This is a genomic window from Microtetraspora niveoalba, assembly GCF_001570405.1.
Taxonomy (GTDB): domain Bacteria; phylum Actinomycetota; class Actinomycetes; order Streptosporangiales; family Streptosporangiaceae; genus Microtetraspora; species Microtetraspora niveoalba.
In genome coordinates this window covers 1-55,620 of the sequence record NZ_BBYM01000042.1, presented here as the reverse complement: position 1 = coordinate 55,620, position 55,620 = coordinate 1, and the positions used below count along the sequence as shown (strand labels likewise).

Here is a 55,620-nt window from a genome sequence, read left to right as displayed (position 1 = left end):
GCCCCCGCCTCACCGGCGGGGGCCCGTTCACGTCCGACGGGACATGTCGCGACGGCTACCGCTGGGGGCGGGCGCAGACCGCGGACGGGCTGAAGATCCAGCACCCGGACCGGGTCGGCGCGGAGCCCAGCGAGGCGGGCACGACCGGGGCGGGAGCGATCCGGGCGGGCGGGGGAGCGAACGCCCACCGCGGCGCCGCCGACGGGAGCGAGCCCGCGCCCCCGCCGAACGAGGTCGACGGCTGGCCGCTCGTACGGCCCCGCCAGGGGGCGAGGCTCCAGCACGACGCATCGGTGACCGAGCGGCACGACTCGGCGAACGAGACCGCCAGCGGGGGCAGGGGCACCACGCGCGGCAGCGACTGGGGCACGTGCGTCTCGATGACCGGCAGCGCGATCGCGTCTCCGGCGGCGCCTCCCCCCGTGTCCCCGAGACGGCCGTCGGGCTGGGGGGACGGGTTCGGCGCCTCCCTCGCCGGGTTCTCCTTCGCCTCCGAGGTCGGCAGTGTGGGCCGGGGGAAGCTGGGGATGGTGACCGTCGGCCTCGGGGTGCCGCCGGACCCACCCGGCTTGCCGGCGCTCGGGGAGGGGGCGGGGCTCGGGCCGGTGCTCTTCGACGGAGACGGGCTGGGCGAGGAGCCGGGCGTCCCGGTCGCCGAGGGAGAGGGCGTGGGCGTGCCGCCGGGAGCGGGCGACGACGCGTCGGCCGTCGGGGTCGTGGCCGGGCTGGCGGCGACGGTCGCGGTCGGGCTCACCACCGGCTTCCCGGTGTCGTCCGCGGTCGGCGTGGCAGCGGGAGCGGGTGTCGTGACGGAGGTGCCAGTGGGAGTCACGGCGGGAGTGGCCGTGTCGCGGGCGGCGGAGCCCGACGTGTCGGCCGTGGACCGGGTGCCCTGATCGGCGGCCCTTTTCGCCGAGGTACGGCCCGCCCCGGAGTCGCCGGCGCCCGCCCTCGACGAGTCGCCGCTCGTGGAGGAATCCGTGCTCCTGGACGAGCCGGAACTCCTGCCGGAGTCCGCGCTCCCGGACGAGGTCGAGCTCGTGCCGGAGTCCGCGCTTCTGGACGAGGTCGAGCTCGTGCCGGAGTCCGTGCTCCTGGACCTGCTCGAGCTTCCGGTGGAGTCCGTGCCCGACGTGGACTTGGTCGTGGCGTCCGTCGAGGCGTCCCCGGAGGAGCCGCCGTCCGTCGAGGCCGCATCCCCCGTGGACGCGGCGGATCCTGCGGAGTCAGTGGAGTCGGTGGAGCCGGTGGAGTCGTCGGATCCCGAGGTCGTGGCGCCGGTCCCGGAAGCCGAGTCGCCGGAGGCCGCGGTGCCCGAGGTCGAGTCGCCCGAGGCCGAGTCGCGCGTGGCCGAGTCGCGCGTGGCCGAGTCGCGTGAGGTCGAGGAGGCGTCGCCCGAGCCGGCCGAGTCGGAGCCCCGAGAGTCCGGACCCGCCGGTTCGACGGAGCCGCCCCCGGCCGCGTCGGCACGCGACGAGTCCGTGCGTGACGAGTCCGTGCGCGACGAGTCGGCCCGGGACGTGTCCGCCGCGCCGGAATCCGTGCGCGACGAACCCGCCCCATCTGGCTCAGAAGCGGACGAATCGGATGGCAGAGTGGAGGGCGCCGAGGCGTCCAACGCGGGGTCGGCGCCCGCCGCGAAGGGCTGCGCGACGATCGCGCCCGTCGTCGCGGACACGCCCACAAGGAGGAGATTGGAGAGCAAACCGGCACGCCGGGGAGACTTGCGAGGGGACATGGGGGGCTCTTCCTCGTTCTAGGCGGTTTTGAGGGATTTCCAGCCGGCCGCGGTGAATTCCGGAGTACCCGGAAGGGCGGTCTGCGGCACGGGAGGTGGAGTGGGGTCGGGGATGTTGACCCAGTCGCCCCGGCCGTCGCCGCGCACGCCGGGATACCAGGCCATCAGCAGGGTCATCGCGTACGGGCTGGAGTACGTCGGGCCGTCGCCGCCCGTCGTCGCGGTCACCTGGACCAGCACGGACACCTGGACCTGGTCCTGGGCCCGGGCCCGCCACTGCACCCCGATCGTCTGCGTGCGCAGCGAGGCGCCCTCGGGCAGCTTGCCCTCCTTGGGCAGGCCGAGCGTCTCGCGCCACCCGCTCACGGCGGCCCGTGCGCCGTCACTCGCCGCCTTGCGTTGCTCGGGCGGCGCGTACAGCATCGCGGCCTGCTCGGCCTGCTCGCCGTCCAGGGTCCAGGCCGCCTCCAGGGCCGCCGCGGCCGCGGAGACCGCGCCCAGATCGGTGTGGGGGAACCCGACGGGATATCCCGCCTCCCCCTCGTACGCCAGGGGCTGCGCCAGTGTGACGGCCGTCGGCGCGGGGCTCGGGGACGGCGTCGACGAGGCCCCCACGACCCGCCACATCCCCGCGATCAGGACGACCGCGACCACGACGACGACCACCGCGACGACGATCAGGACCGTGGCGCGGATCCGGCGGGGAGACCGGAGATCCCAGTCGAGCGCGGGATCCTCGACGACCGGCGGCACTAGCGTCCCGTCCGATCCGGCCGCATGCCGAAGGACTGCCCGGCCGCGGCCGCGAGCCGCAGGTAGGCGCCCCGCGTCGTGGGCCGCAGGCGCAGCAGGTCCACCTCGGCGCCCTCCTTGAGGTGCGGGTCGTACGGCACGCGGATCACCGTCCGGCAGCGCGCCCGGAAGTGGCGCTCCAGCAGGTCGACGTCGACGTCGGACTTGCTCTCCACGGCGTTGAGCACGACGATCGCGTTCTTGACCAGGTCCGCGTACCCGTGGGCGGTGAGCCAGTCGAGCGTCGCGGCGGCCGAGTTCGCCCCGTCCACCGCGGGCAGGCTCACCAGCACGATCTGGTCGGCCAGTTCGAGGGTGGCCCGCATCGCCCCGTGGAGCAGCCCGGTCCCGCAGTCGGTGATGCAGATCGAGTAGTAGCGCTCGATCAGCCCGGCGACCGTCCGGTAGTCGTCCGCGTTGAACGCCTCGCTCACGGCGGGGTCGGTGTCGGAGGCCAGCACCTCCAGCCGGGCCGGGGACTGCGACGTGAACGCGCGCGCGTCCGCGTACCGGACGATGTGGTCCGCCTCGGCGAGCAGGGTGCGGATGGTCGCGGCGGTCTCGGACTTGACCTTGATCCCCAGCGTCCCCCGGTCCGGGTTCGCGTCGATCGCGATCACCCGGTCGCCTCGCAGGGAGGCCAGCGTGTTGCCGAGCGCGGCGGTCGTCGTGGTCTTGCCGACCCCGCCCTTGAGGCTCATGACGGCGATGCGGTGGTGTCCGCTCGCCACGGGCGTCTGCGCCTGCGCGATCAGCGTGCGCCGCTCACGCTCGGCCGTGGACTCCGAAGGGATGTACCTGCGGCCGGAAAGGCGCCAGACGAGCCGCCGCCATCCACCGGCCGGCTCGGGACGCCGGTTCGTGAGCAGGTGTTCCGCGGTGAGCGGGACCGTCTCGGGAACGGGCTCGGCCGGCGCGTCGGCCGACGTGTGGATCTCTGTCAAGGCACGGTCCTTTCGAACATGAGCTGTCAGCAGGTACGCCAGCGCACCGTCGTGGTGATCGACTCGGACGGGCCGTGGACGGTGAGCGGCGCGGTCACCGTCTCCGGAGCGCCGCACCAGTAACGGACCCTCAGCGCGCGCACGCTGACGACGCCGCGGCCACCCCGCTTCAGGGTGCCCTTGGCGGGCGTCACGACCAGGCCGGGGGCCGAGACACGCCAGTCGATCGTCCCCTCGGCTCCCTCCGAGACGGTGATCGTCATGGTTCCCCGGCCGAACTCGTCGAGGGTCACGGTCGCCGGGATCCGCAGCGGCCCGCTGCCCATGCTCTGGTCGTCCTCGGCTCCGGGGTCGTCGAAGATCCCGAGCGCCTCCGGGTCGCTGCGCGCCGTCTCGACCGCCACCGACTGCAGGGAGCGGCTGGGCGCCTCCCCGTCGAGCGCCGGGCCGAGGATCTTGATCCCGGTCACGGTGCCCGCCGCCCCGGCGAGGACGATCACGGCGATCTTCAGCGACGTGTTCCTGGCGAGCGGCCGTTCCCGGGGTATCACGCGCACCGGCCGGGTGGGCTCGTCGGACAGCGGCCGAGGCCGTACCCGGACCGGCCGCCTCGGCCGCGCCCGGTCCAGCCGCTCCTCCGGCGGCCCGGTCAGTACGGCGGGCAGCGGCCCGGTGAGTTCGGCGGGCAGAGGAGAGGGCAGCGGCGCGGCCAGAGGGGACGCTGCCGACCCTGCCGCCGCCGGAGACGGCTCCGGATACGGTGCCGGAGACGACGCGGACGGACCCCGGTGTCCCGGAGGCGCGCCCGCCGGGCCGGCGCCGGTTCGGCCCGGCTTCCCAGGAGTGTCCCCCGTTCCCGCCGCCCCGGGGGGCGCCGCGGGAGTGATGGGGATCGGCTGCGTCGCGGCCGCCGCCTCCGCCGCCCGCGCCAGGACCTCGCGGGCCCACGCCTGCGTCCGCAACGCGTTGTAGAGCGGCGTGTCGAACCCGGCCCCCGCCGGAGCGGCCCCGGCGTCGTCCGGCGGGGACGGCAGCGCCAGAGGCGACCGCCGCGCCGACTCCGGTACGGCGGGCAGCAGGCCCGGAGGACCGTGCCGCGACACGCCCGTGCCGTCTTCAGGCGCGTCTGCGCCGCCGTGGGGCGGTTCGCCGGGGATGTCGCCGGTCGAGCCCGTGTGGGGGCGGCGGGTTTTGCCGGTGTCGTCTTCCGGGGCGTCTGGCGTGGCGTGGGGTGGTTCGCCGGGGATGTCGCCGGTCGAGCCCGTGTAGGGGCGGCGGGTTTTGCCACTGTCCTCATGGGCGGTCGTTGTGCTGTCGCGGCGGTGCGGTTCGTCGCCGGTGTGCTTGGTCGTACCGGCGTAGGGATGGCGCGGAGAACGGCGGGGCGCCTGGAGGGCGTCGTCCGCGACCGGCTGCTCGCCTGTCCCCGCCGCGTCCGTCCCCGCGGGGACGACCCCTGCGGAGCGCGTCCCCACGGCGTCCGTCCCCGCGGGGACGACCCCTGCGGAGCGCGTCCCCACGGCGTCCGTCCCCGTGGGGACGGTCCCTGCGGGGTGCGTCCCTGCGGCGTCTGTTCCGGTGGTGCTCGTTCCAGCCCGCTGGTCGGCCGCCGGTCCCTGCTCGTCGGCGACGGTGACGGGAACGTCGTGATCCGCCGCGTCTTCGCTCCCCGTGGAGGCCGACCGATCGTCCGCCCCGGGGGTGCTCACGGCCTTCGCGCCGTCGGCCGAGGCGTCGACCACCCAGACCGTCACGTCGGAAGCGGTGCCGTCGGCGGCGGTGGGATCGGGAACGGCTCCCGCCGGAGCCGTAGGAGCCGGATCGGCCGGCGTGTCGGCCGTACCGGTGGCGATGTCCTCCGCCGGAGTGGACACGTCCTTCCCGTCGGCGTCCGCGTCGCCCATGGACATCCGGTCGGTTTCCGCGCCCGTCGCGGAAGTGCGGTCAGGACCGGTGTCGGCCGGGGAGGTGTCGCCTTTCGGGGCGGTGCCGCCCCTAGGAGGGGGGACGACGGGCGGCAGCGGGGCGCCGAGATCGCCCGGCGACGCGTGAAGCGACCAGGGAGGGTCCTCGCGTGACGGAGGTGTGAAGGGCGGCGTGGACGCGCCGGTCGCGCCCATACCGGGAAAGGCGGGCGGACGGCGGGGCCGGGGAATGCGGCCCGTGTGCCTGCCGGGCTCCTCGAAGAAGGATCCGGGGTCGAGCGACCCCGAGGACGCCCATGAACCGCCGGACGAGGACGTCGGACCGGAGAAGTCCCATGGATCGGCAGCCTCAGGAGAGGCGGGGAGGGGAGAGTCGGCGTCCCCCTCCAGACGTCTCCTCGACTCGTCCGTGAGGCGCTGGAGCGGCGGATGGGAGGTCATCTGCGGCACCGTGTAGCGGATGTTGATGGGCCGCTTGCACACGGCGCAGCCGACGATGTGCGCGGTCAGCGCCATCCGCCCGTCGGCGAACTCCTCCGGGGTGGGGGAGGCGGGCGGTTCGGGGAACAGCACGTCGAGCAGCGGCGGCAGCTCACGGCAGGCCGCCCGCCCGTGGACGAGCGCGTCCATCCCGCTCACCATGATCTCGATGAGGTCCTGGGTGCGGGTGGCGAGCCGCCCGGCGTCCTCCACGGACAGTTCCAGCACGTGGGCGACGTCCGCGAGCGCGAGCTCGTGCCGGTACATCAGCCGGAGGGCCTCGGCGCCCAACGGGTCGGCGAGCGTCCAGGCGCGCTCGACGGACCGCAGGTCGGGTACCCCAGGCCCCGGACCCGGCACGTAACCCGGCCGGTACTCGGGGTCGGTGCGGCAACGCCGGCGCACCGACCCGAGCAGCCACGCGGCGGGGGAGACGCCGTCGGGCGGCTCCCCTCGCGTACGGCACGCGGCCAGGACGGAGGCGACCACGAAGGGCGCCCTGGCGGGCCCGACGAGCCCGCCGGCGTAGTCCAGGAGGTGCGCGCCGTGGTCGTTCACCCAACCGGGCATGGTCATGAGCCGGCGTACCCGGCGGTGTCCGGCTCGATCCGGCCCGGTTCCCCGGCGGGTGCGGGCATGGTCGACGGGTTCATCACCACGAGCTCCAGGTTGCGTTCGGGCAGACCGGTGAACTTGGTCCAGTTGCTCACCTCACCGGGAGCCGGGTCGGCGTACAACCAGCGGACGAACGCCGGAAGCGCGCAGGAGTCGCGCGGGATGCCCCGGCGGGACAGCTCGCTCCGGGAGTAGTCGCGGCACTGGGGGGTGCCGGGAGGCGCGATGTTGAGGTCCCAGACCCCGTTCTCGTCGGTGTAGCTCATGCCCGCGTCCAGGCCCAGCGCCTCGGACGCCCGCTGGAGCAGCTCCGGGTCCTGCATGACGGGGAGGGCGTCCTGCATGCCGGGAACGGACACGTTGCCGCCCTCACCGCCGACTCCCGTGCCGGTGCCGGTGCCGGTGCCGTCGGCGGCTCCAGCTCCCGTACCGGTCCCCGCGCCGACGTCCGCTCCGCTCCCGGTGTCCGCGCCGGTCCCGTATCCGGCTCCGGTTCCCGCTCCGGTCCCGATGACCGTTCCGTCCGCCGTGCCGCCGTCCGGACCGCCGGAGGTCCCGGAGCCGGACGTCCCGGTGGCGCTTCCCGCCCCGCTGCCCGCGGCGGCTCCGCTCCAGGCGCCGTCCCTGCGGTTGTCGTCGGTGGAGCGGTACCGGTTGCCGTCCGTGCCGCCGTGCCTGTCCCTGTGACGGCCTCCGTGCCCGCTGCCGTCCCCGGCGCGGCCGTCGGCCGTGATCTCCGAGCCGCCGCCGGTCCCGGCGCCCGTGCCGCCCGTTCCGGTCGAGCCGCCGCCCGCGGCGCCGTTCGCCGCGTCACCCACGGATGAACCGCCCGTACCGGTGCCGGCCGTGCCTGTACCGCCCGCACCGCCGGCGCCGGCCGCACCGGTGCCTGTGCCCGTGCCGGCGGTGCCTGTGCCGGCCGCGCCGGTACCAGTCGTACCGGCTGCTCCCGTCCCGCCGGCAGTGCCTGTCCCGGCACCGGTGGCGGGCGGGGTCGGGGAGGCGGTGTTCGCCTGGGGAGCCAGCTCCAGCCCGGCCGGGCTCACGATCATGCGGTCGCCGTTGGGCCGGAGGAGAAGCCAGTTGCCGTCCGGCAGCACCTTCACGCCCGTCGCCCACGGACCCGGCATCACCCGGATCAGCTTGTTGTCCGGCCCGAGGATCGCGCGGCTGCCGTCGCTGCGCTCCACCAGCTTGGTGCCGTCCCGTGTGGCGCCGATGATCTTCCCCCACTGCCCGGCGGCGGGCGAGGGGACGGCGGACGGCAAGACGTCCGGGGCCTTTCCCTTGGCCGCCGCGGACGTCACGACGGGAGCGGGCGACGTCGTCGCGACCGGGGTGGCCGTGACGGTGACGAACCCCTGGGTCGGGGCCGGGCTCGCGGTGGCACCGATCGTCTTGGTGGTCACCGGGGGAGCGGTCGTGGGGGCCGGAGGCTTGACGGGCGCGGCGGTCACCACCGGTGGCTTCCCGGCCGCCTTCGCGGTGGGCCGGGGGGCGGCCGTGGCACCGGTCCCGCCGCCGCCCGCCTTGGGCGTGCTCTTCGGCGTGCTTTTCGGCTCGCTCTTCGGCGTGGTCTTCGGCTCCGCCGACCCTGTCGCGTTGGGATTGGCCGGTCGGCGCAGCGCGGCGAACTGACTGGCGGCGAGCACCGGCAGCGAGGCGCAGCCCTCCGCCGCCGCGTCCACGGCGTGGCCGTCCGTGGTCGTGGCGAGACAGACCCGCTGTTTCCCGGAACCGGCCGTGATCGTGCTGCCCGCGTCGGTTCCGGTGAGCGAGGACTGGCCCGTTCCGCCGGAGGCGAGCGTCGTCCAGGCGTCCGCGCCGTCGTCCAGGCGGTAGGTGCCCGCGATCAGGCGTGCCGTGCTGAGGTCGGCGGGCTGGGAGCCCGTGGCGATGACGGTTCCCACCGCTGTACCGGCCCCGAACACACCGAGCGCGACGCTCGCGGTGATCACCGTCGCGCGTGAGGGTGTCGACATGGATCCACCTCTTCCTCTGCTGGTGGTGACGTCAGGCGCCGTCGGTCTGCAACACTTCGCTCCACTCGCCGATCACCCGGACGAGATCGTTCGTCCCGGCGGGCGGTACGTAGGCGACATACATGCGGCCATACGTGGCGCTCACCCAGCGGCCGAACGCCTTGTGCGAGCTGCGCACGGCGGCCGAGCCCTTCAGGGAGACCTTCGCGCCCATGCGCCGGGCCGTCCGGGTCTCGGTGGAGCGGGCCGCGTACCAGATGAGCGCGCCGCCGTCGGTGGTCTGCAGCGCGCGCACGGCCCCCTCCGGCTCGTACGACAGGGTGAGCCCCCAGCCGGCCTGCACGAGTTGCGCGCGCTCCCGCTGCCAGAACAACGCGGCCTCGCTGGTCCACCGGCCCTGGGCGAAGCGTTGGTCGGGCTGGGCCTTCTCCAGGCTGGCCAGGTGCGCGCGCACGATCTGGCGCGGGGTCCCGACCAGGCCGGTAGCGTTCTCCGGCAGGCTGACGGCGTAGCCCGCGGAGTCGGTGGCGATCTCGGGAAGCTCCGCCGCGTTGACCCGCGCGTCGGCGGCGGAGGCGACCAGCCGCCACCCGCTGCCGGTCTTGGTCATCACGTCGCTGATCCGGGCCACCTCCGGCTCGTACGACACCGCGACGAACCAGTCGGCCAGGCCGTCGATGTGGCGGGGCACCCACACCCGGGTGTTGGGCCACATGCCCGACGCGACCTTGGCGCCCTCCAACCGCGCGGTCGAGATGCTGGCCTTGGTCATCTCCGCGGCGAGGCCCTGCTCCAGCTTCCCGATCGCGTCCTCGTCCATGCCCGCCTGCGCGCTCGACATCCCGTGCTGGAAGCGGTCGAAGATCTCGCTCGCCTTCTTGGCCGTGAGCTGGGGGGACGTGGATTTCGCGGCGGCCTTGGCCGTCGATCGTTTGGTCGCGGACGGGGACGGCGACGCGGAGGACGTCGCGGAGCCCCAGCCCGCCCCGGCACGCTGCGGAGGCGGAGACGGCGGGGAGCCGCCCCCGGGATCGCCGCCGCGGGTCAGGAGGACGGCGACTCCGAGCCCGGCGAGAGTCGCCAGCGCCGCGCCGATCGGGACGAGCTTTCGCCAGCGGGAATCGGAAAGGGTCTCGGGTTCCCACTCCATTGGGGGACCGATGGCTTCCCACTCGTGCTCGGCATGCGCATCATTGCGGCGTGGCCCCCTGTCTGGGAAATCTGATGCATACCGAGACATAGCCCAAGATATTAGACTGACACTGTTTCGTTGGGAAGGTAAATGAAGCTGGCAAATACCTTATGGGAATAAGTAGCCGAAAAGTCGGACTTTGGCCCATCCGAAACCCGCGAACCCCGTCCTACCGGTACAAGAGGTTCTCCAGAGATTAACTCGCCGTTCCGCCCGATGTCGCCCCCTCTGAACGGGTCCGTGCTCTGAGACCGCCGGCCGCGCGCGGGCTCCTTCTCCGGTCGCCGTCCATGGGCAGCACGTCACCGCGAGCCTCTCGGTGCGGCGTCCGCGCTAAGGGGGAGCGTGATGATTGCGGGTTCTTGATCGGCATCGGGTAGGGGAAAAGCGGCCGTTTCGGGGGACGGCGGACGCCGTTTAATCGCCGCCCAATTCCGCTGCAATTGCAAATGCGCGCGCATGTGCGGCGATTATCAAACGAGCGCCGGGAGTACGTACACCTCGGCCCCCGGCGGGAGGGCGCAGTCCAGCCCGCCGAGGCCGCTCGCGTTCGCGCCGCACACGTACAGCGCGATGTGCCGTCTGAGGTGCCCGTACTCGTCGCGCAGCCGCTCCTCCAGCGACGGGTGCGTACGGCGGAGCGTGTCGAGTGCCCTGCCCAGTGTCGGGGGGCCGTGGTCGGAGGCGGCCACGGCGAACACCCGTACCTCGTTCTGGTCGTTCACCCAGCGCCGCATCGCGGCCGGCAGGACGAACGTGACCAGCGTGACCGGCTTGGCCACTCAGAGCACCGCGACGCGGACGGTCAGCACGTCCGGCAGGTGCTTGGCGATCAGCGTCCAGGACTCGCCGTGGTCGCGGGAGCCGTACACCTCGCCGTCGCGGGTGCCGAAGAACACGCCCGCCTCGCCGGCGCACATCGCGTCGCGCAGCACGGCGGAGTGGACCGGCTCGTCGGGAAGGCCGTGTGTGAAGCCCTTCCACGTGGCTCCCGCGTCCTCGCTGCGGAACACCTGGTACCGGTGGTCCAGGGGCGTGCGGTCGATGTCCGCGCGCAGCGGGAACACGTACAGCGTGTCCGGCCGAGTCGGGTCGACGGCGATCGGGAAACCGAAGTCCGACGGCAGATCGGCGCCGATGTCCCGCCACGACCCGCCGAAGTCGTCCGACCGGTAGACGCCGAAATGGTGCTGCAGGAACAGCCGCTCGGGCCGCGCGGGATGCGCGGCGACCTTGTGCACGCACTGCCCGAACTCGGGGTACTGCGCCCCCTCCGGGAAGAACGGCGCGCGGATGTTCTTGTTGGCCGGCTCCCACGAGGCCCCGCCGTCCGAGCTGCGGAAGAACCCGACGGCCGAGGCGGCGATCGCGATCCGCTCCGGGTCCACCGGGTGCGGGATGATCGTGTGCAGGCACAGGCCCCCGCCTCCGGCCTGCCACTTCGGCCGGGTCGGATGGTTCCACAAGCCCTCGACCAGCGAGAACGTGGCGCCGCCGTCCTCGGACCTGAACAGCGCGGCGGGCTCGGCCCCGGCCCAGACCACGCCGGGCTCGGTCGGGGACGGCGTGAGCTGCCAGACCTTGGCCAGGGTCGCGCCCGTGTGCTCGGGGAACGCGACCGGCGGCCGGTCGGCCTCCTGCCAGGTCTCGCCGAGGTCGTCGGACCACATCACCGACGGGCCGAAGTGGCCGTACTCGATGCCGGCGAGCAGCCGGGGAACGGGCCCGCGCGTGTCGATCGCGACGGACGGGACGCCGACGGTGGTGAAGCGGACCGGCTCCACCTCGAACGGCCCGCCGTTCCTCGATCGGGCGAGGAAGAGTCCCTTGCGGGTCCCTACCGCGAGCAGCGCGTCCATGGTTGCCTCCTTGAGCGAACCTCGCGTGACGGCCCGGCCTGTCCCGGCCCGCCCGCTGACTGACGTGAACGGCGTGACGAGAAACCGGCGGACTCCGTCGACTCCGCCGAATCCACCGAATCCCCGCCTCGGTGAGTCGGAAGAACCCGATGAATCGTCCGGCCTCGCGTCACATGAACTGCTTTGTCTGTTTCGAGCGCTTTACCTGGCGCAGCCTTCCGACTCCGCCCCGTGCACGGTTATCGCCATCGTGCCAGGCGTCACCGACAGATTCGGGCGGACGGGCGATCCGGACGCCGGAGAAGTCGTTTCGGCGGCCCGACACCACAAGATCCACTCTGAACTGGGGTGACACCGCCGATGTAGCAGATAGGTGACAAAACCGAAATCAGGTGCGCCATTATGGGCGTGCCCGAATGCGAGATCCGTTGGAGAGACCATGCCCCGTCCGCTCATTGGCATCACCGCCTACCTTGAGGCCGCCCGGTGGGGGACTTGGGTGCGCGAGGCGGTGCTGTCCCCGCACGCGTACGCGCGCGCCGTGGAGAAGGCGGGCGGAGCTCCCGTCGTGCTTCCGCCGATGAGCCCGTACGCCGCCGGGGACTACGCCCGCGGTCTCGACGGCCTCGTCCTCGCGGGGGGCGCGCCGGTCGACCCCGCGCTGTACGGCGAGGCCCGCGACCCCCGCGCGGAGGAGCCGCAGGCGCACAGGGACCGCTTCGAGATGGCGCTCGCCGAGGTCGCGATCAAGACGGATCTGCCGTTCCTGGCCGTGTCGCGCGGGATGCACGTGCTCAACGTCGTCCAGGGAGGCACGCTCATCCCCTGGCTGCCCGAGGCGGTCGCGCACGACCGGCACGACACCGCCCGGCACGTCGTCAGCGTGAGCGTCTCCAGCAAACTCGGCAAGGCGATCGGCGACCGCGCCGAGGTGGCCGGGCCGCACCGGCAGGCCGTCAAGCGGCTGGGCACCGGCCTGCTCGCCGTCGCGTGGGGAGAGGACCAGATCGTCGAGGGCGTCGAGCTCCAGGGGCACAGGTTCGGCGTCGGCGTCCAGTGGCACCCCGAACGCGGCGCGGACAACCGGCTCGTCGAGGCGCTGGTCGACGCGGCCCGCCCCTGACCCGGGCGGAGCGGACGCGGCCGGCCCGGCGGGCGCTGTTAATGTGCGGCCATGGCGTTGCACCCTCAGGCTGAGGCGTACCTGAAGCTCTTCCCGTCCGACCTCAACGTCGATCTGGCCGCGCTGACGCTCCCGGAGATCGTCCGGATGCGCGGCCAGGACGGCATGGCCGAGCAGCGCGGGAGGCCGGCAGACCTGGCGGAGATCCGCGACCACGTCGTGGACGGCGTGCGGGTGCGCGTCTACCGGCCCGAGCCGGGCGACCACGCCCTGCCCGTGGTGGTCTACTTCCACGGCGGGGGCTGGGTCTTCGGCAGCGTGGACCGCAACGACGCGCTCGGCCGCGACCTGGCCCGCCGCTGCGGGGCCGTCGTCGTGTCGGTCGACTACCGGCTGGCGCCGGAGCATCCGTTCCCCGCGGCGGCCGACGACGCCTTCACCGCCGTACGGGACGTCCTCGCCCGCCCGGAGCGCTACAACGGCGACGCGAGCCGGGTGGCGGTGATCGGCGACAGCGCGGGAGGCAACCTCGCGGCGGTCGCGGCCTGGCGGGCCCGCGACGCCGGTCTCGCCCTCGCCCACCAGGTGCTGATCTACCCGATCACCGATGTGGCGATGGACACCCCGAGCTACCGGTCGTACGCCTCCGGATTCGGCCTGGACGCGGTCGAGATGGCCTGGTTCGCCGAGCAGTACGTCCGGGACGCCGACCCGCTCGACCCGCGCGTCGCACCGCTGCGGCTGGCCGACAAGTCGGGGCTCGCCCCGGCCACCGTGATCACCGCCGAGTACGACCCGCTCTGCGACGAGGGCGCGGCCTACGCCCGGGAGCTGTCCGGCGCCGGCGTGCCCGTCGAGTACCGCTGCTACCCCGGGATGCTGCACGGGTTCTTCGGCGTCCCCGGTTTCTTCGACGACGCCGAGGACGCGCGCGAGTACGTGGCCACGCGGCTCAAGGAGGCCTTCGCGTAGGCCTCACGGGGCGGCGTCCGAGGCCGCCCCGGACGGCGCGGTCAGTTCGCCCGGTCCTTCGCGGCGCCCACCCGGGCCCGCCGCGCGTGGAACACGAACGCGGGCGGGAGATTGCGCCACACGGTACGCCCGGGGACGACCTCCTCGAACGTCCGGGCCAGGGTCCGCCGGAACCGCACCGCCGGGCCGAGCATGCGGGCGTGCACGTACGAGAAGGTCGTGAACGCGCCGTGCGGGGCGAGCGAGTCGACGACGGCCCGCAGCAGCACCGCCTGCCGCGCCGGGGTGAAGGCCGCCCACGGCAGCCCGCTCACGATCACGTCCGCCGCCGCGAGGCCGCGCTCCGCGAGGAGCTGGGGAAGCCCCGCGGCGTCGGCGACCAGCACCTCCAGGCCCGGGTGCCGGACGCGCAGGTGGTCGGCCAGCCGGGGGTTGATCTCCAGCGCGATGTGCCGGCCCCGGCCGCCCAGCCGCCGCTGGATCTCCTCCGTGAAAGGGCCGGTGCCCGCGCCGAGCTCGACCACCACGGGGTCGCCGCGCTCGGGGATCGGTACCGCCACCGCGGACGAGAGCCGGCGCGAGCTGGGCGCGATCGCGCCCACAACCGCCGGGGACTTCAGGAACTCGCCCAGGAACAGCGCTGATTGGTTCGCCATGTCAACGGACACTAGAGCGGCCCAGGGGGCCTGATCATCCGTCCACCAGCCCATTCGGGTGGCCACTTGGAGGAGGGGAGTCGTCATCCCTGAGGAGGAAGGCCGCTCACGGCGGCCTCGATACCGTTCACTCATGCGATGGCGCGGCGGATACCTGGATCTCTCGCTCGCCGCCTCGGGAGTCGTGCTCAACGTGCTCATGGCCGCCTCCTCCTGGGGCGGCCCGTCCGCGCCTCCCTGGGCGGCGGCGGTCCTCGCGCTGCTAGGCGGGCTTCCCCTGGCCCTGCTGCGCCGGTGGCCGGGCCCCACGGCGCTCGTCCTCGCCGTCCTGCTGGCCGTCTACGACCAGCTCGGGGCCTCGACCGTCGACGCCGTGCAGATCCTGCTCCCGGTCGCGGTGGGTGTGCTGGCCCGGCTGCGCGGCTGGCGGTGGACCGCCCCCGCCGCCGTGCTCGCCTGCGTCGCCACGGCGCTGAACCTCGCCGACCCCGGCATCGCCTTCACGCGCGGCGCGTGGTTCTACACGGTCGGCATCGTCGCCGTCCCGGTGATCATCGGGCGCTACCTGCGCGGCGCGGCGCTGCGCCGCCCCAGCGAGGACGACGCCCCGCTGCTCGACCTCCTGATGGCCGGGGGCGGCCTCGCCCTCGCCGTGCTGGGGAGCTGGCCGAACTGGGACAGCGGCGTCCTCCCCGTCTGGGGGGTCGGCCTCATGGTGGTGCTGTCGGGGCTGGCGCTCGGCGTGGTCCGCCGCCTCCCCGGCGCCGTGCTGCTGCTGGAGAGCCTCCTGGTGGTCGTCGCCGACCAGTACTTCGGAGAGGTCGGCACCACCCTGCAGATCCTGCTGTTCGTCGCGCTCGGGGTGTTCGCGACCCGCGCGAGCTGGGGGTGGGTGGTCGCCGGATACCTGCTGACCTGCGCCGTGGCCGTGATCACCATCGTGGACGGCGACACGGAGGTCACCGCCTGGCGCGCGCTCGCCCTCACCGCGATGGTCGCCGCGCCCGTCGCCATCGGCGGCTACGTACGGGCCCGGCAGGACGCCGCCCGCCACGCCGCCGAGCTCGCCGCCGCGCGGAACCGGGCCGACCGGCTGGCCGAGCGGGAGCGCATCGCCCGGGACGTCCACGACATCGTGGCCCACCACGTCGGCGCGATGGTGCTGCGCGCGAGTGCCGCCCTGTACGCGGGGGCGGACGGCCCGGCGAAGGAGGCGCTCGACGACATCCGCGCCACCGGGCACGGGGTCCTCACGGACCTGCGCGGGCTCCTCGACGTGCTCAGGGACCCCGGCAGGGACGACATCCCCTCCGCCGATCCCGGCGACGTCGTACAGGACGCCGTGGCGCGGATGACCGCGGCCGGCCTGCGCGTCGAGCTCGACATCGCCCCGGAGACGGAGCGCGCGCCCCTCGTCGTACGGGCGTCCGCGGCGAGGATCGTCCAGGAGGGCCTGACCAACGTGCTCAAGCACGCGGGCCCGGGCACCGAGGCCCGGGTCAAGGTGGGGATCGCGGGAGGCGAACTGGCCGTGGAGATCAGGAACGGGCCGGGCGCCGCCGCGCCCGGGGAGCTGCCCTCGACCGGGCAGGGCATCAACGGCATGCGGGAGCGGGCCGGCGCGCTCGGCGGGCGCCTCACGGCGGGGCCGGCCGAGGACGGCGGCTGGCGGCTGGCCGCCGCCCTCCCCGTGAGGACGGAGACGACGGAGAGGTGCCGCCCGTGATCAGGGTGCTGGTGGCCGACGACCAGGCCCTGGTCAGGGCCGGGGTCCGGATGATGCTGGAGGCCGCGGGGGACACGGAGATCTGCGGCGAGGCCGCCGACGGCGCGCAGGCCGTGCACCTCGCCGAGCGGCTCCTGCCGGACGTGATCCTCATGGACCTGCGGATGCCCCGCGTGGACGGCCTGGAGGCGACCCGGCGCATCCTCGCCGCCCGCCCGTCCGCCCGGATCGTCGTCCTCACCACGTTCTCCGAGGACGAGAACGTGTACGGCGCGCTCCGGGCCGGGGCCCTCGGCTTCCTCGTGAAGGACGACCCGCCCGAGCGCATCGTCGACGCCGTACGGCGGGCCGCGCAGGGGGAGCCCCTGCTGGCCCCGTCCGTGCTGCGCCGCGTGGTGGAGCGGGCGCTGGCCGCCGAGCGGGAGGCCGTCCCCCTGCCGCGCGGGCTGACCGAGCGCGAGGTGCAGGTCCTCACCCTCGTCGGCATGGGCCTGTCGAACGCGGAGATCGGCGAGCGGCTGCGCGTCGGCGTGACCACGGTCAAGAGCCACGTCGCCGCCGTGATGGAGAAGCTGGATCTGCGCAACCGCACCCAGGCCGCCGTGGTGGCGCACCGGCTCGGGCTGGTGGACGCCGGGTTCCGGCCCGTCCCCCCGCCGGCGGCCGACGCCGTCAAGGACGCCTGACCCCGGCCGGACCGGGGGAACACGGCCGCGGACCGGCCGCCGGGCGGGATCGGCCCGCGATGTAGGGTCTGACCGTGGAGTCTGCCGAGGATCGGATCTTTACCCTGCCCAACCTGCTGAGCTTCCTGAGGTTGCTCGGCGTCCCCGTGTTCCTCTGGCTCGTGCTGGGCCCCCAGGCGGACGCGTGGGCCATCCTCCTGCTCATCGCGGCGGGGATCAGCGACTGGCTCGACGGGAAGCTCGCCCGGGCGTGGAACCAGACGAGCAAACTCGGCCGGCTCATCGACCCCCTCGCCGACCGCCTCTACATCCTCGCCACGCTCGCCGGGCTGGTCCTGCGCGAGGTGATCCCGTGGTGGCTGGCGGCGCTGGTCGTCGGACGAGACGTTTTCCTGCTCTTCACCGTGCCTATCCTGCGCCGTCACGGGTACGGCCCTGCCCTGCCCGTACATTTCCTCGGTAAGGCCGCGACCGCCGCTCTCATGTACGCGTTCCCCCTCCTGTTCCTCGCGTCCCACGAGGGGTGGTACGCCGAGATCACGGGCGTGTTCGGCTGGGCCTTCGCCATATGGGGGACTGGTCTGTACTGGTGGGCCGGGGTGTTGTATGTGGTACAGGTCCGCCAGCTGACAAGGGGGTGAGCCCGTGAAGGCCGTCGTCATGGCGGGCGGGGAGGGAACGCGGCTCCGGCCGATGACCGCCAACCAGCCCAAACCCCTGCTCCCCATCATCAACCGGCCCATCATGGAGCACGTACTCCGCCTGCTGAAGAAACACGGCTTCACCGACACCGTGGTGACCGTGCAGTTCCTGGCCGCGCTGATCCGCAACTACTTCGGCGACGGCGACGAGCTCGGCATGCGCCTGCACTACGCCACGGAGGAGATCCCGCTCGGCACCGCGGGAAGCGTCAAGAACGCCGCCGACCGGCTGCGCGACGAGCGGTTCCTCGTCATCTCCGGCGACGCGCTGACCGACATCGACCTGACCGACATGCTCAGGTTCCACGAGGAGAACGGCGCGCTCGTCACCATCGGCCTCAAGCGGGTGCCGAACCCGCTGGAGTTCGGCATCATCATCGTGGACGAGAACGGCCGGATCCAGCGGTTCCTGGAGAAGCCCACCTGGGGCCAGGTCTTCTCCGACACGGTCAACACCGGCATCTACGTCATGGAGCCGAGCGTCCTCGACGAGGTCTCGCCGGACCGGTCGGTCGACTGGTCCTCCGACGTGTTCCCCGCGCTGCTCGAACGCGGCCTCCCGCTCTTCGGATACGTCGCCGACGGCTACTGGGAGGACGTCGGCACGCACGAGAGCTATCTCAAGGCGCAGGCCGACGTCCTCGAGGGCAAGGTCAAGGTCGACTTCGACGCCTTCGAGCTCGCGCCCGGCGTCTGGACGGCCGAGGGCGCGTCGGTCGATCCCGACGCGGTGCTCAAGGGGCCGCTCTACATCGGCGACTACGCCAAGGTGGAGGCCGGCGCCGAGCTGCGGGAGTACACCGTCCTCGGCAGCAACGCCGTGGTCAAGGAGGGGGCCTTCCTCCACCGGGCGGTCGTCCACGACAACGTCTACGTCGGCCCCGCGGCCCACCTGCGCGGATGCGTGATCGGCAAGAACACCGACGTGATGACCGGAGCCCGGATCGAGGAGAACGCCGTCGTCGGCGACGAGTGCGTGATCGAGTCCGAGGCGTACGTCTCCTCCGGGGTGAAGATCTACCCCTTCAAGACCGTCGAGGCGGGCGCCGTCGTCAACACCAGCGTGATCTGGGAGTCGCGCGGCCAGCGCAGCCTGTTCGGGCCGCGCGGCGTCTCCGGCCTGGTCAACGTCGAGATCACCCCCGAGCTGTGCGTACGGCTGGCCAGCGCGTACGCGACCATGGTCAGCAAGGGCGACACGATCGTCACCTCGCGCGACGCCTCCCGCGCCGCCCGCGCCTTCAAGCGGGCGGTCATCAGCGCGCTGAACTCCAGCGCGATCAACGTGGTGGACCTGGAGGCGTCCGCGCTGCCCGTCGCCCGCTTCCACACGTCGCGCGGCAGCGCCCGGGGCGGCATCGCGCTGCGCACGAGCGCGGGCGACCCCCAGAGCGTCGACATCATCTTCATGGACGGCACCGGGGCCGACCTCTCCCAGGGCGCCCAGCGCAAGCTGGAGCGCATCTTCTCCCGGCAGGAGTACCGCAGGGCCTTCCCGGGCGAGATCGCCGAGCTGACCTTCCCCGCCCGCGCCGTGGACACGTACGCGCGCGAGCTGCTGCGCTGCGTCGACATGAGCGGCGTCAAGGAGGCGGAGATGAAGGTCGTCGTGGACTGCGCCGGCGGCACGTCGTCCCTGGTCCTGCCCAGCCTGCTCGGCCGGGTCGGGGTGGACGTGCTCACCGTGAACAACCGGCTCGACGACGCCTCGCCCACCGAGACCTTCGCCGAGCGCCGCCGCGACCTGCAGCGCCTGGCCGAGCTGGTCGGCTCCTCCCGCGCCGCCTTCGGCGTCCGCTTCGACCCCGTCGGGGAGCGGGTCTCCCTGGTGGACGAGATGGGCCAGCTCATCAGCGAGGAGCGGGCGCTGCTCGTGGTGCTCGACCTCGTCGCCGCCGAGCGCGGGGGCGGCCGGGTCGCGCTGCCGGTCACCACCACCCGGGTGGCGGAGATGGTCTGCCGTTTCCACGGCGTGCAGGTGGACTGGACCCCGACCAGCCTCGACGCGCTGACGACCGCCGCCACGAGCGGCGACATGATCTTCGCGGGGGACGGGCGCGGAGGGTTCATCGTCCCGGAGTTCGGCCCCACCCTGGACGGGCTCGCCGCGTTTTTGCGGCTGCTCGGGCTGGTCGCGCGCACCCGCCTGTCGCTCAGCCAGATCGACGCCCGGATCCCGGAGGCGAAGCTGCTGCGGCGGACCATCCCGACGCCGTGGGCGCACAAGGGCACGGTGATGCGCTCGGTCGTGGAGGCCGCCGAGGGCCTGCACGTCGACACCACCGACGGCGTACGGGTCGTGGGCGAGGACGGGAGCTGGGCCCTGGTCCTGCCCGACCCGACGCAGGCGGTCACCCACCTGTGGGCCGAGGGCGGCGACGTGGACACCGCGCAGGCCCTGCTGGAACGCTGGGCCCGCGTCGTGGAGCACGCCGCCGGAGCACAGTAACAATCTTCACGATCATGTACAAATCTTGGGGAGGTGACCTGCGGTGACGCGGGAAACGGTGTGGCGGGATGGACCTTCGGCCGTGCGGGGCTGTAGCGTTGGTCAGTCCGTGTCGAGCACGCTTTCTTGACCTTTGTGCGTGATCAGCGTAAGTTGCGGCATTCGCCGTCTGAGCAAGTCATAAGAGAGGCCGAGCCGTTCGATGCCCAGCGTCTACTGCACGCAGTGCGGTCATGCCAACCCCGAGGATGCCCGTTTCTGTTCCAGATGCGGTTCTCCGCTGAGCGCTCCCGCGCCGGCCGCTTTCGACACCACCTCCACGATCTCCCTGGAGGCCGTGGAGAGTGAGACGGGCCAGACCCTGCTGCCCGACCGGGCGGCCATCGAGCAGCTCCCGCCCGGCACCGCGCTCCTGGTCGTCATGCGCGGCCCCAACGCGGGAAGCCGCTTTCTGCTGGACAGCGATCTCACCACGGCGGGTCGCCACCCGGAAAGCGACATTTTCCTGGACGATGTGACGGTGTCCAGAAGGCACGCGGAGTTCTACCGGCGCGGCGGCCACTTCACCGTCCGCGACGTCGGCAGTCTCAACGGGACGTACGTCAACCGGGAGCGCATCGAGGAGTTCCCCCTCGCGGGGGGCGACGAGGTGCAGATCGGCAAGTTCCGGCTGGTGTTCTTCGCGCGTGGTCTTGGGGGCCAGTGATCGCTGAGGGAGGGGCGGGTAAGTCATGAGCGCGCAGGCGGTACGGGCGTTCATGAGCATCGGGGAGGTGCTCGCGCTGCTGCAGGGCGAGTTCCCCGACGTGACGATCTCCAAGATCCGTTTCCTGGAGGGCGAAGGGCTCATCGAGCCGCAGCGAAGTCCCTCGGGGTACCGCAAGTTCACCCACGCGGACGTCGAGCGGCTGCGCTACATCCTCACCGCCCAGCGTGACCACTACCTCCCACTCCGGGTGATCAAGGAGAACCTCGACGAGCAGGCCGCCCGTCCGAGGGCGCTGCCCCAGGAGACCCCGCCGGTGCGGCTCAGCCGCGAGGATCTGCTCCGGGCCGCCGACATCGACGAGGACACCCTCGCCGAGCTGGAGAGCTTCGGTCTGGTCGCCGCCGTGGCCCGCTGGTACGACGCGGACGCCCTGGAGGTCGCCCGCAGCGTCGGTTCGCTGGCCAGGTTCGGCCTGCACGCCCGCCACCTGCGCCTGGTCCGTGCCGCGGCCGAGCGCGAGGCGAGCCTGGTCGAGCAGGTGGTGGCCCCGCTGCTGCGGCGCCGGGCGCCCGGCGCGATCGGTCAGGCCGACGAGACGGCGCGGGAAATATCCGGACTTCTCCTCGAATTGCACAGTGCGTTGCTTCGTGGCAGTGTTCGCCGCGTTCTGGGGCAGTGACCGGGCCGACCCACTCCGGGTGTTACGTTGAAGGCCTGGTGATATGCCGCGCCACTTTGAGACGGAGTCGCCCGTGTTGCAGATGGAGGTCGTGGGGGTTCGCGTCGAGATGCCCACCAATCAGCCGATCGTCCTCCTGAAGGAGACGAACGGCGATCGGTACCTGCCGATCTGGATCGGTATGACCGAGGCGACGGCCATCGCGCTCGCCCAGGCGGAGGAACCGCCGCCGCGCCCGCTCACTCATGATCTGTTCCGTGACGTGCTGGAGGCGCTGGGGGTGCGCCTTCGCACGGTCAACATCGTCGCGCTGCGGGACCAGATCTTCTTCGCGGATCTGGTGTTCTCCAACGGGGTGGAGGTGAGCGCCCGGCCCTCGGACTCGATCGCGCTCGCGCTCCGCACCGGAGCGACGATCTACGCCAGCGAGGACGTCCTCAGGGAGGCCGGCGTGAGCATGCCGGACGACCAGGAGGACGAGGTGGAGAAGTTCCGCGAGTTCCTCGACAACATCACTCCCGAGGACTTCGGCCGTGCCGGGTAGGGGTTGATTTCGGGAAATTAACGCTTCACGACGCGCCGTGCGGGGTCGTTGACTGAGGATGCCCCCGGTCCTACGGTGCAAGGGAATCCACGGTTGTAATTCATGAACCCCCAGATCAGACCGTGGGATGAGAGAAAGCCGGAGGTCCGCAGTGGCGGTCAGCAGCGGCGAGGGAAAAGCGGCCGACCAGCATGATCCGGCCCGTCAGTCAGCGCGAGAGCGCGCCGGTGAGCAGGGCCTGCTGTTCGACGAGCGACCCATGAGACTGCCCGACGACATCGGGTACCGCGGTCCCACCGCCTGCGCGGCGGCCGGCATCACCTACCGCCAGCTCGACTACTGGGCCCGGACGGAGCTGGTCCTGCCGACCATAAGAGCCGCGCACGGATCCGGCTCCCAGCGCCTGTACAGCTTCCGCGACATCCTCGTGCTCAAGGTCGTGAAGCGCCTCCTGGACACCGGAGTCTCGCTCCAGCAGATCCGCACCGCCGTACAACATCTGCGTGACAGGGGAGTCAACGACCTCGCCCAGATCACTCTGATGAGCGACGGCGTCAGCGTCTACGAGTGCACGTCGGCCGACGAGGTCATCGACCTGCTCCAGGGCGGCCAGGGAGTGTTCGGCATCGCCCTCGGGCGCGTCTGGCGCGAGGTCGAGGGCTCGCTGGCCGAGCTGCCCGGAGAGCGCGCCGAGTCCGGCGCGGACGCGGAGGCCGACCATCCGGCCGACGAGCTGGCCCGCCGCAGGAAGTCACGCAAGACCGGCTGAGACGCCGTACGCCCCGCACGTGGCAGGACCCGGCGCGGGCAGGCCGGATGAGAGGCCCCCGGGGAGACCCGAAGACGCGGTGACCGGGTGAACATCCCGCCTCGGGGTAGGCGGTAGAGTGACGAAAGCCGACGACCCCGTGCGGGAGAGACCTCTTCACAGAGGCGCCGAAGGAGCAACCCTCCCCGGAATCTCTCAGGCATCCCGTACCGCGCGGGAGAGGCAACTCTGGAAAGCAGCACGTCCACCAGGCGTGCTCACCGACGGTGCAAGCCCTCAGGGGTGAAGCTCTCAGGTCGTAGTCCCGCCGCCGGTCGGCTGGTCGCGATGACAGAGGGGGAGACCGGGCGCACGCCTGCGCCCCCGAGGTCTCGACCGCCGCAGGAGGCTTGCCATGACCGACCGGTCACCACTTCGCGATCTTTCCGGTCCGCCCTTCTCGTCCCGCCACATCGGTCCCTCCGACGCCGAGCAGGCGCGGATGCTCGATGCCGTCGGGTACGCGTCCGTGGCCGACCTGGTGGCCGTCGCCGTACCCGAGGCGATCAGGACCCGGACCCCGCTCGCGCTGCCCGAGGCGGCGAGCGAGGCCGGCGCGCTGGCCGAGCTGCGGGCGATCGCCGGACGCAACCGCGTGCTCACCTCGATGATCGGCCTCGGCTACCACGACACGATCACCCCGGGCGTCGTCCTGCGCAATGTGCTGGAGAACCCGGGCTGGTACACCGCGTACACGCCCTACCAGCCGGAGATCTCCCAGGGACGGCTGGAGGCGCTGCTCAACTTCCAGACCGCGATCACCGACCTGACCGGTCTCGACGTCGCCGGAGCCTCGCTCCTGGACGAGGGCACCGCCGCCGCCGAGGCGATGACGCTCGCCCGCCGGGCGAGCAAGGTCAAGAGCGACGTCTTCGTGGTCGACGCCGACGCGCTGCCGCAGACCAAGGCCGTCCTCGCGACCCGCGCCGAGCCGCTCGGCATCACCCTCGTCGAGGTCGACCTCGCCGACGCGGCCGCCGAGCTGCCGGAGTGTTTCGGCGTGCTCGTGCAGTACCCCGGGGCGAGCGGGCGGGTCGCCGGCTTCCGCGCGCTGGCGGAGCGGGCCCACGCCGCGGGCGCCCAGGTGGTCGCCGCCGCCGACCTGCTCGCGCTGACGCTGCTGGCCTCGCCCGGCGAGCTGGGCGCGGACATCGCGGTCGGCTCCTCCCAGCGGTTCGGCGTCCCGCTCGGCTTCGGCGGCCCGCACGCCGCCTACATGGCCGTACGCGAGGGCCTCCAGCGGCAGATGCCCGGACGCCTGGTCGGGGTCTCGGTGGACGCGGACGGGCGGCAGGCGTACCGGCTGGCGCTGCAGACCCGCGAGCAGCACATCCGCAGGGAGAAGGCGACCAGCAACATCTGCACCGCGCAGGTCCTGCTCGCCGTCATGGCCTCCATGTACGCCGTCTACCACGGCCCGGACGGCCTGCGGCGGATCGCCCAGCGGACGCACCGCCACGCGGCCGTCCTCGCCGCCGGGCTGCGCCAGGGCGGCGTCGAGGTCGTGCACGAGGAGTTCTTCGACACCGTGCTGGCCCGCGTCCCGGGACGCGCCGCACGTGTCGTGGCCGCCGCCGAGGCGGCGGGCGTCAACCTCCGCCTCGTGGACGCCGACCACGTCGCGGTCGCCTGCGACGAGAAGACCGCCGCCGAGCACCTGCTGGTCGTGTGGGAGGCCTTCGGCGTAGCCGGCGCGGCGGACGGCGGGCCCGACGGCACCACCATCGAGGACCTGGACCGGGTGACCCCCGACGCGCTGCCCGCCGGCCTCGCCCGCACGAGCGACTTCCTGACCCACCCGGTGTTCCACGCCCACCGCTCCGAGACCGCGATGCTGCGCTACCTGCGCAGGCTCCAGGACAAGGACGTCGCGCTGGACCGCTCGATGATCCCGCTCGGCTCCTGCACGATGAAGCTCAACGCGACCACCGAGATGGAGCCGATCACCTGGCCGGAGTTCGCCGGGATCCACCCCTTCGTCCCGATCGAGCAGGCGGCGGGCTACGTCGAGCTGATCGAGACCCTCGAAGGCTGGCTGGCCGAGGTCACCGGCTACGACGCCGTGTCGATCCAGCCCAACGCGGGCTCCCAGGGCGAGTTCGCCGGTCTGCTCGCCATCCGCGCCTACCACCAGGCCCGGGGCGAGGCGGGCCGCGACGTCTGCCTGATCCCGTCGTCCGCGCACGGCACCAACGCCGCCAGCGCCGTCATGGCCGGGATGCGGGTCGTCGTGGTCGCCTGCGACGAGAACGGCAACGTCGACCTCGCCGACCTCGCCGCCAAGATCGACAAGCATCGTGACGCGCTCTCCGCCATCATGGTGACCTACCCGTCCACGCACGGCGTGTACGAGGAGACCATCGTCGAGATCTGCGACCGGGTCCACGAGGCCGGGGGACAGGTCTACGTCGACGGCGCCAACCTCAACGCCCTCGTCGGCCTGGCCAGGCTCGGCGAGTTCGGCGCCGACGTCAGCCACCTCAACCTCCACAAGACGTTCTGCATCCCGCACGGCGGCGGCGGGCCGGGCGTCGGGCCGGTCGCGCTCAAGGCCCACCTCGCGCCCTACCTCCCCGGCCGGGGCGCCGGCGCCGTCTCGGCCGCGCCGTACGGCTCCGCGGGCATCCTGCCGATCTCGTGGGCGTACATCCGGATGATGGGCGGCGAGGGGCTGCGCCAGGCGACCGAGCAGGCGATCCTGTCGGCCAACTACCTGGCCCGGCGGCTCGCCCCGCACTACCCCGTGCTCTACACCGGGCGGGACGGCCTCGTCGCGCACGAGTGCATCGTGGACCTGCGGCAGATCACCAAGGAGACCGGCGTCACCGTGGACGACGTGGCCAAGCGCCTGATCGACTACGGGTTCCACGCGCCGACGATGTCGTTCCCCGTCGCGGGCACGCTCATGATCGAGCCGACCGAGAGCGAGGACCTGGCCGAGCTGGACCGGTTCGCCGACGCCATGATCGCGATCCGCGGGGAGATCGCCCGGGTCGCCTCCGGGGAGTACGACCGGACCGACAACCCGCTCCGCAACGCGCCGCACACGGCCGCCTCCCTGGTGGCCGACGAGTGGCCGCACGCGTACTCGCGCACGGTCGCGGCCTACCCGGTGCCCGCGCTGCGGGAGAACAAGTACTGGTCGCCGGTCCGCCGGATCGACCAGGCGTACGGGGACCGCAACCTCGTCTGCTCCTGCCCTCCGCTCGAGGCGTACGAGGACTGAGCCGGGAGGGGAGAAGTCGGAGCGCTCGGGCCCGCCGATCGTTAGGATCTTGCCGATCCCCGATTTTGGAGGGCCCGGCATGACGGCCATCGACCCCGGACGGCAGATCGACCGCGCACGCGGGCTGGCCGAGGCGGGCGATCTCGACGCCGCCGCCGCGATCTTCGCGGAGGTCGCGGCCGACGACGAGGCGCCCGACCGGGAGGAGGGGGCGGCGGGGCTGTCCGCCGTGGCCGAGCGCATGGCCGAGAGGCTGCTGGAGGACGGCGAGCCGGGACAGGCCGCCGACCTCCTGCTGCGCGCCCTGTCCGTGCCGGGCGTCGCCGAGCCGGCCCGGCTGCGGGTGCTGCTCGGCCTCGCCCACCTCGACATGGCCTGCGGGGAGTTCGCCGGGGCGGTCGAGGAGGGCGACGCGGCCGACACGGGCACCGGCGCGCTCGCCATCGAGCTGCTCGCCCGCGTCCTGCCCCTGCGGGGCCGGGACGGCGACGCCGAGACGGTCTGGCGGTACGGTCTGGCCCACCCCGACGCGGCGCTGGCCGAGGAGGTGCGGCTCCGCCTCACGAGGGACGTGCGCCCCTCGATAACGTGACCGGATGGAACTTCAGACGCCGCACGGCCCGGGGGCGGCCGAGGTCGACGAGGCGGCCGACCCGTGGCTGCTGCTCGTGCTCACGCACGGTTCGTCCGGAGGAGTGGACGCGCCCGACCTGCTCGCCGTACGGGACGCGGTGCTGGCCGCCGGGGTGACGGTCGCCCGGGTGACCCAGCCGTTCCGGCTCAGGGGCGCGCGGGCGCCGGGGTCGGCGGTGAAGCAGGACGAGTCGTGGATCGCGATGATCGAGGAGCTGCGGGCCGGCCATCCGGGGCTGCCGCTCGTGCAGGGCGGGCGGAGCAATGGCGCCCGGGTCGCCTGCCGTACGGCCCGCGCGGTGGGCGCGGACGCGGTGGTGGCGCTGGCCTTCCCTCTGCACCCGCCGGGCAAGCCGGAACGTTCCAGGGCCGAGGAGCTGCGGCAGGCGGGTACGGACGTCCTGGTGATCAACGGGGATCGCGACCCGTTCGGCGTCCCGGCGGAGTCCGACGCGGCGCGGCTCGTGGTGGTGCCGGGGGAGGGACACGACCTGAAGAAGCATCCCGCCCGGGTGGGCGAGGAGGTGGCCCGCTGGCTGCTGGAGCGCGGACGACCCTGAAGGGGACCGGTTCGCGGGGTTCCGGATGGTGGGGAGGGCCCCGGCTGGGCGTGCCAGCCGGGTGACCCGGCCGCGAGACCGATCAGGCGGCGCTGGAGGCCAGGTCGGTGGGGCGGTGCGGGGCGATGGCCGCGCCGTCGGGCAGCAGCTCGCCGGTGTCCTCGAAGAGGACGACGCCGTTGCACAGCAGGCTCCACCCCTGCTCAGGGTGGGCCGCGATGGTGCGGGCGGCTTCTCGGTCCTTCGCTTCCGCGCTCGGACAGGACGGGCTATGAGGGCACATCGCCGGGGCTCCGTGTCTATCGTTCGCCCGTCGCGGGGCGGCGGGCGTCTGGGGTTGGTGTGACTAACAGCACAATGGACGACACCAGTGTGCCGCCCGCTCGCCACGTGGCGACATAGTCCGTTAGGACGGTTTCGGCCGGTCCTGGGGAGGGGCCGGGGGCGCCCGCACGGGTTCCGCTCACCACGTTGTGAGCTATCCCACAAGAGTGCCGCAGGGAAGATAACGGTCCAAGCTCGACACGCCGTCCGTCTGATAACCGGCGGATTACGGTTCTCCGGCCCGCCTCCGGTCCGCCCGTGAAGATCGATCTTCCCGTGAAGACCGGTTCACCCCCTGAAGGCCGGTTCACCCCCTGAAGATCGGGTCGGCCCCTGAAGATCGGTCCGGCCGCCGCCGGGCCGGGACGCTGGGCGGGACGACGGGGCGGGACGACGGGGCGGGACGCTGGGCCGGGGCGGCGGGGTGGGGTCCGAGTCCGCCGCCGGCCTTCCGCGGCCGGGATGCGGCCCGGGTGAGATTCCGCGTGAGACTCCGGTCAACAAAAACGTTGACCGTCCGGGTTGGATGTAAGTAACTTCCAGGCAACGCGGTGACTTTGCATGACATTTTCCTACACGCGAGGAGTCAGGAGACGCCGCGGCGCGGCACCTGTACGTCACCGGCGGAAAAAATTCGGGTATTGACGCCCGGCTCGCAGTGAAACTAATTTTCCTACACGTTCTCCTTTGAGGTGGAAAGCTTCGTGACGGACGACGAGTTCGAGGCGGTCAGGGTGGCGGCCCCCACCGAAGGCGCCAACCCGCGCACGCTCGACATCGACCTCCTTCCGACCCTCGAGGTGCTGAAGCTCGTCAACGACGAGGACCACCTGGTCGCCCCCGCGGTCCGCGCCGTGCTCCCCGAGCTGGCCAGGGCCGTCGACCTCGGGGTGAGCGCGCTGCGGGAGGGCCGGTCGATCCACTACTTCGGGGCGGGCAGTTCCGGCCGCGTCGCGGTGCTCGACGCGGCCGAGCTCGTGCCGACGTACACGATCGACCCCGAATGGGTCGTCGCGCACCACGCGGGCGGCGTCGCCGCCTTCGAGCAGGCCCTGGAGAACGTGGAGGACGACGAGGCGACGGGCGCCGCCGAGGCGCTCGGCCTCGGCGGGGGCGACCTGGCGATCGGACTGTCGGCCAGCGGGCGCACGCCGTACGTCGCGGGGGCGCTGCGCGCGGCGGGCGCGGCCGGGGCGGCGACCGTCCTGGTGTCGTCGAACCCGCGGGCCCCGCTCGGCGACGAGGTCGACGTCCACGTCGCGGTCGACACCGGCCCCGAGGTCATCGCGGGATCGACGCGGATGAAGGCCGGAACCGCGCAGAAGCTCGTGCTGAACGCGTTCTCCACCGCGGTCATGATCCGGCTCGGCCGGACGTACTCGAACCTCATGGTCGACGTGACCGCCACCAACGCCAAACTTCGCGGCCGCCTGGTCACGATCCTCGAAGAGGCGACCGGCCGGACCGAGGCGCAGTGCGCCGAAACGCTCACCGCGGCAGAGGGGGACCTGAAGGTCGCCCTGGTCTGCCTCCTCGCCGATGCCCCCGTGGGAGAGGCGCGAATCGCATTACAGGCGGCCGCCGGCAGGGTCCGCGCGGCGCTCGCCGAACTGGCTACCGGCCGAAGGGAAGTCTCATGAAGAGAAAGTGGATCGCGGGGGCGATCGGAGTGCTCGCGGTGGCGCTGGCGGCGTGCGCGCCCGGCGGCGGCGCGTCCGAGGGCACGTCCGGCGGGGGCGGCGAGGCGGACGCCGGCAAGGTCACGCTGAGTCTGTGGTCGTGGCGGGTGGAGGACGTCAAGGCGTACGAGAAGATCCTCGCCAAGTTCGAGGAGTCGCACCCGAAGATCCACGTCGAGTTCAAGCCGTTCCAGGCCACCGAGTACAACAACATCCTGGCGACCGGCCTGTCCGGCAGCGGAGGGCCGGACGTCGCCCAGCTCCGGGCGTACGGCGGGCTCCAGCCGCTGGTCGAGGCGGGCCAGCTCCTGCCGTTGGACGGCAAGGTGGACGCGCTGTCGGGCTTCGACGCCAAGCTGCTGGAGGGCGCCAAGGGCCACGAGGACGGCAAGATCTACGGCGTGCCGTTCGCGTACCAGACGCTCCAGGTTCTCTACAACAAGAAGCTGTTCGGCGACAACGGCATCCAGCCGCCCGCCACGTGGGACGACATGATCGCGGCGGCCAAGAAGCTGAAGGCGGCCGGCATCACCCCGTTCGCCGTCGCGGCCGGCCCCGACGCCACCTGGACGCTGCCGATCGTCCACGAGATCTTCGGCAACGCCCGTTACGGCGGCAACGCGTTCCGGGACGCCGTGCTCGGCGGACAGAAGAAGTTCACCGACCCCGACTTCACCGCCTCCGTCAAGCTGGTCAAGGACCTGGAGCCGTACTTCCCCAAGGACGTGGTCGCGGTCAAGATCCCCGACGTCCAGGCGCTGTTCGTCACCGGGAAGGCCGCGATGTACCCGACGGGCACGTTCGACCTGGCGCCCGTGCTCAAGGCCGACCCGAGCCTGGAGATCGGCGTCTTCCAGGTGCCGCCGCCGCCCGGCTCCCCGGCGACCACGCCCGTCACGCCGGGCTGGGCCGACGGCTCGTTCGGCGTCAACGCCAAGTCGGCCCACCAGGCCGAGGCGCTCGAACTGGTCAAGTGGATGGCGACGCCGGAGTTCGGGCAGCTCTACGCGTCCGAGCTGAAGCAACTCTCCGCGGTCCCCGGCGTCACGCCGTCGGACCCGCTGCTGGCCGAGATGGCCAAGAACTACGCCGGCAACGGCGCGCCGTACACGCTGCTCGTCGACTTCCGGTACGGCCAGCCGAACGGTGACGCGATCTTCCGGGACGAACTGCAGAAGATGCTCGCGGGCCAGACCGACCCCGAGGCGGTCGCCGCGAGCGTGCAGAAGGGCGTCGAGCAGTGGTTCAAGCCCGGGAACTGAGCGCTCCCCGGCGTCGCGCGGCACGTACCGGCGCCGGTCGCCGGTACGTGCCGCGGTGGCGGGTCCTGGCCGTCTTCCTGCTGCCCGCGTTCCTGCTGTACTCGGTGTTCATCGTCTATCCGCTGGTCAGCGCGCTCGACTACAGCTTCTTCGAGTGGCGCGGGATCCGGCAGGTGGGGTTCGCCGGGTTCGACAACTACCGGGACCTGCTCAGCGTCTACCCGTACGACCAGCAGTTGTGGCGGGCGTTCGCGCACAACGCGCTGTTCTTCGCCGGGACCATGCTGATCCAGAACACGGTGGGGCTGCTCTTCGCCCTCCTGCTGTTCCGGTACCGCCGCGGCAAGCGCTTCCTGCAGGCCGCGTTCACCACCCCGTACCTCGTGGACCCGCTGGTCGTCGGCTACCTGTGGAGCCTGCTGCTCAACCCGACGTTCGGCCCGGTGAACGCGCTGCTTGAGGCGGTCGGGCTGGACTCGTGGGCGTTGCCCTGGCTCGGCGACACCCGTACGGCGCTGCCGATCGTCGTCCTGGTGAACGCGTGGCAGTGGGTGGGCTTCCCCATGCTGATGTTCTCCGCCGCGCTCGCCGGGATCCCGGCCGAGTACCACGAGGCGGCCCGGGTCGACGGGGCCTCGGCCTGGCAGGCGTTCCGGCGGGTGACGCTGCCGCTGCTCACCCCGGCGATCGGCGTGGTGAGCGTGCTGACGTTCATCGGCAACTTCAACGCCTTCGGGCTGATCTACGCGATGTCCGGCTCGACCGGGTCCCCGGCGGGCTCGACCGACGTGCTCGGCCTGCTGTTCTACCGGGTCGCGTTCGTGGAGGGCGGCGTGGAGGCGATCGGGCGGTCGTCGGCGCTCGCCGTGCTGATGTTCGTGTTCATCTTCGGGGTGTCGCTGCTGGCCACCTCGTACTTCCGCCGCCGCGAGAGGAAGCTGCTGTGAGGGCCGGGCGCCGGGCGCCGGGGCGGGTCGCCGTCCACCTGCTGCTGTGGGGGTACGCGGTCGTCGCGCTGCTGCCGCTGGTCGTCATGCTGCTCAACTCGCTGCGGCCGACGAGCGAGATCTTCACCGCGCCGCTGCGGTTGCCGACGTCCCCCACGCTGGACAGCTACCTCCAGGTGTGGACGGACGCGTCCTTCAGCACGTACCTGCTGAACTCGCTGACGGTCACCTGCGGCGCGGTGCTGATCGGGACGGCGGTCTCCGCGCTGGCCGCCTACCCGCTGGCCCGCTACGACTTCTTCGGCAACCGGCTGCTCGGGGCGTACTTCCTGGCCGGGCTGATGCTGCCGATCCGGCTGGGCCTGGTGCCGATCTTCTACCTCATGGACTCCATGGGGCTGATCGACTCGCTGCTCGGGCTCACGCTGCTGTACGCGGCGTCCGGGGTGCCGTTCTGCGTCTTCGTGTTGTCGGCGTTCTACCGTTCCCTGCCCGGCGAACTGGACGAGGCGGCCCGGCTCGACGGCGCCGGCGAGTTCCGGATCTTCGGGCGGATCATGCTGCCGCTGGTGCGGCCCGCGCTGGCGTCGGTGACGCTGTTCCAGTTCGTGCCGCTGTGGCATGAGTTCCTCTACCCGCTGGTGCTGCTGCGCTCCGACGAGAAGTTCACCATCCCGCGCGGGTTGTCGCAGTTCTTCGGCGAGTACACGACCGACTGGTCGGCGCTGTTCGCCGGGCTGGTCCTCGCCACGGCGCCGCTCTTCGTGCTGTTCGTCCTGGCGACCAAGCAGATCATCGCCGGGCTGACCGCCGGCATGAGCAAGTAGTGAGGAGCCCCGCGTGATCCGCGCGGCGCGTATCGGAGACCCGCAAGGAGGCGGCGTGGACCCCGGCAACGACCACTCGGGCGGCATCCTGGTGCGGCTGCGGGGCGCGCTCCCGTCCCTGCGGCCGGCCGAGCAGCGGGTCGCGCGCGCGGTGCTGGCCGACCCCCAGGGCGTCGCCGACCGGTCGATCGGCATGCTGGCCCGCGAGTGCGGCACCTCCGAGACCACGGTGCTGCGGTTCTGCCGGGCCCTGGGACTGCGCGGCTATCCCGAGCTGCGGTTCGCGCTCGCCCGCGAGGCGACGCTGGAGGCGTCCCGGGCCGGCGGCGCCCGCCCGCTCGACGGCGACATCAACGCCGGCGACCCGCTGGAGGAGATCGTCGCCAAGATCGGCTACAGCGACTCCCGCGCGGCGGCGGAGACCGCCGAGCACCTCGACGTCGCCGCCCTGGAGCGCGCGGTCGAGGTGATCGCCCCGGCCCGCCGGGTGGATCTCTACGGCGCGGGGGCGAGCGGGTACGTCGCGGCCGACCTGCACCAGAAGCTGCACCGGATCGGCCTGGTGGCGTTCGCCTGGCCGGACTTCCACAGCGCGCTCACCTCGGCCGCGCTGCTGCGCGAGGGCGACGTCGCGATCGGCATCTCGCACACCGGCACCACGGTCGACGTCCTGGAGGCGCTGCGGCTCGCCGCCGACCACGGGGCGACCACGATCGCGATCACGAACTTCCACCCCTCGCCGATCACCGAGCTGGCCGACATCGTGCTGAAGACCGCGGTCCGGGAGGCCCCGTTCCGCCCCGGCGCGATGGGCAGCAGGATCGCCCAGCTCACCGTCGTCGACTGCCTCTTCGTCGGGGTGGCCGCCCAGCGCACGTACGACGAGACCCTCACCGCCCTGGAGGACACCTTCCGGGCGATCAGCGGCCGCCGCCGCAGGGGAGCGGGGCCGCGCTCCTGAGCCGGGGTGGCGGCTCAGGCGGTGTGACCGGTGGCCTGGAGGCCGGCGAGGAGCGCGTCGAGGCCGCGCTCGAACTCCCGCTCGCCCTCGGCGGTCCGCGCGTCCCGCACGGTCGCGTCGGGGTCGGCCCAGCCCGACTGCTGCACCTCCACCGCGACGCTCCCGAAGACGTACGCCCGCAGCGCCCGTACGGCGTCGGCCGCGCCGGCGAGCCCGGCCTCGGCGAGCTGCTCCGTCTGGTCCCTGATCGCCATCAGCGCGGTGCCCTTGGGGGGCTTGGTGAGGGCGAGCGACAACACGCCGGGGTGATCGAGCAGGGCGGCCCGGCCGGCCCGGGCCCAGGCGCGGGCGCGCTCCTGCCAGGTGCCCTCGGCCTCCACCCGCACCGTGGTCACGTGCTCGGCCAGGACGTCCATCAGCGCCTCCTTGCCCCGGGGGAGGTGGTGGTAGATCGCCATGGCCTCCACCTGGAGCGCGTCGCCGAGGCGGCGCATGGTCAGCCGGCGCAGGCCCTGCCCGTCGGCGATGTGCAGCGCGGCGTCGACGATGCGTTCGAGGGAGAGCGGGACCGGCGGTCGCTTGGCAGGCATGTCGATCATGCTGCCACAGGTGACCTTACTGTGTAAAGGAACTCGCCCGGCCCGGATGTGAGCGTGGCGGCGAAACGGCGTACGCTACGGCCAGCGATATGTGCCCGATCTGGAAGGACCGTCGATGGCGTTTTTCCGTCCGCGCGTGAGCCGGGAGGCGGAGGTCAGATACCACGCCGACCAGGAGGTCGGAAAGGGGTACCGCGACCTGCTGGAGAAGGCGAGGGAGGCCGAGAGCGTCCTCCGCGAGAAGCAGGCCGCCGGAGCGTCCGAGGAGGAGGTGCGCGAGGCTGGGCTGGCCCTCGACCTGGCGCTCACCGACGCCCTGCGGGCGGCGGAGGCCGCGCAGCGCGCCACCTTCGGTGTGAAGTCCTATGACGACCGCATCCGCCGCAGGAAGGGCAAGGCCACGCCCAAGGGCGCGATGTGGACCGCCGAGGTGAACCGCCTGCGCACGGTGCGGGAGGCGCACCGCCTCACCGGCATCGTCCGCCTGCCGCGCGCCGCCGCGGTGGCCCGCTGAGAGCCTCCGCCGCCGATCCCCGAACGCCGAGACGGCCCGCACCCCGTGAGGGGCGCGGGCCGTCTCGGCCGTTCAGCGGCGGTCGCCGGTCAGGGCGCTAGCTGGCCCAGTCGAGCAGCGGACGCGTGTTGCTCGGGTGGCGGAGCTTGGACAGCGACTCCTTCTCGAGCTGGCGGATCCGCTCCCGGGTGAGACCGAGGAACTTGCCGATCTCGTCCAGCGTGTGCGGCTTGCCGTCCGCCAGGCCGAACCGGAGCGCCATGATCTTGGCCTCGCGCGGCGACAGGTTCTCCAGCACGCCCTTGAGCTGCTCGGCCAGGAGCTGCCGGTCCACGACCTCGGACGCCTCGGGGGAGTCCACGTCCTCGATCAGGTCGCCGATGCGGGTCTCGCCGTCCTCGCCGATCGTGGAGTCGAGGCTGATCGGCTGCCTGCTCGTACGGAGCAGCTCCTCGATCTGGTCGGGCGTCTTGTCCAGCTCGACCGCCAGCTCCTCGGGGGAGGGCTCCCGGCCGAGACGCTGGTGCATGTCACGCTCGACGCGGGACAGCTTGGACAACATCTCCAGCACGTGGACGGGCAGCCGGATGGTCCGCGCCGAGTCGGCGAAGCCGCGCTGGATCGCCTGCCGGATCCACCACATGGCGTACGTGGAGAACTTGTAGCCCTTGGTGTAGTCGAACTTCTCGACCGCGCGGATCAGGCCCAGGTTGCCCTCCTGGACCACGTCGAGCAGGGCCATGCCTCGGTCGGTGTACTTCTTGGCCACCGACACGACGAGGCGCAGGTTGGCCTCCAGCATGTGGTCCTTGGCGCGCTTGCCGTCCTCGATGATCCATTCGAGGTCCTCGCGGACCTCGGGGCGCAGGATCTCGCCGTTCTCCAGCGCGGTCTCCAGCTTGTGCTCCGCGTACAGGCCGGCCTCGATGCGCTTGGCCAGCTCGACCTCCTGCGCGGCCGTCAGCAGGGTGCGCCGTCCGATCGACTTGAGGTACGTGTGGACGGAGTCGCCCATGACCGAGGAGTTGTCGTCGAGGTCGATCTGCGCGCCGTCGTCGGCCGACTCCTCCGCCTCGGACCGCTCGGCGGTCCACTCCTCGTCGTCGAGGGCCTCGTCGGGCTCGTCGTCGGCCGTCGCGTCACGCTTGGCGGACTTGCGGGGCTTGGCGGTCTTGGTGGCCTTCGGGGCCTTGGCGGTGGCCTTGGCCGAGGCGCGGGTCGCCTTCTTCGCCGGCTCGGCCTCCGTCAGCTCCACCCCGGCCTCGCTCAGCTCGCGCAGGATGGCGCGGCCCTCGGCGGGCGCGATGTCGGCCTGGCCGAACGCGTCGCGAAGCTCCGAGAGGGAAAGGTGACCTTGCGCGCGGCCCCGGGCCAGAAGCTGGTCCAGGGTCGTCGTCGGGGTCGCCGCGCGCTCGGGCGGGGTAGCCACGGCGGTCGGGGGCATGAGGACACCTCCTCCATGACGGAGTACGTCGTACTGGGTGGCAATGGCTGGGCGCGGCGGTTGCGGCGGCGCGGCGCACCTGTATCAATAACGCCGACGAGGCCAGTTTGTTCCCCCCAGTACGCGGGGAGGTCAGTCCGACGGGGCCACGACGCTGATGCTGACCTGGGGCATCGGCATGGGGTCCGCGCCCTGGAGCCGCTCGGTCGTCCAGTACTCGCCGGTCGCGCCCGGGTCGATGCTGAGGTGGTTCTCCACCACGTAGGGGGCGATCTCGTCCAGCTCCTCGGGCGTCAGGGTCGTCCCCTCGACGGCGGGGGCCACCCGCTCCCGGCTGGGGGCGGGCGAGGGCTTCTCCTTCGCGGTGCGCTCGGCGGCCTGCTCCTTCACCGCCTGCTCCAGCCGCCCGGCGGAGGCGGTGGTGGCCACGGAGACCCCGCCCACGACGATGGCGGTGACGACACCCGCGGAGATCAGCATTCTGCGATCCGGCTTCATATGCGACGTCCTCCCTCAGATCTGACGCGTGGAGGTCATTTTTGGTTTCGCAGGGCGACCATATCCGGTTTTCCGTTTGGCAACAGCGGAATCTCTTGCACCTTTTGCACCATTCGCGGGGCAGCGTAGGCGGGCAGCCGCTCCTTGGCGTACGCGCGGAGATCCTCCAGCGTGGCGGTGCCGACGACGACCGCGACGACGATCTCGCCCCACTCCGGGTCGGGCCGGCCGACTACGGCGACGTCGCGGACGCCCGGGTGCCCGGAGAGGACCCGCGCGACCGCCCCGGCCACCACCTTCTGGCCGCCGGTGTTGATGACGTCGTCGGCCCGGCCGAGGACGGTGAGCCGTCCGCCGTCGATCGTGCCGAGGTCGGAGGTGACGAACCAGCCGCCCTCGAACGCCGCCGCCGCGGACGCGTCGGGCGCGAGCCCCGTCCGCTCCTCGCGAAGGCGGTATCCGGAGAACACCACCGGACCCGCGATCATGACCCGTCCGTCGGCCCGGATTTTGAGATCTACATTGTCAAGGGGGGCGCCGTCGTAGACGCACCCGCCGCTGGTCTCGCTCATGCCGTACGTCGTGACCACTCGGGCGCCGCGGGCCCGCGCCTCCTCCAGCAGACCGGGCGGCGCGGCCGCCCCGCCGAGCAGGATGGTGCGGAACGCCGACACGTCCAGGCCCAGGTCGAGGAGGCGCCTGAGCTGGGTCGGCACCAGCGAGACGTGCGCGGCGCCGCTCGCGGCTACCGCCTCGGGGGAGAAGCTCGGGTGGATGATCGGCGCGGTCCCGCTCAGCAACGACCTGACCAGCACCTGCGCCCCCGAGATGTGCGACGGGGGGAGGCAGCACAACCACCGCTCGCCCGGCCCGGCCCCCACGCGCTCCAGCGACGCCCGAGCCGAGGACGTGAGCGCGCGCGCCGTCAGCTCGACCCCCTTCGGCGCACCGGTCGACCCCGAGGTCGCGATGATCAGCGCGGCGCGGGTCGGCGCTCCGCCCGGCTCGCGCCGTACACCCTCGGGGGTCACGACGTGGGTGGGGCGCAGCGAGGAGAGCGCGGCCGCGAGCGCGGGGCGCGGCAGGCCGGGGGAGAGCGGCAGCACCGCCGGGCCGTCGCCGGACAGGGCGCGCTCGATCGCGGAGAACAGCGCCGGTCCGGGCGGCAGGAGCAGGGCGTGCAGCTCCCTCTCGGAGGAACCGTCGTGCCGGGCCTTGTGTTCGCGACTGATGAGCACGGTCGTAAGGTTAGTCCCGGCAGACGGAACCGCCGGTGAACGGGCGGTTCGCGGGAGTGAGGAGCGAGTGTGACGAGCGGCGTCGACTGGAAGCGGTCAGGCGAGTACGAGGACATCATCTACGAGACCGCCGAGGGCATCGCGAAGATCACGATCAATCGGCCGGAGCGGCACAACGCGTTCCGCCCGACGACGCTCTTCGAGCTGCGGGACGCGTTCAACGTCGCCCAGGAGGACACCTCCGTCGGTGTGATCATTCTCACGGGCGCCGGCGAGCGGGCGTTCTGCTCGGGCGGCGACCAGAAGATCCGCGGCGACGACGGCTACGTCGACGACAAGACGCACGGCATGGGCCGTCTCAACGTCCTCGACCTTCAGGTGCAGATCCGGCGCTGCCCCAAGCCGGTCATCGCGATGGTCGCGGGCTACGCGATCGGCGGCGGCCACGTGCTGCACGTCTGCTGCGACCTCACGATCGCCGCGGACAACGCGAAGTTCGGGCAGACCGGGCCCAAGGTCGGCTCGTTCGACGGCGGGTACGGCTCGTGGCTGCTGGCCGAGACCGTGGGCCTCAAGCGGGCGCGCGAGATCTGGTACCTCTGCCGTCAGTACGACGCCGAGACCGCCCTGCAGTGGGGCCTGGTCAACGCGGTCGTGCCGCTGGAGCGCCTGGAGGAGGAGACCGTCCAGTGGGCGCGTGAGCTGCTGGAGAAGTCGCCGCTGGCGCTGCGCATGCTCAAGGGCGCGCTGAACGCGGTCACCGACGGCGCGGCCGGCATGCAGCAGTTCGCCGGCGACGCGACGCTCCTCTACTACATGAGCGAGGAGGCCCAGGAGGGCCGCGACGCGTTCAAGGAGAAGCGCACCCCGGACTTCGCGAAGTTCCCGCGCCGCCCGTAGTGCACGTCTTCCGCATCCCGATGACCCTGCGGTTCCGGGGGCAGACCGTCCGCGAGGGCGTGCTGATCCACGGACCCGCCGGGTGGGGGGAGTTCTCGCCCTTCCCCGAGTACGGCCCCGCCGAGTGCGCGCGGTGGCTGGCCTGCGCGCGCGAGGCCGCCTTCGAGGGCTGGCCCGCGCCGCTGCGCGACTCCATCCCTGTGAACGCCACCGTGCCCGCCGTCGGCCCGGAGAAGGCGGCCGAGATCGTACGGCTCTCGCACTGCGGCACCGCCAAGGTCAAGGTCGGCGAACGCGGCCAGGACTTCGCCGAGGACATGGCGCGGGTCGAGGCGGTCCGCGACGCGATCGGCCCCGGCGGCCGGGTCCGCGTGGACGTCAACGGCGCCTGGGACGTCGACTCCGCCGTCCGGCGGCTCAAGGAGCTCGACCGGTTCGACCTGGAGTACGCCGAGCAGCCGTGCGCCACGCTCGACGAGCTGGCCGCCGTCCGCCGCCGGGTGGACGTGCCGATCGCGGCCGACGAGTCGATCCGCCGCGCGGAGGACCCGCTGAAGGTCCGCGCCGCGGAGGCGGCCGACATCGCGGTCGTCAAGGTGCAGCCGCTCGGCGGCGTGCGCAACGCGCTGCGCGTCGCAGAGGCGTGCGGGCTGCCCGTCGTCGTGTCGAGCGCCGTCGAGACGTCGGTCGGCCTGGCCGCGGGTCTCGCCCTCGCTGCCGCGTTGCCCGAATTGCCGTACGCTTGCGGACTCGGGACGATGCCTTTGCTCAGCGGTGACGTCGTCACGGACTCCCTCGTCCCCGTCGGCGGGGCGATAGCCGTACGACGTCCGGAGGTGGATCAGCGCGCCCTCGCGGCGCTCGAGATCGAGTCGCCCGCCTGGACACGACGGATGGAGGAGGCCGCCGGAACGGCCGGAGAGGGGCGGCAGTGAATCCCGCGACCGCGCTTGCCACGGTGCTGGTCGACGAGCTGGTGCGCTGCGGGGTGACGGACGTCGTCCTCGCTCCCGGGTCCCGCTCGGCGCCGCTGGCCCTGGCGGTGCACGAGGAGCCGCGGGTCCGGCTGCACGTGCGGATCGACGAGCGGTCGGCCGCGTACCTGGCGCTCGGACTGGCCAAGCGGTCGGAGCGGCCGGTCGCGATCATCTGCACGTCCGGCACCGCCGCCGCGAACTTCCACCCCGCCGTCATCGAGGCGTCGGAGTCGGGGGTGCCGCTGCTGGTGCTCACCGCCGACCGGCCGCCGGAGCTGCGCGGCACCGGGGCCAACCAGACCATCGACCAGGTCAAGATGTACGGCTCGGCGGTCCGCTGGTTCGCCGAGGTCGGCGTGCCGGAGGACCGGCCGGGGCAGGCCGCGTACTGGCGCTCGCTGGCCTGCCGGGCCTACCAGCGGGCCGCCGGCCCGCCGGACCCGGGCCCGGTCCACCTCAACCTGGCCTTCCGCGAGCCGCTCATCCCCGACGGCGACGGCTCCTGGTGCGAGTCGCTCGACGGCGACGCGGGCGGCGCGTGGATCAGGGCGCGGGTGGCCCCGCCCGCGTCCGCGCTGCACATCCCGCCGACCAGGCGCGGCGTGCTCGTCGTCGGCGACGGCGCGGCCAACGTCCGCCGGTACGTCGCGGCCGCCGGGATGGCCGGCTGGCCGGTGCTGTCGGAGCCGAACGGCGGCGGCCGCTACGGCGACCACGCCATCTCGACCTACCACTTCCTGCTCGGCATCCCCGAGTTCGCCCAGGCGCACCGGCCCGACGTCGTCGTCACGCTCGGCCGTCCCGGGCTGTCGCGGCCGCTGCTGTCGTGGATCAGACGGGCCGAGGAGCACATCGTGGTCGCCTCGGACCTGACCCGCTGGCCCGACCCGACCCGGTCGGCGACGCAGGTCGCGCAGGCGGTGGAGATCCCGGTCACGTCCGGCGACGACTCCTGGCTGCGCTCCTGGCGGCACGCCGAGCACGTCGCCCGGCAGGCGATCGACGGCGTCCTGGACGCCTCCGGCCTCAGCGAGCCGAGGGTGGCCCGCGACCTGGTCGAGCTGCTGCCGAACGGGTCGCTGCTGTTCTGCGGCTCCTCGATGCCGATCAGGGACCTCGACCAGGCCATGCGGCCCCGGCGCGGGCTGCGGCTGATGGCGAGCCGCGGCGCGTCCGGCATCGACGGGCTGGTGTCCACCGCCGTCGGCGCCGCGCTGGCCCACAACGGCCCGTCGTACGCGCTGATCGGCGACCTGACGCTGCTGCACGACCAGAACGGGCTGATCCTCGGCCCGCAGGAGCCGCGGCCCGACCTGTGCCTGGTCGTGGTCAACAACGACGGCGGCGGGATCTTCTCGCTGCTGCCGCAGGCGACCCTGGGCGAGCCGTTCGAGCGGATCTTCGGGACGTCCCACGGCGTCGACCTGGAGTATCTCGCCGCGTCCACCGGCCTGCCGTACACGCGGGTCGAGGACCTCGACGACCTGCCGAGGGCGATCAAGGGGGACGGCATGCGGATGGTCGAGGTGCGCACCCGCCGGGACGGCAACGCCGCCGTACACGCCGCCATGGGCGAGGCCGTACGCTCCGCGATGACGGCGAGTGCTACCGGAGACTGACCCACGATGGTCCTCGCGATGGACGTGCCATTGCCGGGACGGCGGCAGAATGGAGCGTGCCGAACCGCCCCCTAGCTGAGGAGTGACATGCACGTCGAGGAGTGGCTGCAGACGATCCCGGCCGTCTGGGTCTATGTCCTCGTCGGCGCGGTCATCGGGCTGGAGAGCCTGGGGATCCCGCTTCCGGGGGAGATCGTCCTCGTCAGCGCGGCGCTGCTGTCGTCCAAGGGCGTGGTCAGCCCGGTCGTGGTGGGCGTCTGCGCCAGCGCCGGGGCCATCATCGGCGACTCGATCGGCTACTACATCGGGTGGAAGGGCGGCCGGCCGCTGTTCGACCGGCTCGGCCGCCGGTTCCCCAAGCACTTCGGGCCGCCCCACATCGCCAAGGCGGAGCGCCTCTTCGACCGGTGGGGGATGTGGGCGGTGTTCTTCGGCCGGTTCGTGGCCCTGCTGCGCATCCTCGCCGGCCCGCTCGCCGGAGCGCTGCGCATGCCGTACTGGCGGTTCCTGGTCGCGAACGTGCTCGGCGGCATCGTGTGGGCGGGCGGCACGACGACGGCCATCTACTACCTGGGCATCGTGGCCGACAAGTGGCTGAAGGGCTTCTCGTGGGTCGGCCTGGTGGCCGCCCTGCTCTTCGGCCTGGGCACCACGGTGTGGCTCAAGCGGAAGGTCCGGGCGGCCGAGGACGAGCCGGAGTCGGTCAGCGCTCGATGAGCGTGACCTCCAGGGAGTAGTGCGAGGCCCGGTAGAGGTGGGAGCCGTGCTCGACGGCCCGCCCCTGGTCGTCGTACGTCGTGCGGATCATGGTCAGCAGGGGCGCGCCGCGTCGCTCGTCCAGCAGCCGCGCCTCGGTGGGAGTGGCCGCGCGGGCGCCGATCCGCTGGTTCGCCACCCGCATCCGCACCCCGGCGGCGCGCAGCAGCTCGTACAGCCCGCGCTCCTGCAGGGACGTGGCGGACAGGTCGGCGAGGCCGATCGGCAGCCAGTTGTTGAGCAGGGCGAGCGGCTCTCCGGCGGCGTAGCGGAGCCGTTCGATCCGGAGCACCTCGGTGCCCTCGGGCACCGCGAGGACGGCCGCGACGTCCTCGTCGGCGGGTGCGGTCTCGATGGAGAGCACCTGGGTGGCCGGCTCCTGCCCGGCCCGCCGCAGGTCGTCGTACAGGCTGGTGAGCTCGACCGACCGCTTGACCTGGCCGTGGACGACCTGGGTGCCGACGCCGCGCTTGCGGACGAGCAGGCCCTTGTCCACGAGGTACTGGATCGCCTGGCGGATCGTCGGGCGGGAGAGCCCGAGCCGGTCGGCGAGCTGGATCTCGTTGTCGAGCCGAGACCCGGGGGCGAGGTCACCGCGGCGGATCGCCTCCGAGATCTGCTCGGCGACCTGAAAGTAGAGGGGGACGGGGCTCGACCGGTCCAGGTCGATGTCCAGACGCTCGGAAGTCACACGTCGAGATTAGCGGACGTCATAATGTCCTGACGAAGCGGTGTGTCTCGGTTCGTGGCCGCGTGTGCGGTGTGTGGCGCGGCGTCCTCGGCGACGGTGCTGCCGGTGCCGGTTCTGTCGGTGGCGCGGTGTAGAACTTCCCGGGTGACCGTACGACTGACATGGCCTCAGGTACTCGGATGGCGTCTGGAGCGCCAGCTCGTCGCGCCCGCCGCCGGATCCGATCCGGTGGCGATCGCCCGGAGACTGTGCGGAGTACAGGCCCAGGTGGCCTCCTCCGCCGAGCTGGCGCTGGCGGTCCGGTCCGCCGCTCCGCGACCCGGCGCGGTCGACGAGGCGCTGTGGGAGGACCGCACGCTCGTCAGGACCTGGCTGATGCGCGGCACCCTGCACCTGGTGCCGGCGGACGAGCTCCCGGTGTACTGCGCGACGCTCGGCTCGTTGCCGTTCTGGGAGAAGGGGTCGTGGCAGCGGGGGCACGGCGTCACCGCGGCCGACGTTGAGACGATCATCGGGGCGGTGCCCCAGGCGCTCAAGGGGCGTTCCCTCACCCGGGACGAGCTGGTCGAGGCGGTGATCGACCTGACCGGGGCCGCCCACCTGCGCGAGGCGCTGACCTCGGGCTGGGGCGCGCTGCTCAAGCCGGTGAGCTTCCTGGGGGAGTTGTGCCAGGGCCCGGCGCGGGACGGGCGGGTGACCTTCGCCCGGCCCGCCGACCGGGTGCCCGGCTGGCCGGGGGCGCTGCCGTCCGTGGAGGAGGGCGGCAGGAGCCTCGTGCGCGCGTTCCTGGGCGCGCACGGCCCGGCGACCCCCGCGATGTTCGACATCTGGCTGTTGCGGGGAGCCGCCCGCAAGGCGACGCTGCGCGGCTGGTTTCACGACCTCGGTCCCGAGCTCGCCGAGGTCGAGGTGGACGGTGTGCCGATGTTCGCGCTCGCCGAGCACCTGGACGCGCTGGCCGCCGCCCGGCCGTCGGAAGACGTGCACCTGCTGCCCGGGTTCGACCAGTACGTGCTGGGGGCGCCGCGCGACCTGACGGCGCTGCTGCCGGCGGCCGCCCGTGCCAAGGTCAGCCGCGCGGCGGGCTGGATCTCCCCGGTCGTGGTGTACCGGGGGAGGGTGGCCGGGGTGTGGGAGGCGCGCGACGGCCGCCTGACCGCCGACCTCGTCGAGCCGGTGCCGGGAGAGCCGCTGCGGGCGGCCGCCGAACGGATCGCCGCCCTGCTCGGCGGCCCCCTGGAGGTGGCGGTCGGATGACTGCGGTCGCCTGCCCACCGGAGGTCGCCGGAGAGTGGGCGATCAGCGAATCTACATTGTAAAGGCGCTGGGCGCGGGCACCGCCGGTCTCCGCACTAGGCTGGCGGAATGCCCTCCTATCTCACCGTCACCGGCCCCGTGGAGCATGAGACCGAGGTCCGCCGCTCGCGGTTCATCTGCGCGCTGGCCCCGGTCGGTACGGAGGAGGAGGCGCGGGCGTTCATCGCCGAGCGCAGGAGGTTGTACGGCGACGCCACCCACAACTGCACGGCGTACGTGCTGGGGGACCGGGTGCAGAAGGCCGACGACGACGGGGAGCCGGGCGGCACGGCCGGGACCCCGATGCTGGAGGTGCTGAACCGGCGCGGCTTCGCCGACGTCGTGGCCGTGGTCACGCGCTACTTCGGCGGGATCCTGCTGGGCGCGGGCGGCCTCGTCAGGGCGTACGGCGGGGCGGTGGGCGAGGCGCTCGACCGGGCGGTGAGCGTGCGCATGGTGCCCGCGACGATCATGTCGGTGGTGATCGACCACGCGCACGCCGGACGGCTGGAGAACGACCTGCGCGTCTCGCCGTACCCGGTGCGGGCCGTGGACTATGGCGCGGACGTCACCTTCGAGGTGGCGGTGGCCGACGGCGCACTGGACGGCTTCGCCGGCTGGCTCGCGGGCGTGACCGCGGGCCGCGCCATCGCCCTCCCGGGGGAGGGGGTCCACCTCAGGGAGGACGGCCCCCCGCTCGGGTCCGTGCAGCCGGCCCCGAAGTAACTCTCTGGGCGCCGCGGATCGCGGCGACGGCGCCGCGGGTCGCGACGATGCCGCTGGCGGTCTGGTCGTGGTGCCGGGTGGGGTTCTCAAGGTCGGATTCACCGCTGCGACCGACAGTCATGCCGATCGCGTCAGGGGCTCTCGATCGGATCGGAGACCTGCCCGCCGTTCTCGTCGTGCGAGGCCTTGTGTCGTGAGGCCCGCACCACGATCTGTTCGGTGTCCTTGTCGCGAGTCACCCAGAGGTAGACCAGCGCGCCGATGAACAACACGATCGAGGTCCACTGGTTGATCCGCAGCCCCAGGAGCGTCACCGCGTGGTCCACCCCGCCGACCGGGTCGATCCGCAGCCCCTCGATCCAGAACCGCCCGAACGTGTAGCCGGCGACGTAGAGGGCGAACAGGCGGCCGTGGCGCAGCGTGGACCGCCTGCCCGCCAGGATCAGTCCGAAACCGAGCGCCGCGTCCCACAGCGACTCGTACAGGAACGTCGGGTGGTAGAGCACGCCTGGCTCGCCGCCGTGCGCCTGGTCGATCTCCAGGCCCCACGGCAACGTGGTCGGACTGCCGTACAGCTCCTGGTTGAACCAGTTGCCCCAGCGGGCGATCGCCTGCCCGAACGCGATGCCGGGCGCGACCGTGTCGGCCACGGCGCTCAGGGACAGCCCCCGGCGTCGGCAGGCCAGCCACATGCCCAGGCCTCCCAGGGCGACCGCGCCCCAGATGCTGAGCCCGCCTTCCCAGACGAACAGCACCTGGTAGGGCTCCTTGATCGCGTGCGGGCCGAAATAGGTCTGCCAGTCGGTGATGACGTGGTAGAGGCGAGCCCCGATCAGGCCGAAGATCACCGCGGGGACGGAGATGTCGCCGATCGTGCCCTTCTCGCCGCCGCGGGCTCGCCAGCGGCGCTCGCTCAGCCAGATGCCGAAGCCGATCGCGATGATGAAGCACAGTGCGTAGGCCCGGATCGGGATGAATCCGAGATGCCAGACCCCTTCGGAAGGGCTGGGAATCGAAGCGAGAGGCATGCCGGTGAGGCTAGCCAACGCGAGGCCACGTGGCCGCCTTCCTGACCTCATCGCGAACCTTCCGCGACGTTACCTGGCGTAGCCGAGCCGGTGCGGCATCCGACGGCCGTTCGGTCGCCGCCCAACCCCGCCGCCGCCCGGTGAGCCGGGGCACGAGTGGCGCCGCGACTACGGAGGGTTGCTTCGGGGCCGGTGACACGGGCCCGAGTGGGCCCGGGACGCGCCGGTCAGCTCTCCAGGGCGTACCGCATGACGCGGAACTTCGCCTGCGCCTCGGCCAGCTCGGCGACCGGGTCGGAGTCGCCCATGATGCCGCACCCGGCGAACAGGCGGGCGCGGTTGCCGGTGATCTGCGCGCAGCGGAGCGCGATGCCCCACTCGCCGTCGCCTCCGGCGTCGATCCAGCCGACCGGCCCGGCGTAGCCGGCGCGGTCCATGCCCTCCAGCTCGCGGATGACGTCGAGTGCGACGCCGGTGGGGGTGCCGCCGACCGCGGCGGTCGGGTGCATCGCGGCCACCACGTCGAGCACGGAGGCGCCGTCCGACAGCCGCCCGGTCACCCGGCTGGCGAGGTGCTGCACGTTGGGGAGCACGAGCAGCTCGGGCTCGTCGGGCACGTCGAGCGCCGAGCACAGGGGGGCGAGCGCCTCCCTGACGGAGCTGACCGCGCAGACGTGCTCGTACCGGTCCTTGGAGGAGGCGTAGAGCGCGGCGCCGCGGGCCAGGTCGTCGGCCTCGTCCTCGCCGCGCGGGGTGGTGCCCGCGAGGACGAGCGACTCGATGGCGTTGCCCCGGTGGCGTACCAGCAGCTCCGGGGTGGCGCCGGTGAAGCCGTCGACCGAGAACGTGTAGCACTCGGGATAGCGGGCCGACAACCGGGACAGCAGGACGCGGACGTCGATGTCGTTCTCGGCGACGGCGGTCAGGTCCCGGGCCAGGACGACCTTGTCGAGCCTGCCGTCGTTGATCTGCCGCACCGCGCGCGCCACGGCGTGCTGCCACTCGGGCGCGGTGAGCGACCCGTCGCCGTACCGGATGCGGCCGGGAGGGGCGGGCGCGGCCGGCGAGGCCGGGAGGACGGGCGGCCGGTCGGCGCCGATCGTGGTGAGCCAGGCGCGGCCGCCCCTGCGGGCGAGCACCACGCGCGGGACGACCAGCGTCGAGCCGGGGGCGTCGGCCTCGAAGGTGAACGAGCCGAACGCGACGGGCCCGGACCCGGGCGCCTCCACGTCGTCGTCGATGCGCGCGTCCGCGAAGAGCGCCGACACCCAGTCGCGGGCCCAGCGGAACCGGTCGGGGCCCGGGGGGATCGCGGCCCGGGCGGCCTCGCCCCAGCCGACCAGCCCTTCGCCGTGCCGGATCCACGCGTACGGCGCCGCGTCAGGGAGGCAGGAGACGAGGTCTCCGGGATCGCTGACGGGGACCGTGCGCACCACGAGGGGGCGGATGAGAGCGACACTCACTTGAACCACTTTACGCAGAAACTGAACGCGTTCGACATGAGCCCCCCTGGCCGGGCCCCCTGTCAAGCCGTGATAGGAAGTCGGTCACATAAGGCACGGCTTCCCCAGAGGTGATGGAGCAAGCCCGGCCGGGCTCTCTACCTTTGGCCGCATGAAGATCGCGTCCATTCTCGCCGCCGCGGCCCTGCTGCCTCCGGGTTCGGCGCACGCCCCGACCGCCCCGATGGTGATGGCGGCGCTGGGCGACTCCATCAGTTCGGGGTTCAACGCCTGCGGCTGGTACGTCTCCTGCGCGTCCCGGTCCTGGTCCACCGGCGACGACGCCGGGGTGAACAGCCACTACCTGCGGCTGCGCGCGCTCGTCCCGGGGATCGGGGGGCACAACGTGAACCTCGCCGTCCCGGGCTCGACCAGCGCGGACCTGCCCGGCCAGGCCCGTGCCGCGGTCGAGAAGGGCGCCGGCTACGTCACGGTCCTGATCGGCGCGCAGGACGCGTGCGTGGGCTCGGAGTCGGAGATGACCCCTGTCGCGGTCTTCGAACGGCGGGTGCGCGAGGCCCTCGCCGTGCTCCGGCCCACCGGCGCGAGGGTGTTCGTCGGCAGCATCCCCGACCTGCGCCGGCTGTGGTCGGTGGGGAGGACGAGCACGCTGGCGCGGACCTTCTGGACGGTCGGGCACATCTGCCCGTCGATGCTCGCCGACCCCGATTCGTCGGCCAGGAAGGACCGGCTGCGGCGGGACCGGGTGCGCGCCCAGGTCATCGCGTACAACGACGCCCTGGAGAAGGCCTGCCTCGCGTACGGCCCGGCCTGCCGTTACGACGGCGGCGCGGTGTTCTCCTTCCCGTACACGCTGCGGCATGTGAGCGCGTGGGACTACTTCCACCCGAGCGGGGAGGGGCAGCGCGCACTGGCCGAGGTGACGTTCGAGGCGGCGTTCCCGGCGGGCGCCGCCGCCCTGGTGCCGTCCGGAGCCGGGGCGGCCTGATCGCCGTCCGGCCGTCGGCTCCGCCGCGCCGGGCCCGTCCCGGGTCCCCCTCCCGCGAGCCGCCCGGGAAGTCTCAGAGCCAGCCGTCGTGCCTGGCCTGCCGCGCCGCCTCGATCCGGTTGCGGGTGCTGTGCCGGGCCGTCCGAACCACGACGGGCATGACGACGCCGAAGACGATGTAGCCGCCGTCCCTGAGGGACCTGACGAGTTCGAGCCGGATGTAGCCGGGCATCAGGCGTCCTCCTTCACGGGAGCCCCGCCGGGACGGGTCCTGTCGGTGGTGAGGGCGACGAAGGCCTCCTCCAGGTAGTGCGTGGAGAACAGGATCGTCCTGCCGCGCTCGGCGAAGCCCCGCATGGGCGCCCACAGCTCCCGCCTGGCCTCGACGTCCAGGACGGCGGTCGGCTCGTCGAGGACGATCAGCTAGGGGTCGCCCGCGATCGCCATCGCGAACCGCACCCGCTGCGCCTGGCCGCCGGAGAGCCGGTCCACCCGCCGGTCGGCCAGCGCGGTGAGCCGGGCGAGGGCGAGGATCCGGTCGAGCGGGAGCGGCTCGCGATAGGTCCGGGAGACGAAGGTGAGCAGTTCGCGCACCGTGACCCTCGCGATGATCCCGCCCTCCTGCGGCATGGCGCCGACCCTGCCCTGCCGTACGGCGCGCTCGGGGTCGCCGCCGAACAGGGAGACCGTGCCGGAGTCGGGCGGGAACAACCCGAGGAGCACGCCGATGGTGGTGGACTTGCCCGCGCCGTTGGGGCCGAGGAGCGCCACGGTCCGGCCCCGGGGGAGGGAGAGCGTCAGGCCGTCCACGGCCCGGGTGGCCCCGAACGTCTTGGTGACGTTCTCCAGAGATGCCGTGCTTTCCGTGTTTTCCCTGGTCGGAACGCTACGAAGACACGGCCGGCGCACGTAGATCGAAGCATCCGGAATCGGACGGGACAAATGTCCCGGGCGTGGACCGGCCGCGCGCGAGGGGGGCTTCGGAGGTCAGCCCCCAGGCGTGATCTCGGCGAGAACCGCGGCCGTGTCCACCGGGCGGGAGAACATCGGCCAGTGGCCGGTCGGCACCTCGCGCAGCTCCCATTCGGGCCCGGCGAGCGCGGCGAAGAGCGGGTGCCCCTGGGCGATCAGCGCCCTGACCTGGTCGAGGGGGAACGACGAGCTGACCAGGGTTTTGGGCAGCCGGTCGAACGCCCCCGTGAGACGGATCGGCTCGTTGATCGTGCCGAGCGGGTGGGCGGTCGCCCGCGCGCGCATCAGCTCGCGCTCCGCCGGGCCGAGCCCCTCGAGGCTCGCTCCCGACGCCTCGAGGTCCTCCCAGGACGGGAAGGGGTAGCGCCAGCCGTCCGACCGGGCCTCGACGAACTCGCGACCGGACATCTCGATCGGCGCCACGCCGTCGGGGACGGGCCCGCCGTCCAGGTAGACCACCCGCCCGATGCGGTCGGGGACCCGGTCCGCCGCGGCGGTCACCGCCGCGCCGCCCAGGCTGTGCCCGACGAGCACCACATCACGCAGATCCTCGTACCGGATCAGGTTGACGATGTCGTCGGCGTGGGTGTCGAGCGTCAGCTCGGGCGAGGCCAGGTGGGACCGGTCGGCGAGACCGGTGAGCGTGAGGGGGTGGACGGTGTGGCCGCTCGCGCGCAGGGAGGACGCGACGCCCTGCCACGCCCACGCGCCGAGCCAGAGTCCGGGAACCAGCACATAAGTCGTCATGGCTCGAAGCTAACGGCATATCAGGGCAGAATCGGTCCTGATATGTCAACGAATCGTGTTCTGGCGTTCCTCGAACTGCTCCAGGCCCGTCCGGGCCTCACCGGGCGCGAGCTCGCCGCCCGGCTGGAGGTGGACGAGCGCACCATCCGCCGCTATGTCGTACGGCTCGGCGAGCTGGGCCTGCCGGTCGAGGCGGAGCGGGGCCGGTACGGCGGGTACCGGCTGCGCCCCGGATACAAGCTGCCGCCGCTGATGTTCGGGGACGACGAGGCGGCCGCCGTCGTGCTCGGCCTGCTCGCGGGCCGCCGTACCGGCCTGTCCGTGGGGGAGACCGCGACCGAGAGCGCCCTGGCCAAGATCCGGCGGGTGCTGCCGGAGGCGCTGCGCGAGCGGGTGCGCGCGATCGAGGAGACGGTGGAGGTGACGTCGCGGGCGGCCGAGGCTCCCCGCCCCGACGCGGCCGCGCTGCTCACGCTCGCCGACGCGGCGCGCCGTCGCCGCCGGGTGCGGATCGTGTACCGGTCGTACCGGGGGAGCGAGAGCGAGCGGGAGCTCGACCCCTACGGGCTGGTGTTCCACTCCGGCCGGTGGTACGTGACGGGCCACGACCAGCGGAGCGGGGAGGTGCGGACCTTCCGCGTGGACCGGGTGTCGCGCGCGGACGCCACCGGGGAGCGGTTCCCGGCCCCGGCCGCCGGGTTCGACCCGGCGACGCACGTGCTGGAGTCCCTGGCGGGCGTGCCGTACGCGCACGAGGTGGAGGTCGTGCTGGCGGCGAGCCTGGAGGAGGCGCGCCGCCGGCTCCCGCCGGCGGTGGCGACGCTCGCTCCGGTGGAGGAACCCGGCGCCGAGGGCGGGGCCGGCGGCGGAGTGCGGGTGATCGCGCGGGCCGAGCGGCTGGACGGCATGGCCCGGCTGCTCGCGGGGCTCGGCTGGCGCTTCACCGTCATCAGGCCGGACGAGCTGCGCGACGAGGTGCGCGCCCTCGCTCAGCTGCTGCTCGCCGATTCCTGACTCCCGGCCGGGCCCCGCGCCGCCAGGGTCACCAGCCGAGCTCGTCGCAGCCGAGATGATCCGCGGGCTCGACCTGGAGGGTCGCGTGCGCGATGCCGTGCCGGGCGCGCAGCAGGTGGCGCGCCTCGTCGAGCACGGCGTGGTTGCGGGACTGGTCGTCGGTGACCAGGTGGACGGTGGCTGCATCCCGGAGGTCAGCGTCCACAGGTGCAGGTCGTGGACGTCCCGGACGCCGTCGATGGCGGCGAGGTCGCCCGCGACGAGCGCCGGTTCGGGGCCCGCCGGGACGTGCTGCCCGAGCACCGCGAAGACCTGCCGCCCCAGCGAGACGGCCCGTACGGCGACGAAGGCGCCGATGGCCAGGGCGACCAGCGTGTCCCAGACGGGACTGCCGGTGGCGGCGACCAGCCACCCGGCGGCGATCACGCCGATGGAGCCGACGGTGTCGGCCAGGACCTCCAGGTAGGCGCCCTTGACGTTCAGGCTCTCCGACGCCCCCGCCCGGAGCAGCAGCAACGCGGCGAGGTTGACGGCCAGCCCCAGTGCCCCCACGACGAGCATCGGCCCGGAGGAGACCTCGGCGGCGGCGCCGATCCGGCCCACGGCCTCGGCGACGACGTACACCGAGACGGCGAGCATGAGCGCGACCGCGAGCAGCGAGGCGAAGACCTCCGCGCGATAGGAGCCGTAGGTGCGGCGTGCCCGTGTCCCGCGCCCATCAGGCGTCCGCGCCGGGCTCGGGGCGGACCGGCAACGTGTGCTCGGTGTGCGCCATGGCCAGGTCGAGGAGCATCCGCACGTGGGCGTCCTCCAGCCGGTAGTACGCCATCCGGCCCGCGCGGCGGCTCGTCACCACCCGGTGGGCGCGCAACAGCCGCAGCGCGTGCGACACCGCGGACTCGCTCTGCCCCGTCACCGCGGCCAGGTCGCACACGCACAGCTCGCCGTCGAGCAGGGCGAGCAGGAGGCGCAGCCGTCCGGGGTCCGACAGCAGCCCGAACACCTCGGCGGTGCCGGCCAGGTCGTCGGCGGCCGGCATCCGCTCGCGGACCGCCGCCACCCTGGGAGCGTCCACCACGCGCACGGTGCACCCGTCGATGACCGCCACTCGCTCATTTGAAGAAGTATTCATATGAGCAACGATATTGGACGCGCGCCTCGCCCTGTCAACCGCCCCCTGATCGACCGGCCGGGTTCACTCCGGCGTGCCACCGCCCGGGGCGCCGCCCGCGGCTCCCGCGTACCGGGAAAGACCGGCGTGGCGCCGCCGGACGCGCGTCCGGCGGCGCTCGTCCCGGTTCAACGGCCGACGTGTCCGTTCCGGGCCGTTCATGTGTATGCGTCGATCGAGTTCAGGACGGGTACGGCGGCTGGTTCTCGGGGGGAACGCCGCCTCCCTTGCCGCCGCCCTTCTTGCCCTTGTCCATGCCGTGCGGGCGGCCCTTGCGCACCTTTCCGACGCCGGACCGCGCCTTGGCCTCCGCCGCGTTCTGAGTGGTGCCGCCGCGCTCGGACCTGCGCGCCTCCGGCTGCTGTGGCTGGCCCATGCTCCCTCCCGAGCTGCCGTTTCCTCCACCCCGTGGAGTACGGATCCACCTGCCCTCCGGTGGGAGCGCCATGCGCTCTTCGGTCAGGCGTGGGCGGCGACCGGGCGGGCGGCCGCCTTCTTCTCCTCGGTGAACGTCTTCAGCCGCATCAGGTCCTGCCGGAGCTTGTGGACGGGGTCCACGCCCAGCAGCTTGGCCACGGTGTGGCCGATCGCCCCGACCGCCGGGTTGTAGGCCATCTGCACCTGCACGCGGGTGCGGCCCTCGGTGTCGGAGGTGAGTCGCAGCGCCCCGGTGTGCGCGAAGAGCTGCCCCTCCACGGTCTTCCAGGCGATCTCCCGGCCCTCCTCGCGCCGGGTCTCCACCGCGTCGAAGCGGATGCACGTCCCGGCGGGGCCCGCGACCACCCAGTGGGACCGGCCTTCGCCGAGGAGCCGGATCTCGCGGACATCAGGCATGATCTCCGCGAGGAGCCGGTAGTCGCTCACCAGCGCCCAGACGTCCTCAGGAGAGGCCGCGATGGAGATCGCGTCCTGGAGGTCGACGGCGCGCCGCCCGGAGCCGATCCCGGTGAGCCGCCGAAGCGGGAGGTTCGTGACCGCGCGTACGGCCAAAACCGCGCAGGCGGAGCGTGCCGCCCACGAGAGCGGCCGCGGGAGCCTGCCGCCCAGTCCCCACATCAGAGCGGCGCAGCAGCCGACGACCAACCGTGCGCTCGGCGACCAGCGCTGCTGCAGCAACTCCGGCACCGGCCTCCTCGGCCGGGACGAGCCCTGCAACCCCGGGGTGTCCCCGGCCTCGCGATGGGTCCTCCAGGGGGTGTCCACCCGCTTGACCCCCGCGACCCGGCGCACCGCCCGGCGGGCCCGCTGCTGCTCCGCGCTCAGGATGTCCCCGGCCAGCGTCACGACGCCGCCGTCGACGTGGACCTCCACCGCGTGCGGGTGCGAGACGTACCGGCCGAGCTGCGCCCGCACACGTTCATAGAGCACGCGGTCGTCCACGCCGGATCTCCCGGTCACGCGATGCCGCGCCCCGGCGAGAGCGCCGCGCCCCCGCTTGGGCAGGTCGCTGGCGAGGACGGCGACGCCGCCGTACATCTTGTGCGTCGCGTGGGCGGCCTTGTCGCGGACCCGCGCCCGGCGCGTGCGGCCCCGGTCGGGGTCGCAGAGGTACTGGATCGCCGCGCCCGCGCAGACGCCCGCGCCGGCGGCCCCGAGGGTCCGGCGCAGCGGTGACCGCTCCACGAACACGACTCCGGTGTAGCGGTCCCGCCGAGGATGAGCTGAAGTACGCATAATGATCATGCCTCCCTCGCTGCCCTCAGCCTCCTTCGTTCGCTCGTGGCCCTCTACCCGGCGGGTCGCGGACGATTCACCCGGGCGTGTCGGCGCGCCCGTCTCACCTGGGCCGTCTCACTGGGCCGTCTCGGCGCGGCCGTCTTACCGGGGGCGTCGTGTCGGGGCGGGCAGGTCACGCGCCGCGCTCTGATCCGGGCGATCGGGTGCGGCTCCGTCCCGGCGCAGGCCGTCCAGGAGATCCTCCCAGCGCGCGCCGACGACCTCCAGGTCGTAGCGGGCGGCCTTCTCCACCGCGTTGGCGCCGAATCTGCGGCGCAGGTCCTCGTCCTCGATGAGGGTGCAGATCGCGTCGGCCATCGCGTGGATCTTCTCCGGCTTGACGAGCAGGCCGTCGTGGCCGTGGGTGATCAGCTCGGCGGGGCCGGTGGGGCAGTCGTAGCTCACCACCGGCACGCCCTTGCTCATCGCCTCGAGGATGACCATCGGCATCCCCTCGCCCCGGGAGCTGAGCACGTAGATCGACGACCGAGCGAGTTCGCCGCCGACGTCGCCGACCGACCCCATGAGCAGCACCTTTCCGGTCAGCTCCCGCTTGTCGATCTGCGCCTGCAGCTTCTCGCGGCGCGGCCCGTCGCCGAAGACGCGCAGGGTCCAGTCGGGGTAGCGGGCCGCCACGTGCGCCCAGGCGCGGATCAGCAGGTCGTAGCCCTTGCCGTAGGTGAGCCGGCCGACGGCGACGACCGTCTTCTCGGTGAGCGCGGAGAGGCCCCCTTCCAGCCGTGTCACGGCGTTCGGCACCTGGGCGAGCAGGCGCGGCCGCGTCTTGAGCGCCCGTTCGTACGCCCGCAGGTCGGTCTCGGTCAGGGTGACCACCGCGTCGAGCCTGCCGTACCGGCGGGCGATCTGCTTGCGCACCTCCGGACCGTGGCCGCCGAGATTCCCGTGCTCCTGCGCGATCGTGATGATCTCCGGGGGAGCGACCAGCGACATGATCAGGTTCAGGCCGGGCCGGGTCCCGATGAGCACCCCGCGCCGCCGCCCCCGGATGTAGCGGATGAGTTTGAGATCGGTGCGCAATGTGAACCAGTGGTGGGCGGCCTCCTCCTTCGGCACCAGCCTGCTGGGGAAACGGGACAGCAGGCCCTTCCGCTTGGGGATCCGGTCGTCCAGGTATCGGATCCGCACACCTGGGGGAACGGGGAAGAAGGGCTCTTCGCGCTCGCGGACCACGCTCACGATTTCGACGTCGTGCTCCCTCGCCAGATATCCGGCGAGGTTGAACACCGTGCGGATCGTGCCGCCCATCCCGTTCGCGTGGAGCAGGAGGATGCGCACCTCATGGGTATTTCGCGGTTCGGCGCGCCGAAGGCGTCTTCTGTCACTCGTAGTCCGTATTTGAACCACGAAACGTCGCAATAACCCCTTAAGCGACAAAATATGTCCCCGTCCTATTTCGGTTTTTACCCCTATTTCCTAGGACGAGTTAGGAAGTGCCTACGTTGATGTGATCTGTATCACATCAATCGCCAGACGGTCGTGCGCTTGTACGGAACGTCCTCAAGCGCGGCGGGGACCAGGTGGACGCTCGCCGGCGCGAACAGGTGGCGCGGGAGATAGGAGCAGGCGCGCTCGGGATCCCCCACGAGCACCGTCCGCCCGGCGGCGCCCGTGCCGGCCGCCGGACGTGCTCGCAGGAGGAACGGCATCACCCGCTCGGTGAGCGGGGCGTCGTAGAAGGCGTCGCCGGCCAGCACCACGTCCTCGCGCGGCGTCGTGGCGAGGATGTCGCCCCGGCGCACGGTCACGGCGGCGCCGTTGGCGCGGGCGTTGAGCACGATCGCCGCCATGGCGTGCGGGTCGACGTCGTTGGCGACCACCCGGGCCGCGCCCGCCATCGCGGCGGCGACGGCGACCAGGCCCGAGCCCGAGGCGAGGTCCAGCACGGTGCGGCCCCTGACCAGCTCGGGATGGTCGAGCACGTGACGGGCCAGCGCCTGCCCGCCCGCCCACGCGTACGCCCAGTACGGCAGGCCGCCGGTGCGCTCCCAGAGCCCGAACACCGCGTCCTGCTCCTCGTCCGGCGCCAGGTGCAGCCGGATCTCCGGGACGTACGGCACGGCCACGAGCCGCGTGTGCTCCCGCACCAGATCCTCCATGCCCGCACCTCCCCGCCTATTGTCGGGCAGCGCGGACGCCCGGCCGCCGCCTCGCGGAGACGCCGTGGACGGCGCGGGCCGGAGCGGCCGGTGTCACAGCAGGGAGAGCTGCTCCGGGGCGGCGGGCGGCCGGGGCCGCTCCCGGGC

At 72.7% G+C, this 55,620-nt stretch carries 56 protein-coding genes, 1 pseudogene and 2 riboswitches; of the genes and pseudogenes, 29 read left to right on the top strand and 28 right to left on the bottom strand.

Annotation, left to right across the window (positions count from 1 at the left end; all coding sequences use genetic code 11):
* Positions 1-55: 55 nt before the first annotated feature.
* Positions 56-370: a hypothetical protein gene (locus tag AWQ70_RS32445; RefSeq protein WP_157530743.1), complete on the bottom strand. Its 315-nt coding sequence runs from the start codon at positions 368-370 to the stop codon at positions 56-58.
* Positions 371-422: 52 nt separating this feature from the next.
* On the opposite strand from AWQ70_RS32445, the gene AWQ70_RS32440 reads away from it, so the two are divergent.
* Both AWQ70_RS32440 and AWQ70_RS32435 read left to right on the top strand, forming a co-directional pair.
* Positions 423-896, top strand: coding sequence for a hypothetical protein (locus AWQ70_RS32440; RefSeq protein ID WP_157530741.1), 474 nt, complete (start codon positions 423-425; stop codon positions 894-896).
* An 84-nt stretch (positions 897-980) separates the two neighbouring features.
* Positions 981-1,760, top strand: coding sequence for a hypothetical protein (locus AWQ70_RS32435; protein ID WP_157530739.1), 780 nt, complete (start codon positions 981-983; stop codon positions 1,758-1,760).
* Here AWQ70_RS32435 and AWQ70_RS32430 read toward each other — a convergent pair.
* From AWQ70_RS32430 to AWQ70_RS32400, 7 genes are all read right to left on the bottom strand, one after another.
* On the bottom strand, positions 1,757-2,491 hold the full coding sequence (locus tag AWQ70_RS32430; RefSeq protein ID WP_067184884.1) for a hypothetical protein: 735 nt from the start codon (positions 2,489-2,491) through the stop codon (positions 1,757-1,759). The genes AWQ70_RS32435 and AWQ70_RS32430 overlap by 4 nt on opposite strands.
* Positions 2,491-3,474, bottom strand: coding sequence for a MinD/ParA family ATP-binding protein (locus tag AWQ70_RS32425; RefSeq protein ID WP_067184880.1), 984 nt, complete (start codon positions 3,472-3,474; stop codon positions 2,491-2,493). The genes AWQ70_RS32430 and AWQ70_RS32425 overlap by 1 nt, the downstream gene beginning before the upstream one ends.
* A gap of 26 nt (positions 3,475-3,500) precedes the next feature.
* Complete coding sequence (locus AWQ70_RS32420; protein ID WP_157530737.1) at positions 3,501-6,449, bottom strand: hypothetical protein; 2,949 nt, start codon at positions 6,447-6,449, stop codon at positions 3,501-3,503.
* 2 nt (positions 6,450-6,451) lie between these two features.
* Positions 6,452-8,476 (bottom strand): hypothetical protein, encoded by a 2,025-nt coding sequence (locus AWQ70_RS40230; protein ID WP_157530734.1) that lies wholly within the window; start codon positions 8,474-8,476, stop codon positions 6,452-6,454.
* A 31-nt stretch (positions 8,477-8,507) separates the two neighbouring features.
* A complete protein-coding gene (locus AWQ70_RS32410; protein WP_067184870.1) occupies positions 8,508-9,626 on the bottom strand; it encodes a DUF8094 domain-containing protein in 1,119 nt (372 codons plus the stop codon).
* A gap of 515 nt (positions 9,627-10,141) precedes the next feature.
* Positions 10,142-10,450, bottom strand: coding sequence for a ubiquitin family protein (locus AWQ70_RS32405; protein WP_084518053.1), 309 nt, complete (start codon positions 10,448-10,450; stop codon positions 10,142-10,144).
* Complete coding sequence (locus AWQ70_RS32400) at positions 10,451-11,527, bottom strand: WD40/YVTN/BNR-like repeat-containing protein (protein ID WP_067184867.1); 1,077 nt, start codon at positions 11,525-11,527, stop codon at positions 10,451-10,453.
* Between the two features lie 439 nt (positions 11,528-11,966).
* Between AWQ70_RS32400 and AWQ70_RS32395 the strand changes: the two genes are divergently transcribed.
* Positions 11,967-12,650, top strand: a complete 684-nt coding sequence (locus AWQ70_RS32395) for a gamma-glutamyl-gamma-aminobutyrate hydrolase family protein (protein WP_067184863.1) — start codon at positions 11,967-11,969, stop codon at positions 12,648-12,650.
* Positions 12,651-12,701: 51 nt separating this feature from the next.
* Positions 12,702-13,622, top strand: coding sequence for an alpha/beta hydrolase (locus AWQ70_RS32390; RefSeq protein WP_067184858.1), 921 nt, complete (start codon positions 12,702-12,704; stop codon positions 13,620-13,622).
* Between the two features lie 41 nt (positions 13,623-13,663).
* On the opposite strand, the gene AWQ70_RS32385 is transcribed toward AWQ70_RS32390, so the two are convergent.
* Positions 13,664-14,278 carry a class I SAM-dependent methyltransferase gene (locus AWQ70_RS32385; RefSeq protein WP_067184855.1) on the bottom strand — a complete coding sequence of 205 codons (615 nt, stop codon included), beginning with the start codon at positions 14,276-14,278 and terminating at the stop codon, positions 13,664-13,666.
* A gap of 133 nt (positions 14,279-14,411) precedes the next feature.
* On the opposite strand from AWQ70_RS32385, the gene AWQ70_RS32380 reads away from it, so the two are divergent.
* From AWQ70_RS32380 to AWQ70_RS32330, 11 genes are all read left to right on the top strand, one after another.
* Positions 14,412-16,004, top strand: coding sequence for a sensor histidine kinase (locus tag AWQ70_RS32380; RefSeq protein ID WP_245647249.1), 1,593 nt, complete (start codon positions 14,412-14,414; stop codon positions 16,002-16,004).
* A complete protein-coding gene (locus AWQ70_RS32375; RefSeq protein ID WP_067184956.1) occupies positions 16,001-16,690 on the top strand; it encodes a response regulator in 690 nt (229 codons plus the stop codon). Before AWQ70_RS32380 ends, AWQ70_RS32375 begins: the two co-directional genes overlap by 4 nt.
* A 74-nt stretch (positions 16,691-16,764) precedes the next feature.
* A complete protein-coding gene (gene clsA, locus AWQ70_RS32370; RefSeq protein ID WP_245647248.1) occupies positions 16,765-17,331 on the top strand; it encodes a cardiolipin synthase ClsA in 567 nt (188 codons plus the stop codon).
* Between the two features lie 4 nt (positions 17,332-17,335).
* The gene (locus tag AWQ70_RS32365) at positions 17,336-19,840 is read left to right on the top strand and encodes a mannose-1-phosphate guanyltransferase (protein ID WP_067184849.1); all 2,505 of its coding nucleotides are present in this window, start codon (positions 17,336-17,338) and stop codon (positions 19,838-19,840) included.
* Between the two features lie 202 nt (positions 19,841-20,042).
* The gene (locus AWQ70_RS32360) at positions 20,043-20,546 is read left to right on the top strand and encodes a double zinc ribbon and FHA domain-containing protein (protein WP_067184845.1); all 504 of its coding nucleotides are present in this window, start codon (positions 20,043-20,045) and stop codon (positions 20,544-20,546) included.
* 25 nt (positions 20,547-20,571) lie between these two features.
* Positions 20,572-21,228, top strand: coding sequence for a transcriptional regulator FtsR (gene ftsR / locus AWQ70_RS32355; RefSeq protein ID WP_067184842.1), 657 nt, complete (start codon positions 20,572-20,574; stop codon positions 21,226-21,228).
* Positions 21,229-21,301: 73 nt separating this feature from the next.
* The gene (locus tag AWQ70_RS32350; protein ID WP_157530732.1) at positions 21,302-21,772 is read left to right on the top strand and encodes a bifunctional nuclease family protein; all 471 of its coding nucleotides are present in this window, start codon (positions 21,302-21,304) and stop codon (positions 21,770-21,772) included.
* Positions 21,773-21,923: 151 nt separating this feature from the next.
* Positions 21,924-22,541, top strand: coding sequence for a MerR family transcriptional regulator (locus tag AWQ70_RS32345; protein WP_067184839.1), 618 nt, complete (start codon positions 21,924-21,926; stop codon positions 22,539-22,541).
* Positions 22,542-22,673: 132 nt separating this feature from the next.
* A riboswitch (glycine riboswitch) is annotated at positions 22,674-22,763 on the top strand.
* A riboswitch (glycine riboswitch) is annotated at positions 22,764-22,885 on the top strand.
* 50 nt (positions 22,886-22,935) lie between these two features.
* Positions 22,936-25,806 (top strand): aminomethyl-transferring glycine dehydrogenase, encoded by a 2,871-nt coding sequence (gene gcvP, locus AWQ70_RS32340; protein WP_067184835.1) that lies wholly within the window; start codon positions 22,936-22,938, stop codon positions 25,804-25,806.
* 79 nt (positions 25,807-25,885) lie between these two features.
* Positions 25,886-26,398 (top strand): hypothetical protein, encoded by a 513-nt coding sequence (locus tag AWQ70_RS32335; protein ID WP_067184833.1) that lies wholly within the window; start codon positions 25,886-25,888, stop codon positions 26,396-26,398.
* A 4-nt stretch (positions 26,399-26,402) separates the two neighbouring features.
* Positions 26,403-26,999, top strand: coding sequence for an alpha/beta hydrolase family protein (locus AWQ70_RS32330; RefSeq protein WP_067184829.1), 597 nt, complete (start codon positions 26,403-26,405; stop codon positions 26,997-26,999).
* Positions 27,000-27,081: 82 nt separating this feature from the next.
* On the opposite strand, the gene AWQ70_RS32325 is transcribed toward AWQ70_RS32330, so the two are convergent.
* On the bottom strand, positions 27,082-27,282 hold the full coding sequence (locus tag AWQ70_RS32325) for a DUF5999 family protein (RefSeq protein WP_067184826.1): 201 nt from the start codon (positions 27,280-27,282) through the stop codon (positions 27,082-27,084).
* 745 nt (positions 27,283-28,027) lie between these two features.
* Between AWQ70_RS32325 and AWQ70_RS32320 the strand changes: the two genes are divergently transcribed.
* From AWQ70_RS32320 to AWQ70_RS32300, 5 genes are read left to right on the top strand one after another with little or no spacing between them, the layout of a single operon-like run.
* Positions 28,028-28,963, top strand: coding sequence for an N-acetylmuramic acid 6-phosphate etherase (locus AWQ70_RS32320; RefSeq protein ID WP_067184823.1), 936 nt, complete (start codon positions 28,028-28,030; stop codon positions 28,961-28,963).
* Positions 28,960-30,264 carry an extracellular solute-binding protein gene (locus tag AWQ70_RS32315; protein WP_067184819.1) on the top strand — a complete coding sequence of 435 codons (1,305 nt, stop codon included), beginning with the start codon at positions 28,960-28,962 and terminating at the stop codon, positions 30,262-30,264. The genes AWQ70_RS32320 and AWQ70_RS32315 overlap by 4 nt, the downstream gene beginning before the upstream one ends.
* A gap of 47 nt (positions 30,265-30,311) precedes the next feature.
* Entirely contained in the window at positions 30,312-31,211 is a 900-nt protein-coding gene (locus AWQ70_RS32310) for a carbohydrate ABC transporter permease (protein ID WP_067184816.1), read from the top strand.
* Complete coding sequence (locus AWQ70_RS32305) at positions 31,208-32,038, top strand: carbohydrate ABC transporter permease (RefSeq protein WP_067184813.1); 831 nt, start codon at positions 31,208-31,210, stop codon at positions 32,036-32,038. The genes AWQ70_RS32310 and AWQ70_RS32305 overlap by 4 nt, the downstream gene beginning before the upstream one ends.
* A 55-nt stretch (positions 32,039-32,093) precedes the next feature.
* Positions 32,094-32,999 (top strand): MurR/RpiR family transcriptional regulator, encoded by a 906-nt coding sequence (locus AWQ70_RS32300; protein ID WP_245647246.1) that lies wholly within the window; start codon positions 32,094-32,096, stop codon positions 32,997-32,999.
* A gap of 14 nt (positions 33,000-33,013) precedes the next feature.
* On the opposite strand, the gene AWQ70_RS32295 is transcribed toward AWQ70_RS32300, so the two are convergent.
* The gene (locus AWQ70_RS32295) at positions 33,014-33,589 is read right to left on the bottom strand and encodes a TetR/AcrR family transcriptional regulator C-terminal domain-containing protein (protein WP_067184950.1); all 576 of its coding nucleotides are present in this window, start codon (positions 33,587-33,589) and stop codon (positions 33,014-33,016) included.
* 124 nt (positions 33,590-33,713) lie between these two features.
* Here AWQ70_RS32295 and AWQ70_RS32290 point away from each other — a divergent pair, with 124 nt between their 5' ends.
* Complete coding sequence (locus tag AWQ70_RS32290; RefSeq protein ID WP_067184809.1) at positions 33,714-34,112, top strand: hypothetical protein; 399 nt, start codon at positions 33,714-33,716, stop codon at positions 34,110-34,112.
* A 97-nt stretch (positions 34,113-34,209) separates the two neighbouring features.
* Here the strand turns inward: AWQ70_RS32290 and AWQ70_RS32285 are convergent, their stop codons facing one another.
* The 3 genes from AWQ70_RS32285 to AWQ70_RS32275 all read right to left on the bottom strand — a co-directional run bounded on the left by AWQ70_RS32285 (position 34,210) and on the right by AWQ70_RS32275 (position 37,286).
* Positions 34,210-35,556 carry an RNA polymerase sigma factor gene (locus AWQ70_RS32285; protein ID WP_067184806.1) on the bottom strand — a complete coding sequence of 449 codons (1,347 nt, stop codon included), beginning with the start codon at positions 35,554-35,556 and terminating at the stop codon, positions 34,210-34,212.
* Between the two features lie 132 nt (positions 35,557-35,688).
* The gene (locus AWQ70_RS32280; RefSeq protein WP_067184803.1) at positions 35,689-36,036 is read right to left on the bottom strand and encodes a hypothetical protein; all 348 of its coding nucleotides are present in this window, start codon (positions 36,034-36,036) and stop codon (positions 35,689-35,691) included.
* A 53-nt stretch (positions 36,037-36,089) separates the two neighbouring features.
* On the bottom strand, positions 36,090-37,286 hold the full coding sequence (locus AWQ70_RS32275) for an AMP-binding protein (protein ID WP_067184947.1): 1,197 nt from the start codon (positions 37,284-37,286) through the stop codon (positions 36,090-36,092).
* Between the two features lie 75 nt (positions 37,287-37,361).
* Here AWQ70_RS32275 and menB point away from each other — a divergent pair, with 75 nt between their 5' ends.
* From menB to AWQ70_RS32255, 4 genes are all read left to right on the top strand, one after another.
* On the top strand, positions 37,362-38,192 hold the full coding sequence (menB, locus tag AWQ70_RS32270) for a 1,4-dihydroxy-2-naphthoyl-CoA synthase (protein ID WP_067184801.1): 831 nt from the start codon (positions 37,362-37,364) through the stop codon (positions 38,190-38,192).
* Positions 38,192-39,127, top strand: coding sequence for an o-succinylbenzoate synthase (locus tag AWQ70_RS32265; RefSeq protein WP_067184798.1), 936 nt, complete (start codon positions 38,192-38,194; stop codon positions 39,125-39,127). Before menB ends, AWQ70_RS32265 begins: the two co-directional genes overlap by 1 nt.
* Positions 39,124-40,788, top strand: a complete 1,665-nt coding sequence (gene menD / locus AWQ70_RS32260) for a 2-succinyl-5-enolpyruvyl-6-hydroxy-3-cyclohexene-1-carboxylic-acid synthase (RefSeq protein WP_067184795.1) — start codon at positions 39,124-39,126, stop codon at positions 40,786-40,788. The genes AWQ70_RS32265 and menD overlap by 4 nt, the downstream gene beginning before the upstream one ends.
* 87 nt (positions 40,789-40,875) lie before the next feature.
* A complete protein-coding gene (locus tag AWQ70_RS32255) occupies positions 40,876-41,505 on the top strand; it encodes a DedA family protein (RefSeq protein ID WP_067184792.1) in 630 nt (209 codons plus the stop codon).
* Here AWQ70_RS32255 and AWQ70_RS32250 read toward each other — a convergent pair.
* Positions 41,492-42,235, bottom strand: a complete 744-nt coding sequence (locus tag AWQ70_RS32250; RefSeq protein ID WP_067184789.1) for a GntR family transcriptional regulator — start codon at positions 42,233-42,235, stop codon at positions 41,492-41,494. The genes AWQ70_RS32255 and AWQ70_RS32250 overlap by 14 nt on opposite strands.
* Positions 42,236-42,379: 144 nt before the next feature.
* Between AWQ70_RS32250 and AWQ70_RS32245 the strand changes: the two genes are divergently transcribed.
* A complete protein-coding gene (locus AWQ70_RS32245; RefSeq protein WP_084518051.1) occupies positions 42,380-43,492 on the top strand; it encodes a winged helix DNA-binding domain-containing protein in 1,113 nt (370 codons plus the stop codon).
* 108 nt (positions 43,493-43,600) lie between these two features.
* Positions 43,601-44,257 carry a YigZ family protein gene (locus AWQ70_RS32240; protein ID WP_067184785.1) on the top strand — a complete coding sequence of 219 codons (657 nt, stop codon included), beginning with the start codon at positions 43,601-43,603 and terminating at the stop codon, positions 44,255-44,257.
* Between the two features lie 131 nt (positions 44,258-44,388).
* Here the strand turns inward: AWQ70_RS32240 and lgt are convergent, their stop codons facing one another.
* Complete coding sequence (lgt, locus tag AWQ70_RS32235) at positions 44,389-45,285, bottom strand: prolipoprotein diacylglyceryl transferase (protein WP_084518050.1); 897 nt, start codon at positions 45,283-45,285, stop codon at positions 44,389-44,391.
* A 227-nt stretch (positions 45,286-45,512) separates the two neighbouring features.
* Complete coding sequence (locus AWQ70_RS32230; RefSeq protein WP_067184782.1) at positions 45,513-46,748, bottom strand: isochorismate synthase; 1,236 nt, start codon at positions 46,746-46,748, stop codon at positions 45,513-45,515.
* A 151-nt stretch (positions 46,749-46,899) separates the two neighbouring features.
* On the opposite strand from AWQ70_RS32230, the gene AWQ70_RS32225 reads away from it, so the two are divergent.
* Positions 46,900-47,736, top strand: a complete 837-nt coding sequence (locus tag AWQ70_RS32225; RefSeq protein ID WP_067184780.1) for an SGNH/GDSL hydrolase family protein — start codon at positions 46,900-46,902, stop codon at positions 47,734-47,736.
* A gap of 73 nt (positions 47,737-47,809) precedes the next feature.
* Here the strand turns inward: AWQ70_RS32225 and AWQ70_RS39495 are convergent, their stop codons facing one another.
* From AWQ70_RS39495 to AWQ70_RS32215, 4 genes are all read right to left on the bottom strand, one after another.
* Positions 47,810-47,968: a hypothetical protein gene (locus tag AWQ70_RS39495; protein ID WP_157530730.1), complete on the bottom strand. Its 159-nt coding sequence runs from the start codon at positions 47,966-47,968 to the stop codon at positions 47,810-47,812.
* On the bottom strand, positions 47,968-48,093 hold the full coding sequence (locus tag AWQ70_RS42170; RefSeq protein ID WP_281197158.1) for a hypothetical protein: 126 nt from the start codon (positions 48,091-48,093) through the stop codon (positions 47,968-47,970). The genes AWQ70_RS39495 and AWQ70_RS42170 overlap by 1 nt, the downstream gene beginning before the upstream one ends.
* 66 nt (positions 48,094-48,159) lie before the next feature.
* Positions 48,160-48,546, bottom strand: coding sequence for an ATP-binding cassette domain-containing protein (locus AWQ70_RS41685; protein WP_245647244.1), 387 nt, complete (start codon positions 48,544-48,546; stop codon positions 48,160-48,162).
* 177 nt (positions 48,547-48,723) lie between these two features.
* On the bottom strand, positions 48,724-49,455 hold the full coding sequence (locus tag AWQ70_RS32215) for an alpha/beta fold hydrolase (protein ID WP_067184777.1): 732 nt from the start codon (positions 49,453-49,455) through the stop codon (positions 48,724-48,726).
* A gap of 42 nt (positions 49,456-49,497) precedes the next feature.
* On the opposite strand from AWQ70_RS32215, the gene AWQ70_RS32210 reads away from it, so the two are divergent.
* A complete protein-coding gene (locus AWQ70_RS32210; protein WP_067184774.1) occupies positions 49,498-50,469 on the top strand; it encodes a helix-turn-helix transcriptional regulator in 972 nt (323 codons plus the stop codon).
* A 28-nt stretch (positions 50,470-50,497) separates the two neighbouring features.
* On the opposite strand, the gene AWQ70_RS41680 is transcribed toward AWQ70_RS32210, so the two are convergent.
* The 7 genes and pseudogenes from AWQ70_RS41680 to AWQ70_RS32180 form a co-directional block, all read right to left on the bottom strand.
* A complete protein-coding gene (locus tag AWQ70_RS41680) occupies positions 50,498-50,674 on the bottom strand; it encodes a cation transporter dimerization domain-containing protein (RefSeq protein WP_245647243.1) in 177 nt (58 codons plus the stop codon).
* Positions 50,675-50,712: 38 nt separating this feature from the next.
* Positions 50,713-51,126, bottom strand: a pseudogene (locus tag AWQ70_RS41675) (cation efflux transmembrane domain-containing protein); the annotation flags it as partial.
* A 61-nt stretch (positions 51,127-51,187) separates the two neighbouring features.
* Positions 51,188-51,577 carry an ArsR/SmtB family transcription factor gene (locus AWQ70_RS32200; RefSeq protein WP_281197157.1) on the bottom strand — a complete coding sequence of 130 codons (390 nt, stop codon included), beginning with the start codon at positions 51,575-51,577 and terminating at the stop codon, positions 51,188-51,190.
* 244 nt (positions 51,578-51,821) lie between these two features.
* Positions 51,822-52,016, bottom strand: a complete 195-nt coding sequence (locus AWQ70_RS32195; protein WP_067184768.1) for a hypothetical protein — start codon at positions 52,014-52,016, stop codon at positions 51,822-51,824.
* An 83-nt stretch (positions 52,017-52,099) separates the two neighbouring features.
* Positions 52,100-53,314, bottom strand: a complete 1,215-nt coding sequence (locus AWQ70_RS32190) for an SRPBCC family protein (RefSeq protein ID WP_157530728.1) — start codon at positions 53,312-53,314, stop codon at positions 52,100-52,102.
* A gap of 144 nt (positions 53,315-53,458) precedes the next feature.
* The gene (locus tag AWQ70_RS32185; protein WP_245647242.1) at positions 53,459-54,652 is read right to left on the bottom strand and encodes a glycosyltransferase family 4 protein; all 1,194 of its coding nucleotides are present in this window, start codon (positions 54,650-54,652) and stop codon (positions 53,459-53,461) included.
* Between the two features lie 179 nt (positions 54,653-54,831).
* The gene (locus AWQ70_RS32180; RefSeq protein ID WP_067184759.1) at positions 54,832-55,473 is read right to left on the bottom strand and encodes a class I SAM-dependent methyltransferase; all 642 of its coding nucleotides are present in this window, start codon (positions 55,471-55,473) and stop codon (positions 54,832-54,834) included.
* Positions 55,474-55,620: the final 147 nt, after the last annotated feature.

Bases quoted from the DNA above. Each gene is read 5' to 3' on its own strand.
- AWQ70_RS32420 (WP_157530737.1), bottom strand. From the start codon at position 6,449: ATGCCCGGTTGGGTGAACGACCACGGCGCGCACCTCCTGGACTACGCC.
- AWQ70_RS40230 (WP_157530734.1), bottom strand. From the start codon at position 8,476: ATGTCGACACCCTCACGCGCGACGGTGATCACCGCGAGCGTCGCGCTC.
- AWQ70_RS32410 (WP_067184870.1), bottom strand. From the start codon at position 9,626: ATGGAGTGGGAACCCGAGACCCTTTCCGATTCCCGCTGGCGAAAGCTC.
- AWQ70_RS32400 (WP_067184867.1), bottom strand. From the start codon at position 11,527: ATGGACGCGCTGCTCGCGGTAGGGACCCGCAAGGGACTCTTCCTCGCC.
- AWQ70_RS32395 (WP_067184863.1), top strand. From the start codon at position 11,967: ATGCCCCGTCCGCTCATTGGCATCACCGCCTACCTTGAGGCCGCCCGG.
- AWQ70_RS32390 (WP_067184858.1), top strand. From the start codon at position 12,702: ATGGCGTTGCACCCTCAGGCTGAGGCGTACCTGAAGCTCTTCCCGTCC.
- AWQ70_RS32385 (WP_067184855.1), bottom strand. From the start codon at position 14,278: ATGGCGAACCAATCAGCGCTGTTCCTGGGCGAGTTCCTGAAGTCCCCG.
- AWQ70_RS32380 (WP_245647249.1), top strand. From the start codon at position 14,412: ATGCGATGGCGCGGCGGATACCTGGATCTCTCGCTCGCCGCCTCGGGA.
- AWQ70_RS32360 (WP_067184845.1), top strand. From the start codon at position 20,043: ATGCCCAGCGTCTACTGCACGCAGTGCGGTCATGCCAACCCCGAGGAT.
- ftsR (WP_067184842.1), top strand. From the start codon at position 20,572: ATGAGCGCGCAGGCGGTACGGGCGTTCATGAGCATCGGGGAGGTGCTC.
- gcvP (WP_067184835.1), top strand. From the start codon at position 22,936: ATGACCGACCGGTCACCACTTCGCGATCTTTCCGGTCCGCCCTTCTCG.
- AWQ70_RS32335 (WP_067184833.1), top strand. From the start codon at position 25,886: ATGACGGCCATCGACCCCGGACGGCAGATCGACCGCGCACGCGGGCTG.
- AWQ70_RS32330 (WP_067184829.1), top strand. From the start codon at position 26,403: ATGGAACTTCAGACGCCGCACGGCCCGGGGGCGGCCGAGGTCGACGAG.
- AWQ70_RS32325 (WP_067184826.1), bottom strand. From the start codon at position 27,282: ATGTGCCCTCATAGCCCGTCCTGTCCGAGCGCGGAAGCGAAGGACCGA.
- AWQ70_RS32315 (WP_067184819.1), top strand. From the start codon at position 28,960: ATGAAGAGAAAGTGGATCGCGGGGGCGATCGGAGTGCTCGCGGTGGCG.
- AWQ70_RS32295 (WP_067184950.1), bottom strand. From the start codon at position 33,589: ATGCCTGCCAAGCGACCGCCGGTCCCGCTCTCCCTCGAACGCATCGTC.
- AWQ70_RS32290 (WP_067184809.1), top strand. From the start codon at position 33,714: ATGGCGTTTTTCCGTCCGCGCGTGAGCCGGGAGGCGGAGGTCAGATAC.
- AWQ70_RS32285 (WP_067184806.1), bottom strand. From the start codon at position 35,556: ATGCCCCCGACCGCCGTGGCTACCCCGCCCGAGCGCGCGGCGACCCCG.
- AWQ70_RS32280 (WP_067184803.1), bottom strand. From the start codon at position 36,036: ATGCTGATCTCCGCGGGTGTCGTCACCGCCATCGTCGTGGGCGGGGTC.
- AWQ70_RS32255 (WP_067184792.1), top strand. From the start codon at position 40,876: ATGCACGTCGAGGAGTGGCTGCAGACGATCCCGGCCGTCTGGGTCTAT.
- AWQ70_RS32240 (WP_067184785.1), top strand. From the start codon at position 43,601: ATGCCCTCCTATCTCACCGTCACCGGCCCCGTGGAGCATGAGACCGAG.
- lgt (WP_084518050.1), bottom strand. From the start codon at position 45,285: ATGCCTCTCGCTTCGATTCCCAGCCCTTCCGAAGGGGTCTGGCATCTC.
- AWQ70_RS32225 (WP_067184780.1), top strand. From the start codon at position 46,900: ATGAAGATCGCGTCCATTCTCGCCGCCGCGGCCCTGCTGCCTCCGGGT.
- AWQ70_RS39495 (WP_157530730.1), bottom strand. From the start codon at position 47,968: ATGCCCGGCTACATCCGGCTCGAACTCGTCAGGTCCCTCAGGGACGGC.
- AWQ70_RS42170 (WP_281197158.1), bottom strand. From the start codon at position 48,093: ATGCGGGGCTTCGCCGAGCGCGGCAGGACGATCCTGTTCTCCACGCAC.
- AWQ70_RS32215 (WP_067184777.1), bottom strand. From the start codon at position 49,455: ATGACGACTTATGTGCTGGTTCCCGGACTCTGGCTCGGCGCGTGGGCG.
- AWQ70_RS32210 (WP_067184774.1), top strand. From the start codon at position 49,498: ATGTCAACGAATCGTGTTCTGGCGTTCCTCGAACTGCTCCAGGCCCGT.
- AWQ70_RS32195 (WP_067184768.1), bottom strand. From the start codon at position 52,016: ATGGGCCAGCCACAGCAGCCGGAGGCGCGCAGGTCCGAGCGCGGCGGC.
- AWQ70_RS32190 (WP_157530728.1), bottom strand. From the start codon at position 53,314: ATGCGTACTTCAGCTCATCCTCGGCGGGACCGCTACACCGGAGTCGTG.
- AWQ70_RS32180 (WP_067184759.1), bottom strand. From the start codon at position 55,473: ATGGAGGATCTGGTGCGGGAGCACACGCGGCTCGTGGCCGTGCCGTAC.